Source organism: Lederbergia citrisecunda (assembly GCF_018343695.1).
GTDB classification, from domain to species: domain Bacteria; phylum Bacillota; class Bacilli; order Bacillales; family Bacillaceae_C; genus Lederbergia; species Lederbergia citrisecunda.
On the sequence record NZ_JAGYPJ010000001.1, the window covers coordinates 2,972,587 to 3,030,257 of the forward strand.

Consider the following 57,671-nt stretch of genomic DNA (forward strand, 5'->3'; position numbering starts at 1 on the left):
TTTGCAATTTGTTTAGCTGAGCGCTTATCCCCTCGGGTAAATTTACCTGAGTTAAAAAGTCGAAGAACAAACTCTTTGGTTTTCAGAATATTTAATTGTTTGAGACCCGCATAATGCGGGTCAGAACGCCGTTGTCGTACAATGGGCTGATCAAGGCGCTTACGCTTTTCGGATTGCTTGGATAAATGTTGTAAAGGAGTGGAAAAAAATGGAAATGACGATGAATTTGAAAGATGAACGTATGTTAGAGGCGAAAAAATATGTTGATAGAGTGTATGAATCGGTAGTGCAACGTAATCCGAATGAATATGAATTTCTTCAAGCAGTAAAAGAAATTTTCCTCTCTCTAACTCCAGTATTTGCACGAAACCCAAAATATATCGAAGCAGGCATTTTGGAAATGATCGTAGAGCCTGAAAGATTGATTTCATTCCGTGTTCCGTGGGTAGACGATAACGGAAAAGTAAGAGTGAACCGTGGATACCGTGTTCAATACAATAGTGCAATTGGACCATATAAAGGGGGATTACGATTCCATCCTTCCGTCAATCAAAGTATTGTTAAATTTCTTGGATTTGAACAAATTTTTAAAAATGCGTTGACTGGGCAATCCATTGGTGGCGGAAAAGGCGGATCCGATTTCGACCCTAAAGGCAAATCAGACATGGAGATCATGAGATTCTGCCAAAGTTTTATGACGGAATTAACTAAATACATCGGTGCTGACGTTGACGTTCCAGCTGGAGACATTGGAGTCGGAGCGCGCGAAATCGGCTATATGTTCGGTCAATATAAACGATTACGTGGTAATTTTGAAGCTGGCGTATTTACAGGTAAAGGTGTAGGCTATGGCGGAAGTCTTGGAAGAACTGAAGCAACAGGCTATGGAACTGTATATTTCGTTGAAGAAATGTTAAAAGATCGTGGACTTTCTTTTGCCGGAAGTACGGTCGTTGTGTCTGGTTCAGGAAATGTTTCCATTTATGCAATTGAAAAAGCGCAAGAATACGGTGCAAAAGTTGTGGCATGCAGCGATTCAAATGGCTATATTTATGACGATAAAGGTATTTGCCTAGACACTGTAAAAAGGTTAAAAGAGGTTGAGAGACGGAGAATTTCCGAGTATGTGAAAGAACATCCACATGCTCAATATGTAGAAGGAAGCACAGGCATTTGGACAATTCCGTGTGATATCGCTCTTCCTTGTGCAACTCAAAATGAAATTGATGAAAACTCAGCTAAAACTCTTATTGCAAATGGCGTAAAAGCAATTGGAGAAGGCGCAAATATGCCATCTACTCTTGATGCAATTGATATTTTCCTGGAAAGCGAAGTACTATTCGGACCTGGTAAAGCAGCTAATGCTGGCGGCGTTGCAGTATCAGCATTAGAAATGGCCCAAAACAGCTCACGTGTACAATGGTCTTTCGAAAAAGTTGATTCTAAACTGAAAAAGATTATGACTGAAATTTATCGAGATAGCATTAAAGCGGCAGATGATTACGGCCATCCTGGGAACCTCGTCATTGGTTCTAACATCGCAGGCTTTAAAAAAGTTGCAGATGCAATGATAATACAAGGTGTAATTTAAGAACAAATGCGCAAGCGCCTGTTAAGCGACGTACAAACTTTTTAGGGTTCTGACGAGATAAAGGAAACACGGTGAGCCTTGGCGAACCGATGTTGACTTATCGTAGGAAGAAACCGAAAGTTTGCTAGTCGCTAGGCGCTGAAGCTAGACGGGAACTACCTTCACAAAAGTTATACACAAAGTCCCAATCTATAATTTTCTAAACAATGAGATAAGCGGTTCTTTCATTTTGAAAGAACCGCTTTTTTATGTCCATCACAAGCAGATCGATTAGCAATCTTCAAAGTCTTGTTCCTACTACAAGTCTTCATCGCTACACTTCGTTTCGCATGTTTTCTTCCCTTAGTCAAAGTCCAAATAAGGTGCGTCCATTAGCACCACGGATGTGCTTTTCTCACTTTTTTACTGGATATAGCCCACCAATGAAGGAACTAATGCCATATCAGATAGGCCCGGCACAGTCCAAATATTTCTTGAAACATTAATTCTTACAGCACCATGGATAAAATCACAAGTCCACGTATCGCAAAACGGAGTACCGAGTAAGCGAATCGTCACTTCAAATGTGTTGCGATTTCGCCACGTACCACTGACTGCAGCCATCACCTTTTGACCTGCTATACTGTATTCACTTTCGATCCATTTTCCATATCCTATTTGAAACTCATGTTGTCCTTCCGAATCCCAAAAAACAAATTCTCCTTTTTCTTCTGAAAACGTAAAAGAAAAAGCTGAAATTCCCACATCATTTGGTTGAGCTTCAAAACGTTTCCCCGACCATCTATTGATATTTGGTGATGTCGTTAAAACCCTTGGTGAATCGTATGTTAGCGACGCTAATTTACGATCAAGATCAGATTGTTGACCTTCAGCAGGACCTGTCATACCTGGAAGCAAGTGGTCCCATACCAAATTGAGGATATCCCCCATATCCATCACACCTGCCGTTATAGCAACGACTGCATCCTGTTCCGGCAAGACGACACAAAATTGACCGAATGCCCCATCCCCTCGGTATGCTCCGTGGCGACAACGCCAAAATTGATATCCGTATCCTTGTGCCCAATCATGGTCATCATTCCCATTGGATATTTGCTTACTCGTTGCTTGTTCTACCCAGTGTTCAGGGATAATTCGTTTACCTTCCCATACTCCTTTTTGCAAGTATAGTAATCCAAATTTAGCAATATCCTCTATTTTTACGCTCATCCCTGCACCGCCAAAATGAATACCCTTAGGACAAGTAGTCGTTGTAATATCGCTCATTCCGAGTGGCTCGAATAAACGCGGCTCCAAATAGTCCAATAGCTTCATGCCGGTCACCTTTGTTAAAATAGCAGACAACATATACGTCGCCCCTGTATTATACAAAAAGTGAGTACCAGGCTTGTGAACGATCGGCATATTTAGAAACTCTCTCACCCAGTCGTTGCTTCTTCTTAAATTCGGAGTTGTGTCTTCATCATGACCTGTTGACATCGAAAGTAAATGACGGACCTTTAAATTAGCCATATTCCGTTCAATTTCGTCCGTCATATATTCCAGGAAAAATGAAATAACATCATCATCCAAGGAAAGTTTGCCTTCCTCAACTGCTAAACCAATTGCGGTCGAGGTAAAACTTTTACTCAAAGAATTAAGGATATGTGGATGTTCTTCGTTATAAGGCGACCACGTTCCTTCGGCAATAACCTGTCCATGTCTTAGGACGATAAAACTGTGAACTTCAAGCTCTTCTGTTTCTAAAGCATTGACAAAATCAATAATCGATTTGGGAGAAACATTTTGTTCTTCCGGTTTACTTCTAGGTAGCTTTGTTTGAATCATCAAATATTCCCCCTCTGTTTATCACGAAGTTCCTTCCAACCAATCACTTTAATGTTTTCTTCTTCAAGTACTTTTTTGACTTCCGGATCTCGGAAAATATCAAACTCATATTGTCTTGCATGCCATGTTTCCGTAATTCCTTTTAATTCTTCTGATTCATAGGAAGGGTGAAAGAGAAGTTCCGATATACCAGGCTGTAAGTTTTTCAAGATATCTATAGCGTTCTGCTTTGACTCTTCATATCCATCCCCTTCATTAAGCCAAAATGGGAGCCCAATAACATGATCTGGATATAAAACACCTTTATGATCTGCTAATTTTATCAACTCTGACAAAGTCTCGACATGAAAGCCAGGTGGTGGATTTTTCGTAAAACGAATCGGCAAATTGTATTCCGCTGCTACCTCAAGATGAATATCCATAAAAAATAAATAAGCACCCATATGACTATCCAAATGTGTAGGATCTACTCCCATCTGAATCGCCTTTTCAATTTGGGCAACAATCTCTTCTCTCACTTGCTCCCGATCTGCTTGAGCAACCTTTTCAAGATTTGGAGGAAAATAGCCCAATTCATTTACTAACGTATCTACATTTCCGTTTAAATTAACTGGCCCCCATTTATAATGGTCCCATTCACTTGTCAGCGTGAGATGCACTCCCACATCAAGATTTGGATTGTTTTTCGCTGCCGTTGCAGCTTCCAAAGACCACGGGCAATTTACCATTAATGTTGTGGATGAAATAGAGCCTTCTTCCAAAAGCTTAATAATCGCTTGATTAGTAGCATGGCACATTCCAAAATCATCTGCATGTAAAATTAAAAGACGCTCATTTTTATTCATTCATCAACCTCTCGCTTCCTAATAAAATATGAATTCGCTTTCAACTTTCCGGTAATATTTTTCCTGGATTTAATATATCATTCGGATCGAACATTTTTTTAATAGATATCATGACGTCTAGTGCTGGACCGTGTTCTTCTTTTTGAAACTGAATTTTTCCAAACCCAACACCATGCTCGCCTGTGCAAGTTCCTCCTACTTTTAATGCATACGAAACTAGCTCTCTATTAAAACGGTTCACTTTTTTCATTTCATCTGGATCGTGGGAATTGTACAGCAAGGCGGTATGAAAGTTTCCATCCCCCACATGCCCAAGCACTCCTCCATCCAATCCATATGTATTTAATTGATTACGTGTATATTCCACTATTTCTGGTAATTTAGAAATTGGCACACACACATCTGTACTGAGAATAGACAGATCAGGATAGCTATGACTAAAAGCATAGTGAAGATCATGGCGTGCTTTCCATAAATGAGCACGTTTCAAAGAATCAGTTTCAAATACAAAACTTCCGCAGCCCATATCTTCGACAATGGTTTTTACAAAATTGATGTCCTCTTCGTTTCCTGATTTATTGCCATGGAATTCAAGAAAAAGTGAATGTTCTTCAGGGAAGTCAGTTTCGCTAAAATGATTGACCTGCTTTATACTTCTTGCATCTACTAGTTCTATTCTTGCAATCGGAATTCCTGCTGTTAGTATCGAAGCAGCAGCATCGACACAGCTTCGGATCGAGGAAAATGTACAACGAGCAGCCGTTATACTTTCAGGAATACCATGAAGCTTTAATGTAATTTTCGTAAAGATACCGAGGGTTCCTTCAGAGCCGATGAAAAGACCATTCAAATGATATCCAGACGAAGATTTTTTTGCCATGCTTCCCGTCTGAATAACACGTCCATCCGCAAGGACAACCTCCATATTTAGTATCTGATCTCTCATTACCCCGTATCGAACAGCAAGGGTACCACTTGCATTAGTCGCTGCCATTCCACCAATAGATGCGTCTGCGCCCGGATCTACAGGGAAAAATAACCCGTATTTTTTTAATTCATCGTTTAATTTTAGACGAGTAATACCTGGTTGTACCTTAACAGTAAGATCTTCTGGTTTTATATCTATGATGCTTGCCATCCGTTCAAAACTCATCGATATTCCTTTTTTTATTGGTATGGCCTGCCCTTCAAGCCCAGAGCCTGCCCCGTAAGGAACTAATGGGACTTTGCGGTCATTTGCGAAGGCAGCTATTTTTTGCACATCTTCCGTTGATTCCGGAAAAACGACGACATTAGGCTCGACTTTCGCATGGTGGGATTCATCACCCGAATGATGTCTTAATATTGTTTCATTAATAGAAGCCTTGTCTTTCCCGACCAAGACACACAGTTCCTCATATAGATTCATTCCACCCCTCCTTTTTTATATTTTGAGATTAACTAAATAATACCATAAAATATTAGCCTAAAATTGGATTTTATTTATCCCAATTTCATTCATTTCTTGAATTTCAAATAAAAAAAAAGATACACTATGAATATATATATTTTTAAGAAATTGGGATTCCATGAAAATGAACAGTTTATATACAACTCTTTCATCTACGAATATGCATTCATGAAAATCGAATTGTGGACTTGAGAAAGAATAGAGAAATTAATGGCAAAACAGTTTCATATTTTCATAACCTACGCTGGATCGTATGAGGTGAGGTTTTTGTTGTCCCCATTCATTAACAAAAGAAAGTTGTTCATGCATTATATTTACCCAAATCTAATATTGGAGGTTACTACGTAATGCACAAAATTAGCGGAGAACCATCAAATTTAAATGCATTTGAACGCTTTGCGAAAAAATCAGTGTGGCCTGCTTACGCAGGATGTGTTTGGGCACTCCTTTATGCGGTTTTTGTTCGATTTTTAGAGGCCACGGGTGGCGGAATTATTTCTACGTACGGTCAAATGGAAGATCCAGAAGCATTAGCCATGGCTAGCTACATCGCTGGGGTTGCTATCATGTTCTGTGGTTTTTGCTTGCTGGGACTAGTTAGACCATGGGGAAAAAAGGTTCCTCAATGGATCCCATTGATTGGCGAAAAAAACATCCATCCGCTTGTTTTGCTTACCCCTACCCTTCTCGGTACAGCCTTTTTACTTGCACATGCGGTAAGTGGAATGTTGACAAAAGCCTTCTTTTTGGCTGGAATCATTACCATTGATTTTCCTGGGTGGGCAGAATTGAACACTCGCAGCTTAGCATTATGGGATCTTTTCTTCTATGAACCTTGGTTTCTCATAATGGGCTTGCTTGCCGGATTATCGGCCGCCCATTACGCACTCACTTCCGCCATTCGACTTACAGTAATCAAAAGATTTACTATTTATTATTTGCTGTTTGTTTTACTCCTGATCATACTTTTTGTAGTAGGGACCATTGTTAAATTTTGAAAAATTACTTTATAGCCTTCTTAAAGATCCGCACATAGAGATGATAATAAAACTAGTATTTGACCAAACAAATAGACGTATGGTCCCGCATTCTGTGGACCCGTACGTCTATGAAAAGGCGCTTAAGCTATTCTTTGTCCAGCTGCTGCGCCTATCGACTTGCAAACTTCTTGTCCTTCTCCCTACGATAAGTCAACATTGATTCGCCTTCTAGGCTCATCGTGTTTCCTTTATCTCAGTCGAAGGCCCTGAAGTTTCTGCGTCGATGAACAGGCGCTTTCGCTTTTCTAATTATAGAGCTTTTGCAATTTCTCTATCTAGCGGCTCAAGATCGACTTCAAAGCCCATATCCTCCAACATTTGCTTATCCGCCAATCCTTCCTGTCCTTCTGTCGTTAAGTAATCTCCGATAAAGATCGAGTTGGCTGGGTATAATCCGAGTGGCTGCAAGCTTCTTAAATTCACTTCACGTCCGCCGGAAATCCGGATTTCTTTTGTCGGATTTATAAATCGGAACAAGCATAAAACTTTTAGGCAATAGCGTGGATTAAGTTCATCCGTACCTTCGAGCGGAGTCCCATCGATCGCATGTAAAAAATTCACCGGAATTGAATCAGCATCCAATATTTTCAAACTGCGAGCCATATTAATGACATCTTCCGGTGTTTCTTTCATTCCAACAATGACACCTGAACATGGTGAAATACCAGAACTTTTAACAATCCCAACTGTATTCACCCGGTCTTCATATGTATGGGAGGTTGTAATATTAGAATGATGCTGACTTGAAGTATTGATATTGTGATTGTAGCGGTCTACCCCTGCCTCTTTTAGTCTCTCAGCTTGCTCAGGTTTCAAAATACCGAGACAGGCGCAAACCGTCATATGTTGATGAGCCTCTTTTATTTCCTTCACTGCGCTAGCGACGATATCTAATTCTCGATTTGCTGGCCCTCTCCCACTTGCTACAATACAATACGTACCTGCATTCAACTCTGAAGCTCTTTTGGCACCTGCGACGATTTCATCTTTTTTCATCATCGAGTATTTTTCAATCGGGGCCTTCGAGACGATAGATTGAGCACAGTAGCCACAGTTTTCCGGACATAATCCCGATTTTGTATTGATGATCATATTTAATTTCACTTTATTACCATAAAAATGTTTGCGAACGCGGTATGCTGCATGAAGCAACAGCAGCAACTCATCGTCAGGGCATTGTAAAACAGCAAGGGCTTCCTCATTCGTCAATTCTCTTCCTGCCAATGCTTTCTCTGCTAATTTATCAAAATCATTCATATCCAAATCCACCTATCAAGATCTTTTCACGATTTTTTGCATTCTATGAGCGAATATGCCTGCTAGAACTGCAAGAAACATATCTTTCGGAAATGGAACAGCCATCCACATCCAGGCCACCTTATAAGAAAATGCAGCCGGAGCCGCCGCCCATACTTTATAAGCTACATACATCAAATTGGTACCGATTAAATAGCTTAAGATAGTTCCGATTAAAGCCGCGATAATATAAGAAGGTAGTTTATTATTTTTTTCAATGATTTTTCCAGTTACGTATGCTGTTACAATAAAAGATAGAATGAATCCGAATGTTGGACTAAGGATTTGAGTAGGTCCCCCCATAAATTTTGCAAATACGGGCGCACCTACAAGTCCGATAAACATATATACCGCCATAGAAATCGCACCGAGACGACTCCCCAAAAACGCACCCGCCAACACAGCGAAGAACGTTTGCAACGTAATCGGCACTCCCCCGATCGTCATGAACGGAATAAAAGAAGTAATATTTGCTCCAATCATCATTAATGCTGAGAACATGCTGACATACACCATATCAAGTGTTCTAAGGTTATTTTTTGTTTTAACAGTTGCAGTACTCATTTTTTCACCTCAAATTTTTACTATAATAAGAGAATAATGGTATGACTATTATATGTCAACTTAAAATATTTTATGGTTAACATATATTTTTTTTGTAACGAAACGGATTTTCATGGTACTAAATTAGTGAAGAGCTTAGGGAGGAGGGCAACATGAGCGAGCTTGAAAGGCTATATGAAGAAATTCAGCCGAAAATTTACGCTTTTTTCTTTATAAAAACATCTGATAAATCTGCTGCAGAAGATTTAACTCATGATGTATTTTACGAAGCAATTAAAGGAATTCATTCATTCTCTGGAAAATCCTCGCTTCAAACTTGGATATTTTCCATCGCTAAAAATGTATTGAGAAAATATTATCGATCAAAAAAATATGCTACTGGCCTTCATGAAAAGCTCACTCTTGATGTCCCTGAACTACCAAGTTCTCCCGAGGATGTATATATGATGAAGGAAGGACATGTAAATTTAGTACATAAAATCAGTAGCTTAGATGAAGTCCAGAAAGAAATTATTACGCTGCGACTATATGGTGAATTGTCTTTTAAAGAAATTGGAGAACTCATCAATAAAAGCGAAAACTACGTACGAGTCACATTTCATCGGGCGAAACTGCGACTTCAAAAAGAAATGGGGTTGAACCATGAATAAAGACTGCTCAATAGTAGAAGATCTTCTACCCCTTTATAACGAAGGATTGCTCCAAGATGAAACGACAGAATGGGTAGAAGCACATTTAGAAAATTGCGAGAATTGCCGTGAACTGGCACTTCTTTCAAAAGAACCAATTGAAAAAGAAATCATTACATCAACGATTGATACCGAAAGTATGATAAAAAAAATAAATTTAAAACTATCTATTTATCAAATTATTTTTGTAGCTATTTCGTTTATATTTGCAATAAAAACATCATTATTGCATGAAAGCTTTGGTTTTATCTTAACCTACCCTATTCTAGGATTGATTACATTTTTATTTTATCGGCGTTTTTTAATCGTCACTGTGATTGCTTTTTTACCGAACTTTATTTGGTCAATGATTGATATTGCATCAATGTCGGTTAACGCAAACATCGGTTCCATCTTCCTTGCTGGTATACATCTAATTCTAGCTTTAGTTGGTAGTGTAATCGGCTTACTTATTTTAAAACTTAGAGAAAGAGGTCCAGCATCATGACTCTGAAAAAATGGATTTATTTGTTTCTCATCATTGTTCTCGTCGTCCCCATTTTATTTTTTTACAACGCTTTTAATGGGAATCCTGCGTGGAAGTACTTTTCTAATAAGGCGGTAAAACATTACTTGCAAGACACGTATCCCGGGGAAGAGTTCGTCATTCATGATGGTTTTTATAATTTTAAAGTGAGCGGATATTCATATAAAGTAAGGAAAGTTGGGGATGAACGTCAAAAAAATTACGAGTTTACTGTCTCTGGTTTTTGGAAGCCTACTGTAATATATGATGAAATTTATTATGATAATTTAGATCTACCTCTTATTGAAAAATTGGAAAAGGAGGCAATTTCAGAGCTGAAAGAACTTTTGAAAGATAAAGTTAAACGGATTGTGGATATGAGCGTGCAAATTGAAGTGTTGAAAGGAACATATAGTTTAGATACTCATTGGAGCAAGGATTTAAAGTTGGAAAAACCAATCTACATTCATCTTATCGTAGATGCTACGAATATGAGTAAGGAGGATGCCTTAGAAACTGTACGTTCCATTCAACAAGCTCTTAATACAGACCATTATTCATATGAGGGAGTCAGTTTTAACGGAAATTTATTCGATAATAAAACAATTGAAAAAGATGAACTCGGGTACGTCAAATACTCGGTTGGTTTTGAAAAGGATTCAAATATTGAGTTAAACGATATTGAGGAATACAATCAATAATATTTTGAGGAGATGATTTATATGTGGGAAATTCCATTTTACGCGATTTTAGCGCCAATCATTACAATATTACTTTCTTTATTTTGTTCAATGAAGCTGAGAAATTATTATTTGGCACCGTTAATTATTTTTGCAGGTCTAAACGTGCTTACTATCGTTTTACCAATGGTCCAAAACGTTGGTTGGCAAGCATTATTTGGTTGGGCAGCATTTTATACAGTAGTATCACTAATGATTTCTTTAATAGTAAAATTAGTAAGTGCAAAAATAGCAGCCTAAAAGGAAAAGGCATTGGTTCGAATACCAATGCCTTTCTTTTTTATTTTAAAAATTTCACACAGACAACTTCAGGAACCGAAACTTCAGACTCAAGCTTCGTTAATTTTCCAGTCTCCTTATCCCTCTTAAATAACACAAGATTTCCCGTATGTTGATTGGAAGCAATCAAGAACGACTCGCTTGGATCTAATACGAAATCACGTGGAAACTCCCCGCCTGACGGTGTATGTTCAACGAAAGTGAGTTCTCCAGAATCTGCATCAACACTAAATACCGCAATGCTATTATGCCCGCGATTTCCAGTATAAACGAAGCGGCCGTCTGAAGATATATGGATGGCACTCGCATCATTTGTTTCGGTAAAATCTGACGGGATGGCTCGAATATATTGCTTTTCTGTAAAGCTGCCATCCTCAGCATTATAATTTAGAACGACAACTTCTGAACTTAACTCTGTAAGCAAATAAGCCACTTTTCCGTTCGGATGGAAAGCAAGATGGCGCGGACCACTACCTGCTCTTACTACGAGAGTATTCACTCTTTCGAGAGTATCATTTTCAACTTTATATGTAACAACCTCATCCGTACCAAGATCCGCAACAACAACAAACTTCTTGTCTGGAGTAAATGCTGTGTAATGGACATGCGGTTTTTCTTGGCGTACGTGTGGGCCTGTCCCTTCGTGTTTATTACTATAGGATACCGAATTTACGCCAGCTTTATTTATTTTGTATAGCTCAACTGTCCCCTCATGATAATTCCCAGTGACAAGTTCATCTTGATACACGTCTAAATGGCATGGTGGTGCCCCTTCTTGTACTTCTACATTTAAAAAACTTAATTCTCCAGTTTCTGAATTAACGGAAAACGCGGCTACCCCACCCGACTTTTCCTGTTGGGCAACAGAATATAAAAAACGGTTTTCTTCGCTAATCGCTAAATAGGTAGGACTGCCAACTTTTGCAGCAACTTCGACATTTGTTAGCTCTGCTTTTTCTGTATCTAGAATAAAGCGATAAATTCCTTCACTTGTTTGCCTAGTATACGTTCCGGCAAACCCTATGTATTTTTGACCCATAATATGACTCCCTTTCGAAATTTTCAGTTACTATTATAACATGAATAATAGTGAAAGCGCCTTACCATCGACATACAAACTAAAGAACTTTAACATATCCGAAGGAAATTTCTTTTACGAGAATTTCTAAAAGGCATTCATAGTTTTCCTTATAAATTGAAAATGAAAAGAACGTCCTTTGAGGACGCTCCTTATTTAAAAACCTTCATTCTCTCTTCAATGCTATTATATTGTTTTTCACGCGCACCTGCTGTCGGTTTTCCAAATGGCATTTGTGATATAAGTTTCCAGTTCTCAGGTATATCCCAGATTTTTTGGACTGCCTCATCAATGATTGGGTTATAGTGCTGCAAGGAAGCGCCATATCCTTCTACTTCCAATGCTGTCCATACAATATATTGAAGCATCCCTGATGATTGCAATGAGTATTCAGGCATTTTTTCTGCATAAGTTGGAAATTTTTCCTGTAAAGCTCTCACTACTGTTTGATCTTCAAAAAATAAAATGGTTCCATAACCGTTCCGAAAGCCAGCCATTTTTTCTTCAGTTGGTTTAAAATTTTCAGATGGAACTAATTCTCTTAATGCAGCTTCTGTTATATTCCACAATTTATCATGGTTTTCTCCAAGTAAAATTACTGCTCGTCCACTTTGAGAATTAAATGATGTCGGAGCATGTTTAATCGCATAAGCAACAATTTCTTCTATGCGCTCATCAGAAATGACTGTTTCTTTACTTATCCCATATATGGATCGTCTATTTTCAACTGCCGTATAAAAGGTTTTCTCTGTTTGAATCATTACATTATCTCTCCTCTACTTCTAAAACAATCTCAATTCCCGAAGGATCTTTCGTTATAATTCTACCATCCTTCTCAGAAAATGAAGCACTTATTTTTTCCAATTGTTTAATGACATTTTGCTTTGCTTCATCGTTAAGCAATGCTATCGTAAAATATTTCAATCCAGTCGTATTTTCCTCTGGTGCAGGGGCACCTTTACTATTCCATGTATTTAAACCAATATGATGATGGTATTTATTTTTAGAAATAAATAGTGCCTGGCCGCCATATCGAAGGACAAGGTCAAATCCAAGCCCGTCACAATAATATTCGCGAGTTTCTTCTAATTCAGCTACCTGTAAGTGAATATGACCGATAATAGTTTTTTCAGGCATGCCCTTCCAACCAGTTTCAGTAGCTTCCTGTAAGAGATTTTCAATATCCAAAGCAACGGTCGTCATATACACTTGATCTTTCTGCCATATCCAGTTATCCGGATCACGATCGATATATATTTCAATACCATTACCTTCTGGGTCTGCTAAATAAAGTGCTTCACTTACATGGTGGTCAGACGCCCCTTGCAAAGGATAGCGGGTTTGAATAAAATAATTAACAATATCGGCAAGATGTGAACGATGAGGCAATAGAAATGCGATATGATATAAGCCAGTAGTTCTTGGGTCTCTAGGAGTCGCATCCTTACGTTGTTCAAGTACTAATAAGGCAGTTTCTCCATCTGTTGATATCGAAGCTTTTTCATTTGTTCGCTCAATTACTTTAAATCCGAGAACTTTTTCATAAAATTCCACTGTTCTATCAAGATCTTTGACTGTTAACACAGCTTGTTTTATAACAGAGGGTTGTGTCATTTTATTGTCCTCCTTTTACTTACTTTATGTAAGCAACTTTATTATAATTATGTTATACTGTCAAGCAAGGGCTAATTAAAATAAATAATAGGTATTTGATAAAGCAAATGGTATAATTTAATCAGCGAGGTGAGTATTATGAATAATTCGTTATGCCCAAGATTTGAAAAAGCAATGAGTATATTGGGTCAACGCTGGACGGGATTAATTATTCACCAGCTTTTAAACGGACCCCAGCGTTTTTGTACAGTCGAAGCTGCAATGCCCATTAGTGCTCGAGTTCTATCTGAAAGATTAAAGGACTTAGAGCAAGAAGGTATTGTCAAACGCCAAGTATATCCTGAAACTCCTGTGAGGATTGAATATTCCTTAACGGATAAGGGAATGGCCCTTGCCCCTTTGATGAAGGAAATAGAAAAATGGGGCGAAAACTGGTTAGAAATTGATACTGAAGAACATATTAATTTATAAAGCCGCATTCCCGAAAACGGGAGTGCCGGCTTCTTTATTTTAACTAATTATTTTCGTAATATGTAGTTATTAACTCTGGGAGGTAATGGAGAATGAAAAACGATATCATACAACGCTTTGTTACATATGTAAAAATCAATACTCAATCAGATGAAAATAGTCCTACATGCCCGTCTACTTCTGGTCAGCTGACTCTTGCGAATAAGCTTGTCGATGAATTGAAAACAATCGGAATGGAAGAAGTGTCGATTGATGAAAATGGCTATGTAATGGCAACACTTCCTGCAAATACAGAGAAAAAAGTTCCAACAATTGGGTTTTTGGCTCATGTAGACACCGCAACTGATTTTACTGGCGAAGGTGTAAACCCACAAATTGTTGAAGGATACGATGGAAACGATCTTGTTTTGAACGAAGAGACCAATTTCGTCCTTTCTACTAAAGATTTTCCAGCACTCACTAATTATAAGAGTCACACGCTCATCACTACGGATGGAACGACTCTTTTAGGTGCAGATAATAAAGCTGGAATTGCTGAAATTATGACAGCGATGGATTATTTAATCAAACATCCTGAAATCAAGCATGGAAAAATTCGTGTGGCCTTTACTCCTGACGAAGAAATTGGCCGTGGTCCACATAAATTTGACGTAGAAAAATTCAATGCGGATTTTGCGTATACGATGGATGGCGGACCAATTGGTGAATTACAATATGAAAGCTTTAATGCAGCTGGGCTGAAGCTTACTTTCCGCGGAACGAACATCCACCCAGGTACTGCGAAAGGAACAATGGTCAATGCTGCAAAAATCGCGATGGAATTTCACAACGCGTTGCCTTCAGATGAAGCTCCCGAGTTGACTGAAGAATATGAGGGTTTCTATCATTTGCTTTCGTTTCACGGAGATGTAGAAGAAACAAAGCTTGCTTACATCATTAGAGATTTTGACCGTAAGAATTTCGAAGCAAGAAAAGCTCTTGTTGAAAGAATTGTTTCTGATCTTCGCGAAAAATATGGGCAAGATCGGATTACAATCGATATGAATGATCAATATTACAATATGAAAGAAAAGATTGAACCGGTTAAAGAAATTGTCGACATTGCCTCTGATGCAATGAAGAGTCTCGACATTGAACCGATTGTCTCCCCTATTCGCGGCGGTACAGACGGTTCGCAATTATCATACATGGGACTTCCAACGCCGAACATATTTACAGGCGGAGAAAACTTCCATGGACCATATGAATTTATTTCCGTTGATAATATGGAAAAAGCGGTTCATGTCATTGTAGAGATTTGTAAATTATTCGAGGAACGTGCAGAATAGGAAATATTTTCGCAAAATTATTGCAGATAAACAAATAAAAAGTATTGACTTATCTTTTCGCTACTGCAATAATACATAAGACAAAAGAATCAGTTTACCTTTAAAACAGTCCTGTGAGGCTGACAAGGTTGCATGCGCATATTAACTATGCGTGTAATTTCTGCATACAGATGATGTAAACATCCGATTATTATGCACCTTGCCGAGCTTAGGACAAGGTGCTTTTTATTTTGTCCAAGGTATAAGCATCTGATCTAAGATTAATAAAAAGGGAGAGATATCGGATGAAAAACAGAGAAATCCAAGTAGACGAACGCTTACCATTATTACAAAGTTTACCTTTAAGCTTACAGCACTTATTCGCTATGTTCGGTTCTACAGTATTAGTACCATTATTGTTCGGAATAAATCCTGCCATTTGTTTGTTGATGAACGGGATTGGAACACTTATCTATATTTATATTACAAAAGGAAAAATACCAGCTTATCTTGGTTCCAGCTTTGCGTTCATCTCACCAGTCTTGTTCGTATTAAATGAACATAACGGTGCAGAAGGATACAGCTACGCTCTTGGTGGATTCCTTCTAGTCGGTATTGTATTGCTACTTGTAGGTCTAATAATTAAAGTAGCTGGCACAAAATGGATTGATGTCATTTTTCCACCAGCTGCAATGGGTGCAATTGTAGCGGTTATTGGATTGGAATTACTTCCAGTCGCTGGAATTATGGCTGGATTGGTAAAACCTTCAGATGTAACTGGTGCCTGGTCACCTGATCCAAAAGTGATTACAGTCTCATTATTGACTCTTGGTTTAACAATCCTTTATTGGGTACTATTGAGGGGATTTCTAAAAATCATCCCAATCTTACTGGGAATTATTTCCGGCTATATCATTGCTGCATTTGCAGGATTAGTTGATCTTTCAGGAGTAAAAGATGCTAGCATGTTTGCTCTTCCTACGTTTTATCAAATTAAGTTTAATTGGTCTGATATGGTCGTTATTTTACCAGCGGCTCTTGTATTACTGCCAGAACATATTGGACATCTAATTGTGACAGGTAATATTGTTAAAAAAGACCTCGTCAAAGATCCTGGTCTTGACCGCTCATTTATGGGAAATGGTATTTCAACCATCATTTCCAGCTTTGCAGGTTCAACACCGAATACTACTTACGGAGAAAACATTGGAGTTCTTGCCATCACAAGAGTATACTCCACTTGGATTATTGGAGGAGCCGCGGTTATTGCCATTTTCCTTTCCTTCTTTGGAAAACTAGCAGCCTTAATTCAAGCAATCCCAGTATCAGTTATGGGTGGAATTTCACTATTACTTTTCGGAATCATCGCGGTTAGTGGTCTACGTATATTAGTTGAATCAAAAGTAGATTATAGTCTTTCACATAACCTCATCCTAACTTGCGTAGTTTTAGCAATCGGTATTAGTGGCGCTACAATTCATATCGGTTCTGTAGAATTAAAAGGAATGGGTCTTGCAACAATCGTTGCTATCCTACTAAGCTTGTTCTTTAAACTTCTTGAAAAACTAAAATTAACGAACGATTAATAAAGTACCCCTGAAGTTGATTTTTTGAACTTCAGGGGTTTTTTTTGAATATATCAAATTGATTTCTAGTTCTTGGTGGCTTTCATACATAGTTTCGTGATTTCCACATGTTATTCGCTGTACTAACGGGGTGGCGCTTTACGGATGAATCTATTCGCAGTGGACCCAATTCTATTCGCCGTCGGAGCTCGTCTATTCGTCGTCGAAGTGATTCTATTCGCCTTCAGGACTGGTCTATTGCCAATCTCGCACATATTTTCACAGTTCACTCATTCTATTTGATGTTCTGAGTATTCTATTAGACATTTTGCCTATTCTACTAGATGTTTCAGGCATACTATTAGGTGATTTTAAGTTTTTATTAGCCCATTCGTTCAGTATATTAGCCGCTTTAGGATTCTATTAGCTATTTCAGACATCCTATTAGCCGTTATACATTTCTATTAGCCATTTCAGACGCTCTATTAGCCGTTATTCGTTTCTATTAGCCATTTCAGACGCTCTATTAGCCGTTATTCGTTTCTATTAGCTATTTCAGAAATTCTATTAGCATTTTTACAATTGTAGATCGGAAACTGATATTTTTCTCAATTTATAATTGATGTCATCTGTGTAAGGATATATCAATTATAAATCTTCACTCTATCCTTAAGTTCCGCCATCTTCTCTTCATAGTACGTAGAATAATTCGTCACTTCCATCCCCTTTTCCCTAGCATACACAATCAATTCCGCGATGTGCTCCAGTTTAGGATCATAGCGAATGCTACTCCAATCATGACTGCAGTAAACAAAATCTAACTGATTCTCGCTGGCGTAATCAATATCCTTTTTTACCCACTTAATATATTCACCGATATTGTTCCAGCCGAGTTTTTCTCTAGCAATGCAGTCCTGCCACCCGTGCAGAGGGCATTCTAGTATTTCTGGAAAACCTTGTGGTTCATAAAAATACGGTTGCCATTCAAAAGGAACAGGTTGCCAATCTTTTTCATTTCGTCCAGCTGATCGAACAAACTTAATTCCATTTTCACGCAAAACCGCCAACAAATCTAGACGGTCACTTAAACCACGGTAATAATTATAAGGAGCTGTAAATCCAATACCTTCAACACCTAATAGATCTTTAAGTACTTTTTGCCCTTTACTGATTTCTTCGCATACTTCTTCAAAGGTGCCACTAGGAAAAATCGTTATACCCTCCTCATTTTCCTGAACGACTGTTTTTAATAAAACATGTGAGTACGTATGTTGATGAAATTCCAAGTAACCTTGGTTCAAAACTTCTTGAGCAGCCGCAACATTTCTCTCCAATGTTTTTCCAACAATAAAAATACTTGCTTGGGCATCAAGACTTTTATGTACTTCTGATGCTGCATTAAAAAATATCTCGGTTGATTCATCTTGAGATTCCACATCATAACCTATCAAGAATTTAGGCATACAACCTCACCCCATTATTTTATTTAGTAAATTATATAAAATCTTTTTAAGATTGTATATGGATCTTTAAAATAATATGAGTTTACAGTTAATCTATTCCATCATATAATTTACTCAGGAAATTAATTACTAGAAGGAGGAAAAATCATGTTAGCAGCAAATGGTGGGACTCCAATTCGAACAAAGCCGTGGGTACCAGAATTTATTAGTTCTGAGGAATTTGATGAGTTAGAAAAAGAATACGTCCTTCGAGTTTTAGACAAAAAAAGGGTTTTCCGTTTTTACCATGAGCAACTTGCGGATTCAGAAGCTAAGAGATTAGAAGATTTATATAAACAGCGTACAAATGTAAAACATGCTCTTGCAGTGAACTCTGGCACTTCTGCTCTTGTATCTGCCATTGTAGGTGCCGGAATCGGACCTGGTGATGAAGTGATCATCCCTGCATATACGTATATAGCAACGGCCGCTGCCGTTTTAATTGCTCGAGCTGTTCCTGTCATTGTAGAGGTTGATGATAGTTTAACAATGGATCCAAGAGCATTTGAAGCTGCTATTACAGAACATACAAAAGCAGTCATCCCTGTACACATGAAAGGAATACCATGTGACATGGATAAAATTTTAGAAATTGCTAATAAACATGATCTTATCGTTATCGAAGATGTTGCACAGGCAAATGGAGGATTTTATAAAGGAAAGCCTTTAGGATCGATGGGCGATGCAGGATGTTTTAGTTTCCAGCAGTATAAAGTCGTAACGGCCGGTGAAGGTGGACTTGTCACAACAAATGATGATGTCATCTATACACGTGCCAGCATTTATCATGATTCCGCTTTAAGCTACTGGGGAACAAAACTATTTGAAGGTGTAGAATCCTTCCCAGGGGAAAACTATCGAATGAGCGAACTCAATGCGGCTCTTGGACTAGCTCAATCCCAAAAAATTGATTCCGTCATTTCAAAGCTTCGTCAAGTTAAAAGAACGATTGTCGATGGAATAAAAGATATTCCTAACATTCAATTGCAAAGGGTTCCTGATCCTGAAGGTGACGTCTCATATAGCCTAATTTTCTATTTATCTGACGCTGAGGAAGCAAAAATATTTGCTGATTTACTAAATGCAGAGGGTATTCCGAATGGAACGATCTATAACAACGGAATTGCCGATCGCCATATTTACGTCAATTGGGATTACGTACTAGACAAACGTGGAGCCACGGAAAAAGGGAATCCATGGACATGCGAAAGTTACAAAGGAAATGTTCAATATTCCAAAGATATGTGCCCGAATACGTTGGACTTATTAGCGCGATCTATTAGCATTTCTTTACATCAAAATCTGAGTCAGGAAGATTGCGAGGATGCAATTAATGCTATAAATAAGGTAGCAAAATATATGAACGAACGCATGGAAATTCATCAGTAACTCTTACATTCAGCGGCTCCTTGTCGCTGAGTGTTTTTTTATCGTCTAGAGCAAGCAGCCATAGATTAGCAAATCAATATTCTTTCGTCTCTTATCGGACTCATCCTCTTTCCTTTATCGCAAAGGCTGAGGCCAAATAAGGAACGTCGCATAAAACCCATAGCTTATAAGCCTGTGTGTCGATGAGTAAGGCGCTTGTGCTTCTCTTTTGGTATAATCAGATAAAGCATAGATCGAAAGGATTTTATCCATGAAATACACCACATCTGAAAAGGAAATTCTGAGCCTTGTATCAATGTATAATGGAATATCCAGAAAACAACTCGCTGAAATTTCCGATTTATCCCAAGCTAGTATTACAAAAATCACGAAAAAATTAATAGACGAGCACTTTATTTTCGAAGGTGAGCGAATAAGCAGTGGTTTAGGAAGAAAAGAAGTGTTATTATACTCAAATCCTAAAAAGTTCACCTTTCTAGGCATTGATATTGGTGGGTATACTGTACGATTTGCTTTATCTGATAATAGCATGAAAATTTTACATCAAGAAGAATTTTTCATGGCCGAATTAGATGAGTATCCAAATAAAGGTGAGGCTCTGTTAGAAAGACTTCTTCATTTTTTGGAAAGCTTAAATACTCCCCTGTCAATGATCAGTGCCATTGGAATTGGCGTAACTGGTTTAGTCGACAGAGACCAAAAAACAATATTGAATATACCTAATCGCAAAGGTTGGGATGATATTGAAATCGTCAATATTTTTAAACAAACATTCTTATGCCCTATTTTCCTAGATGAAGGTGGCCGTACGATGGCCATCGCTGAAAAAAATTTGGGGAAAGCTAGGGAAGTCAGAGACTTTATTGTTGTCCAAATTGGATTCGGAATTGTGTCAGGTATTATGATCAATGACCAATTGTTAAGAGGATCTAGCAATGTGTCCAGTTTACTTGGGCATATTACCGCTGATGAAAAAGCTGGTCGTTGTTTATGCGGAAATTATGGCTGCTTGGAAAATATTATTACGTTTCCGATGCTTGAAATAGAATACAAGAAACGAAATGGCCAATATTCTTCTATCGTTGAAGCGTATGAACGTAATGACAAAGTTGCAATTGAAATCTGTATTGATACAGGAAAGGCACTCGGAATCGCTCTTAGTAATGTCGTCAATTTATTTAATCCAACTGCTATCTATATAGGCGGTCCTATATTCGACTCCCTTCCCATGCTTTTGGAAGAAACGAAACGAACCATTATTTTACGCGCCAACCGTTTTGCCACTCTCGCTTTAAGTCTAGAAGAAAATAGTTTTGGACAACAACAAGGCATCATAGGTGCGTTGACCTTTGCGAAAATCAATTTTATCTCCGACTTAAAAGAAGCCGCATCCAGTTAGACGCGGCTTCTCTTCATGTATTCCTTATATATTTCCTGATATATTCGATGTGTATCTTCATTTGGTACAATCGGCTCTCCCAACTGGATATTATCTTTGATCTCATCAAATGAATTTCTCTTTCCAATTGCTACTAATGCTGTCCATGCCGCACCCCATGCTGAGCTATGATGTGTTTCCGCAACATAGACCTCTTTTCCAAATATATCAGCTAACATTTGCAGCCAAAGGTTTGATCGAGCTAAGCCGCCATTAACGTAAATTTTGGACGGTTCTCCGGCAAGTCTACAAAGAGCCCTTTCGATTTGGTATAGATTAAACGTGATACCTTCAAGGACAGCACGAATGAAATGCTCTTGCTTATGGGTGATCGACAAGCCAGAAAAGTTTCCAGTCGCCCGCTGGTTCCAGATTGGCGCCCTTTCGCCATTAATATACGGATGAAAAATAATTCCCTCTGCCCCAGGCGCAACATTTCCGGCTTTCTCGATAAAATCACTATAACTATCCTGACTATTAAAGAGCTCCTTCAGCCACTGTAACGCAATGCCGCCATTATTGGACGGACCACCAATGATGCAATATTCATCTGTGAACGCATAGCAAAATGTTTCCCGTTTTTCGTTAATTCGAACTCCCTTTGAAAACTGACGAACAGCTCCACTCGTTCCAACTGTAATCGCCACTTCCCCTGGTAAAATTGCTCCAATACCTAAATTTGCGAGTTGACCATCTGCCGCACCAATGACAACAGGAATGTCTGATAACAGCCCCATTCCATCTGCCACTTTTTTCTCCAAACCACGTAATATATATGTAGGAGGAACGACTTGCGATAGCTGATTCGCATCTACTTGGGCAACCTCCATAACAGCTTCATCCCACCCTAAAGTACTGGGATTAAATAGCCCTGTCGCAGAAGCCATCGAATAATCAATAACCCTTTCTCCAAACCAATGAAAAAGTAGATATTCTTTTACTGACATAAAATAAGCTGCTTTTTTATATGGTTCAAACTCCGTCTCCTTCATCCATACTAATTTAGTAAAAGGAGTCATCGGATGGATCGGTACGCCTGTTTTTAAAAATAAATCTTGGCGTTCCTTTTCTGAAAAACGATCCACCTGTTGACTACTCCTGCCATCAGACCAAATAAGGGCCTTTGATAAAGACTTCCCCTCTTTATCTACACATATAAGAGAATGCATGGCACAAGAAATACCGATGGCTTGAACTTCATCTTTTTCTATTTTAGCTTTACCCATCGCATCCTTGATTGCTTTTATCGCAAAACTTTCAATCTCATTTGGGTCCTGCTCCACCCAACCAGACTCTGGGTAATAGGTTGTGATCAAACACTCCGCTTCACATATAACTTTTCCATTCAAATGAAAAATAACAGCTTTTGCACTTGTCGTCCCAAGATCAAGCCCAATAACGTAGTCACCTGACATTTTTAGCATCTTCCTTTTCGTTTTAAGTTTATTACAACTATCCACTAGCCCTGTAATTCTTACACATTTAAGTCTCCAAGACGGCATAAGTCAAAAATCGACATTTTTTTCAAATAATAGTGGTAAACATGCAAAGCTGTGGTATTATAAGAGAAATCGTGTCCAAAAATGTTTTTTATTTTAAACCCTCATAATCTATTTTTACATACTTATAACGGTAATGAAACCACTTACATATCGTCGCAACATATTTGTTAATTAGTCAAATTAATACAAATAGAATATCATTACCATAATCTAACCGTCAATTAATAATAGATTAAGAGCTTAAGTATTTACTATAGAGAGAAACACTTATAAAAAGTGAATACGCTTTATCTTTGTTAATAGGGGGAACAATATGATTACTGGCGATGCGGCCTATATTAAAAAATTAAATAGGGGATTAATTTTAAGTCAAATTATCGAATGTAATAAGATATCGCGGGCCGACTTATCTAAAATTACAGGACTTAATAAGGCTACAGTATCCGTGCAAGTATCCGACTTACTGGGAGAAAATTTATTGATTGAGGAACAAGTTGAACATAATAACTTAGGAAGAAGACCCATACATCTTTCTCTAAACCGAAGAGCAGGATATGCACTTGGCATTGATCTGGATAAGAATCAAATTTTATTTACGTTATCAGATTTACTCGGTTTTCCTACTCATATCGAAATCGTGCAATTACAAACAAAAGATTACGATGAAATTGTTGATATTTTAGTCGAATACATCATTGAAATAAAAAAGAAATGCCAAGGAAGTACATTTGGATTAATTGGAGTAACCCTCGGCATTCACGGGCTTGTGTCGAAAGACGAAAAAATACTCTTTTTCCCGCATCTTCAATGGAGAAATAAAGATATAAAAAACGACCTTGAAAATAAAGCGGATGTGACGGTTTTCGTCGAAAACAATGCCAACTTAACAGCTTTCGCTGAAAATGTGTTTAAACATAATAAAAGTAATAATTTGATTAGCATTTCTATGCATTCTGGGATTGGCTTAGGCATGATAAGAAATGGAGAAATACACAAGGGATTCCACGGCTATGCAGGTGAAATTGGTCATATGATTGTTGTGCCCGATGGTAAAATATGTGCATGTGGAAACAATGGATGCTGGGAACTGTACGCATCTGAATCGAATTTTTTTAAGCAACTAGAGGAAAAATTCGATTACACAAATGCTGATTACTATGATATCTATTCGTGGTTAAAATTGGGTAAGCCTGATATTGTGGAACAAATGGAGCAAATGATAAAATACATTTCCATCGGACTTAATAACATCATTAATATGTACAATCCCGACATCATTGTTCTAAATTCCGAGCTGCTGCGTTTAAATCCGAATGCGATTAATCAAATCGAACAGCGATTAAATTCAAACATAAATCACTATGGCAAACTTCTCATCTCCGAACTTGGAAAACAAGCTTGCGTTATGGGAGCTTGTGCCTTCACAATAAAGAAATTCTTGCAAATTTCCGAGCTAAATTTGCAAGTCACAATGAAAAGAACATTGTAAAACCCGGGAAATAGTATCTCCCGGGTTTTACTTATGTTTTCTTTAGTTTTTATTCATCCATTCAGTATGGAATGTACCTTCTTTATCAAGGCGCTCATAAGTGTGGGCACCAAAATAGTCACGCTGTGCTTGCAATAAATTCGCAGGCAATGTTTCTGTACGATAACTGTCGTAGTAAGCAATCGCACTGGAGAAGCAAGGAACTGCGATTCCGCGTTCAACTGCAATCGCAATAACTTTACGAAGCGCTGATTGATAGCTTTCAACGATTTCTTTAAAGTACGGATCAAGCATTAAGTTCGCTAACTTCGAATCGCGATCATAAGCATCCTTTATTTTTTGCAAGAATTGTGCACGAATGATACAGCCGCCTCTAAAAATCATTGCGATATCTCCATATCTTAAATCCCAGCCATATTCTTCTGATGCAGCCTTCATTTGAGCAAACCCTTGTGCATATGAACATATTTTACTCATGTATAATGCTTTACGAACCGCTTCGATTAGTTCTTTTTTATCACCTTCAAAAGCGGAAACTTCAGGGCCGTTTAATACTTTGCTTGCTGCTACACGTTCTTCTTTCATCGCGGAAATAAAGCGAGCAAACACGGACTCTGTAATAAGTGGAAGTGGAACGCCTAAGTCTAATGCATTTTGGCTCGTCCATTTACCAGTACCCTTTTGTCCAGCAGTATCTTTAATTACGTCTACAAGTGGCTTTCCAGTTTCTTCATCTACTTTTGCAAAAATATCAGCTGTAATTTCAATAAGGTAGCTATCAAGCTCTCCCTTATTCCACTCAGAGAATACTTCGTGCAATTCTTCTGCGTTTAGGCCTAAAATATGTTTCATAATAAAATAGGCTTCACAAATCAATTGCATGTCGCCATATTCAATCCCGTTATGAACCATTTTCACATAGTGACCTGCTCCATTTGGACCAATATATGTACTGCAAGCTTCTCCATTTACTTTCGCAGAAATCGCTTCGAAGATAGGTTCAACTAAATCGTATGCTTCTTTTTGTCCACCTGGCATAATGGAAGGACCTGTAAGCGCCCCTTCTTCTCCACCGGAAACTCCAGTACCAATAAAATGGAGACCAGCTTCACTTAGTTCTTTATTACGGCGAATTGTATCATGGAAAAACGTGTTTCCACCATCGATTAATATATCACCTTGCTCTAAGTACGGCTTTAAAGATTCGATTGTCGCATCTGTGGCAGCCCCTGCTTTTACCATCAGTAAAATTTTACGTGGCTTTTCCAATGAATTAACAAACTCTTCTATAGTTAAGGCACCAACAAAGTTTTTACCCTTTGCTTCATTTTGCATAAAATCTTCTGTTTTTTCAGAAGAACGATTATAGACGGCAACAGAATATCCTCGGCTTTCAATATTTAAAGCGAGGTTTTTCCCCATAACTGCCAAACCAATGACGCCTATTTGCTGTTTCGACAATTTTCCTTCCTCCTTAGACACTAATTCATAAATATATTTTATCATACAATGTCTTTAATAAGTTAACAACATGAGTTACTTATTATGGGGGAAATATTTCGTAATTATTAAAAAATACTATACATACAAAAAAAGCCGATTATTGTAGTCGAATTACAGCGGTCGAGAGGAATCCAATTAGAATAATATTGTCAAAATATGTGAGGTGTTATATGAAAGAGGACTTCATGTACTGAAGATTATAGCCGAAATACCATTGAAAAGGCTGCGCCCGTTTTCACTCAACATATTCGCAAAAAAATATATAGAGAGAGAATTTCACCCTTTCACTGTAAGTTTATATTGGATAAGTTGCTTCTCAACCCCTAAATACATTTCCAAACCACCTCTGCTAATTTCCTTAAATCCTACTTTTTCTAGCATTTTTCTTGAACGGAAATTTGATATATGCGTCTCTGCTTTAAAAATAGTAATCCCTAACTTTTGTACGGCGTAATCAATCATACATCTAGTGGAATGAACCCCTAATCCTTTGCCCCATAACGAACTCTCACCAATAGCAATCCCTAATTCAGCGGTATTATCTTTAATAAAGGCTAAGTCGGCGTATCCGATTAATTTCTGATTATATTCAATTCCCATGCGATAAAAATCCTCTGAAACATTGTTTACACAACGAAGCCACCATTGATATAGTTCTCCATCACTTCTATTTTTCTCCCAGCCATTCGCCGCACAAAAACGATCATCCTTGCTCCATTTAATAACCTCTTTATAATCATTTACGGTTATTGGCCGAATTCGAATTAATGAAGAAATGTTATTTTCCATTTTCACTTATCCCCTCTAATAAATACCTCAAATTTATATCTTCTCAATTAGGAAATAAATAATTTTCAGGAAAAAGCCAATCTAAATCTTTGAAACTCCAAGTTTGAAATTCATCAAATCAAAAAAAGAATCCACATTATACTATTTATAAAAAAACTTACATAATACATATAGTAATATTAAAATCAGTTTGTTATAATAATTATTGTAAGTTACATACCAATATATCGGAGGTGCACGTTTCGTGAGTGAGAATGAGAAGAAGCAATTGAAAAAACTAACGACTGCTGCAGGTGCTCCAGTGATTGACAACCAGAACTCTATGTCGGCTGGTCCAAGAGGTCCCCTTTTACTACAAGATGTCTGGTTAATTGAAAAATTGGCTCACTTTGACAGAGAGGTCATCCCTGAAAGACGTATGCATGCTAAAGGATCGGGAGCATACGGAACATTTACTGTCACAAATGACATTACAAAATATACAAAAGCAAGAATTTTCTCGGAAGTTGGTAAGCAAACTGAAATGTTCGCACGCTTTTCTACAGTTGCGGGTGAACGTGGTGCGGCGGACGCAGAGCGTGATATTCGCGGATTTGCTTTAAAATTTTATACTGAACAAGGAAACTGGGATCTTGTAGGTAATAATACGCCTGTATTTTTCTTTAGAGACCCACTAAACTTCCCAGACCTAAACCATGCTGTGAAGCGTGATCCTAGGACAAATATGCGAAGCGCAAAAAACAACTGGGATTTTTGGACTTCATTACCTGAAGCTCTACACCAAGTTACAATTGTTATGAGTGAACGCGGCATTCCAAAGTCATATCGTCACATGCATGGATTTGGAAGCCATACGTACAGCATGATTAATGCTCAGAACGAACGCTATTGGGTAAAATTCCATTTCCGTTCTCAACAAGGAATTGAGAATTTAACAGATGCTGAAGCTGAAGCACTAATTGGTAAGGATCGCGAATCTCATCAAAAAGATTTATATGAAAGTATAGAAAACGGTGACTTCCCGAAATGGAAATTGTTTATCCAAGTGATGACGGAAGAACAAGCAGAAAACATGCCTTATAACCCATTTGACCTTACGAAAGTATGGTATAAAAAGGACTTCCCTCTTATTGAAGTTGGAGAATTTGTGTTGAATCGTAATCCTGAAAACTATTTTGCTGAAGTAGAGCAAGTTGCATTTACACCAGCTAATATAGTGCCGGGGATTGGCTTCTCACCTGATAAAATGCTGCAAGGTAGATTATTCTCGTATGGAGATGCACAGCGATATCGTCTAGGAGTCAACCACCACCAAATCCCGGTAAATGCTCCTAAGTGTCCATTCCATAGTTTCCATCGTGATGGACAAATGAGAGTCGATGGCAATTTAGGAAGCACCCTTCATTATGAGCCGAACAGCTATGGTGAGTGGGATTCACAACCTGATTTCACAGAGCCACCTTTAAAAATAAGCGGCGATGCAAAAAATTGGGATTTCCATGAAGATGACGATCAATATTTCACACAGCCTGGTCTTCTCTTTAATAAAATGAACGATGAGCAGAAAGAAGCTCTATTTGGAAATACCGCTCGCGCAATGGGTGACGCTCCGAAAGAAATTAAAATTAGACATATCGTCCATTGCTACAAAGCAGACCCAGCTTATGGTGAAGGTGTAGCAAATGCACTTGGCATTCCAATGAGTGAAGCTGGAATTTCCGTAACAGAAGTTTAATATTTTTTAAGAGAGACGGCATATGCTGTCTCTTTTTTTATTCCTTAGTTAGTGACCTTCCTCACCGAAATAAGCATGACTTAGGGAGTCAATACGATGATTGGTGATCTTCATCACCGAAAAAAGCATAGCTTAGGGCGTCAATACGACCATTGGTGACCTTCTTCACCGAAAAAAGCATGGCTTAGGGCGTCAACTCCCTTAGATTGGTCCTATTCCAGAAAAAAGTAGTATCCTAGTACAAAAAAAGACTCCCAAAAAGTTACATTTTGAGAGTCTAGTTGTTTTATTTTACGCTAAAAAATCAGTTGGTTGATTCATCGGTAGAGCTTCTGGACGGCTACAGCCGCTTGTAATATCAATATGCTGTCCCTTTTCCGCTGCATCGATGAAAGCGTGCATGACGTCTAGTACATGGTAAGCTAAATCTCCGCTGGCACGGTTTGCACGGCCTGTTCGAATGGCGTTTGCCATATCAGCAGCACCAATTCCCCTACTATTTTCCTTAAAGCTATGAGTTAGTGGAATTTCAGTCCATTGGTCTTCCCCTTGCCTTTTAACGTAAATTGGACCACCGAATGTATTTGGATCAGGAACAATCAAAGTTCCAGTAGTTCCGTAAATTTCAATCCTTGGTAATTGAGAACCCCAAACATCAAAGCTAGTCGTAATGGAACCAATCGCTCCATTTTCAAATTCAAATACGCCTGAAATATGTGTAGGAATTTCAACAGGAACTTTTTCGCCCGCTCTAGGACCGGACTTAATCGTTCTTTCAGGATAAGTCGCTCTTGCAGAACCAGTAACGCGCTTAATTGGCCCAATTAAGTTAATGAGTGCCGTTAAATAGTATGGTCCCATATCAAACATTGGACCTCCACCCTCGACATAGAAAAAGTCTGGGTTTGGATGAAAGCTTTCAGGACCGCTTCCCATCATAAATGCACTTGCTGCAATTGGTTCTCCGATCCAGCCATCATCAATAAGTTTTCGGCATGTTTGGAGTCCCCCACCCAAAAATGTGTCCGGTGCAGAACCGACATAAAGTCCTTTACTTTTAGCTAATTCCAGAATCTTCTTACCGTCTTCACGAGTAACAGCAAGAGGTTTTTCAACAAAAACATGTTTTCCTGCTTCAAGCGCTTGTAAGCATATTGGAGCATGGGCAGTTGGGATTGTTAAATTAATGACCATTTCAATTTCATCATCAGCCAATAACTCTTCAGGTGAATATGCTTTCGGGATGCCAAATTGTTCAGCACGTGCTTTTGCGCTATCCAAATTAATGTCCGCAACTGCAATGACATCAAGATTTTGAAAAGTTTCCTTCGTATTTTTTATGTAGATTTCGCTGATCATCCCACATCCGATGATTCCTATTTTTACTTTTTCCATATTGGTATCCTCCACAATGATGACTTATGCTTTGCCCCGGTAATTCCCGGGGCAGACGTAAACTTAATTTTTCTTGCCAGAATTGCTCACACCTTTTATCGGGTAAAAATCAGAAGCGTCAAGTATGACTTCGTCTAAGCCGGTTTAATGGTCAAAGTCCCGCTGCTTAGGTTATACATTTTCCACTAAACGCATTTGCTTAACGTTTACCCACCCGCGTGTTTCAACCGATTTTTCAATGGCAGCCAAAATTTCCTGATTTCGGATTCCGTCCTCAAAATTTGGGGATGGACTATTTCTTTCAGAAACGCCCTTCATTAATTCAGTCATTAGATTAATAAAAGTATGTTCGTAACCAATAATATGTCCCGCCGGCCAGTAGGCACCTGCAAATGGGTGTTGCTCTTCTGTACAAGTAATATTTCGGAAGCCTTGAATTCCGCTTTCATCGTCTGCAAAATAAACTTCCAAATTGTTCATGCTTTCCATATCCCAGCGAATGGAGCCTTTAGATCCGTTAATTTCAAAGCGATTTCCATTTCGATTTCCGCCTGCAAATCGCGTCGCTTCAAAGACGCCCATTGCTCCATTTTCAAAACGAACTAAAAATGCAGAAGCATCATCGACATCCACTTCTTCCATTATTGTACTGTCAGACTTCGCACTCAAACCACCGCTCGAATCCGCAACAGGGCGCTCCTTAATGAACGTTTCCATCATACCTGTTACTTCTTCAAATTCACCAACTAGGAATCGTGCCATGTCAATGCTGTGTGCGGCAATATCTCCTAGTGCACCTGATCCAGTCACTTCTTTTTTCAGACGCCATACACTTGGGAATTTCGGATCCATGATCCAATCTTGCAAATACTGTGCGCGCATATGATAAATTTTACCTAATCTACCTTCTTGAATCAATTTTTTCGCAAATTGAATAGCAGGTGCAAAGCGGTAATTATGGCAGATCATATGCACAACATTATTCTTTTTCACCGCATTATACATGCGCTGAGCATCTTCCAATGTTAGAGCAAGAGGCTTTTCACAAAGAATATGCTTTCCAGCTTCCGCAGCGGCAATGGCAATCTCCGCATGTGTATTGTTCGGAGTAACGATATCAATTAAATCAATATCATCGCGCTCAATTAGTCTTTTCCAGTCCGTCTCATACGTAGCGAAGCCCATTTTCTCAGCAGCTGCCCTTACACCTTCTTCATCACGTCCTACAACAGCCTGAAGGACAGGCTCTACATCGCAATCAAAATAAAATGGAAGATCTCGGTATGCGTGCGAGTGTGCCTTTCCCATAAACTTATAGCCAACCATTCCTATTCTAATCTTCTTTTTTACGCCCACCAAATCTCACCGATCCTTTCTTTTATTAAAAGATCTTGTAGAAAAGAAGCTGCTTTTTGGAAGCCTTCTTCTACTGACATCAAACTATCTTCGTGTTCAATACTAATGACGCCATCATAACCAACTAGTTGAAGAGTGCTAATGATTTTCCTCCACGTTTCTTCCCCATGACCGTAACCAACCGTTCGAAAAATCCAAGAACGATTTAATTCATCGCGGTAGCTTTTCGTATCCAGCACTCCGTTAGCTGCAGTATTTTGAGCATCAATGCCTGTATCTTTTGCATGGAAATGGAATAAAGCTCCAGCCTTAGCTAAATCTTTAATTCCTACAATTGGGTCCATATTTTGCCAGAACAAATGGCTCGGATCAAAATTCACGCCAATACTATCTCCACACTCTTCTCGAAGACGTAGCATTGTTTCAGTATTATAAACAACGAATCCTGGATGAGGTTCTATCGCAACGCGCACTCCATGCTCTTTTAAAAATAGATCTTGTTCTTTCCAATAAGGAATGACTTTTTCTTCCCATTGCCAATCAAGAACTTTTCCAAAATCCTCTGGCCATGGGCAAGTTACCCATGATGGATTATGTGAGTGTTCGGATTCCCCAGGACATCCTGAAAAAGTAATAACCGTTTCCACACCTAGCTTTGCTGCTAACTTAACGGAATTTTGAAAATCTTCATGATGCTGGTTGGCAATTTCCTTATTTGGATGGAGAGGATTTCCGTGACAGCTAAGAGCACTGATTTCCAATCCTCTGCTTTTGATTGCCTCTTTGAATCTATTTAATTTTTCCTCATTCGCCAGTAAACTAGCAACGTCGCAATGAGGGTTTCCGGGATATCCACCGGTTCCTAGTTCGACTGCTTGCAGACCTCTTCCGGCGACATAATCCAGCATTTCTTCAAAGCTCTTTTGACCGAATAATACAGAAAAAACTCCTAATTTCATTTTCCTCACTCCTCAAAAATTAGTTGTTTTGAACTTTGATTAACCAATAGACAAAGTATGTACAAGTTATGAGGTTATATGTAATAAGATACCATATAAAAGTCCTGTTGAAAACCTTTTCATTTCTTTAAAACTATGATTTCGGATAACTATTTAATGCCGAAAATGCATTTACTAACTTCCTAGCAAATTGTAATGGTGGCTCAACAGATTGAATGTGCATATATAAAATATTCGGCTTCATGAATATCCAGTGATTGTGCAAAGCACTAATGATAAGACCTTGCTGAACAACCGAGTACATGAACGAAGGAACTTCTTCCTCAAGAATAGCTATTTCTGCAAGATTAAGAGCATTTCCGTATTGATCCATTGCTTCAAACGAAATACCTACTGGTACAACGGAACTGGTTGTCCGTCCTTGAACCACTACAGAGAAATTCCGATGAAGAGAGACGGAACAAACACCTTGGTTGATTGTATTTTTCGCATTAAAAATAGCGGAAAATTGATCACAAATACTTTGAGATCCATTCATGTTTTCTCCCCCCAATAATTACTCTTGTCCTAATCTATGCGTTCATTACAAGTAATATGTAAAAAAACCAAACAATGCCATAATTCCATTGTTTGGATTTAAATCTTATGTTCTATTAAAAATGTATGTTGATTTCCACACTAATTAACAAGCCAAATTTTATAAAATATCAACCCATATTTTGGTTGCAGTTGCTAATATTAATACAGCCAACATCATTTGCAATACCTTTGTATTCATTTTTTTACCAACATTGGCACCGATAGGCGCAGCTATTAAACTAGCAATTACCATTATCATGGCTGGAAAGTAATCTACTTGTCCAGTTGCCATTTTCCCCGCAGTGGAACCAATTGATGAAATAAACGTAATGGCTAGGGAGGAAGCAATTGTCATTCTTGTTGGGATTTTCAAGACAACTAGCATAATCGGTACAAGTAAAAAGGCACCTGCAGCTCCAACAATTCCTGCCCCTATTCCAACAATTAAAGCTAACCCTGCAGCAAGCCACTTATTAAAATTCACTTCATTTAAAGGAATATCGTCAATTCCCTTTTTAGGAATAAACATCATAACAGCAGCAAGCAAGGCCAGTATTCCATATATAAGATTAATTCCATTTTCAGACATTAACTTCGAGCCGAATCCACCCAGAAAACTTCCAATTAGTATGCTCGTCCCCATGTAAATGATTAATTTTTTATTCAAATAGCCGCCTTTTCTATAAGCCCAAACCCCACCTATTGTTGCAAAAAAGACTTGAATAGCACTTATCCCGGCAACTTCATGAGCCGTAAATGCTGCGAGACCAAATAGTGGCGGGATAAATAAAAGCATTGGATATTTAATAATAGACCCGCCTATTCCAAGCATTCCAGAAATAAAAGATCCAATGAATCCTATTAGAAAAATAACGATAATATAATCCATAAAACTCTCCTTTCTAAAAGGCTATCCTACGTGCATATTCTAGGATAGCCTTTAGACATAACTTCTGTTAACGAACAGCGCAACGATTAGGTCCTATTTCCATTTCACGTTGACTTTCTTCATCTGGTGTAATTTTACCCATATTCGTTTTGCGAATTTCTTGATAAGCATTCGGTTGAGGTGGAAGATTCTCAGTTACAAGCTTTCTAAATTCGTCTTCATTTTCAATCTGCAACCCATGATTTTTTGCAAAAAGATCTCCCATTTTTGCCGATACACTTCCATCTGAATTTAATTCGTCAATGATCATAAAATGTGCTGGTAAGACGATAAGTTCATCAGAAAGATTTCTGTATCGGGTATATAGTGTGTCACGCAAATCAGCAACCCAGTCCTCAGCTTTTCCCGCGAGATCTGGACGACCAATTGAATCAATAAATAATATATCTCCTGTCAATAAGAATGTGTCGTCCACAATAAAAGAGGTAGATCCGATCGTGTGACCTGGAGAATAGAGTGCATTAATTTCGATAGTAGAATGACCAATTGCAATTTTCTCGCCATCTTCTAAAGGCTCGTATGCGAAGACAACATCCTCTGCATCTTTAGGGGGCAACCAGTAAGCAGCTCCTGTTGCTTCAGCAATTTTCCTTCCTCCAGAAATATGGTCTGCGTGTAAATGCGTATCTAATACATGCTTAATCGTAGCATTATGTTGCTCTGCGAAATTGAAAAACACCTCAGTCATCCGAGTTGCATCAATAATGGCAGCCTCTCCATTCGAAATAATCATGTATGATAAACAGCCTTTTCCAATTCGAACAAATTGGTACAATTCTCCACCGCTCTTTAAATCACCAATCTTGACGGGCTCTAAATGTTCACTCCACAATTTCATTCCACCTTCAAGATAAAACACATTTAATCCATGCTCAGCTAACATGTCTGCCACCATTATCGAGGATCCTTCTTTGGCACAAACGACAAGGATATCCTGATCGGACGGAAGCTGATCTAATATTTCTTCGACACTATCAAGTAATTCAAAATATGGAACATTCAAGTATTCAAAATTCTTCCCTTCGACTTTCCAATCTTGAAAGTCGTTTTCGTTACGGACATCAAGTATAAATAACTTTTCATCATTGAATACCTTTTGTGTCAATTCGTGTGGTCTCATTACCTTAACTGTCATTTAATTCACCTTCTTCTCTATCCAAGCACTCATGCCAGGAATAACATTTTTAACGTTCAAAAAGCCATTTTTAGCAAGTTTTTGCGCAGCTAAATCACTACGATTTCCAGTACGGCATATAACAAAGATTTCAGCTTCCTTATTTAATTCAGTCATTTTTGAATCTAGCTCTCCCAAAGGAATCGAGATAGCACCCTCAATATGATGAAAAGCATATTCTGCTTCTTCCCTTACATCTAAAAGGACAATATTTCTTTCTTTTAAGATGACTTTTAACTCTTCATTGCGAATCACGTGAGGAAACTTTTTCTCTCCCCTTTCCTCAGAATCAGATTTTCGAATATAGTGTTTTAATATTTTTCCTTCTTCCAATGTTCCTAAATATTGGTGACCCGTACGCTCGGACCACGCCTTAATATCAGCAGTTGATCCCTTATCTGTTGCTTGAACCTCCAGCACTTGTCCGTTTTGTAATTCATTGATTGTCTTTTTCGTCCTCACAATCGGCATCGGACATGCCAACCCTTTTGCATCCAGTACATAATCCGTTTTGATATTCATTTATATCTCCCTTATTACCCTATAGGGTATTATTCTTGATAAAAAAATTATTCCACTTCGCCTTCCCAATCTAACATTCCACCAACCATATTCACGGCCTTAAATCCACGACTTTCAAGAATTTGAACAGCACGTCCACTTCTTCCACCAGAACGGCATACCATTACATATTCTTTTTCCTTTTCTAGCTCATTAAGTCGAAATTCCAATAGCCCAAGTGGAATATTGACTGTACCAGGGATTTTCCCTGCCTCCACTTCTTCGATTTCACGAACATCAATAAGATTTAACTTCACACCGTTTTTTAGTTTTTCTTCTACTTCTTTAGTTGTATATTCCCTCATTATTAATCCTCCTATCTCCAAGCGGCTACTCCGCCTTTAACGTTCATAATATTATTAAAGCCAAGCTTTTTCAGTATTTTACTTGCTCTTTGACTTCTCATGCCGCTCTGACAAATGACTATGATTGGCTCGTCCTTCTTTAGTTTATTTACTTCTTGTGCCAACATTTGCAAAGGGATGTTTTTAAATCCGGGGATATGATATTGCTTAAATTCTCCTATTGTCCTAACATCAATCATTTGAATATTTTTGTTGTTCATTTCATTTTTTAATTCCGGGATTGATATATTTTTAACACCTTTGACCGGCAAGAATCCTTTTAAGAAAAAGATAAGGATTACTGCCATGATAATTTCAGTAAGATAATTCAAAAGGAATCCCCTTAAATTTAAATAAACAAGTTAACATTGCCTTCTTCTGCATCTGCCAAATATGCGGCAACTCCAGCATATTCAATATGATCGAGCAGTTCCTCCTTTTGCAATCCAAGCAAATCCATCGTCATCGTACAAGCAACTAATTTCACACCTTGTTCTTGTGCCATTTCGATTAGTTGGGGCAATGGTATCGCATTATGCTTTTTCATAACATCTTTAATCATTTTTGGACCTATACCTGCAAAGTGCATTTTGGATAGTCCCATTTTATCAGCACCACGTGGCATCATTTTGCCAAACATTTTTTCTAAAAAGCTTTTCTTCACTGAAATTTGTTCATCTTTTCTTAAAGCGTTTAATCCCCAAAAAGTGTGAAAAATCGTTACTTCATGATCGTATGCTGCAGCACCATTTGCAATAATATAAGCGGCCATTGCTTTATCGTAGTCTCCACTAAATAAAACAATAGTTGTACGTTTTTTCTCTGACATGTTTTCCTCCTCGTATACATATAGGGGTATATTCTTTTATAAAAAAATTACTTCTTTTTAATATTAAATATAAAGACCCCATTTTCTTCTGTAATACTAATAAGTTCGTGACCTTGAGATCCTGCCCATGCAGTCATATCTGCTTTCGAACCTTTATCTGTCGTAAGCACTTCTAATATTTGCCCACTTTCCAACTCACCAATAGCCTTTTTTGTTCTTACGATAGGCATCGGACATGCCAAACCTTTTGCATCTAATGTTAGTGTAATATTCATTTGTATCTACCTCCGTTTTTTGTACTTATACCCGTATGGGTATTACTATAATCAAAATAAAAGAGAGTGTCAACCCTTTTATTTTTATCTGCTTCTTACAAGTAGTTCAACAGCTTCTTTCACAAGGTCTTCCGTTTTTTGATTTCCACTCTCTTCAGCTTGTCGTACACACTCTACAAGGTTAGAACTTACGATAACACCAATCGTCCGGTCGATTGCGGTTCTAGAGGCCGATAATTGTGTAATAACCCCTTTACAATCTTTATTTTCTTCCATCATCTTTAAAATGCCACGGAGCTGACCTTCAATGCGCTTTACTCTATTTTTTATTTGATCGTTGTATTCCATATGGACCACCTCCTCATACTGTGCATACGAATATAATATACCCCTTTGGGTATTATGTCAATAATGCTAGAAGAGCACCACCAATTGCACCAGTCACTACAATAATCCAAGGTGAGAGCTTCCAATAGACGAGCATGCTAAATAAAATGGCTGCAAAAGCAAAATCAACTGGTTTTAAAATTGAACTTGTCCAAATTGGCTGATAAAAAGCAGCTATTAAAATTCCAACTACTGCAGCATTTACTCCCATTAGAGCACCTTTAATATTGGGGTTGCGACGAAGTTGATCCCAAAATGGAAGAGTACCAAGAACAAGGAGAAAAGCAGGTAGGAAGATTGCGATTGTTGCGATCAGACCACCGCTCCAACCATTCATGACGGCACCCAAATAAGCAGCAAATGTAAATAACGGTCCCGGTACAGCTTGAGCTGCCCCATATCCAGCAAGAAAAGACTCTTCGCTTAGCCCTCCAGTTGGAACAAATTCACGTTCTAGCAAAGGCAATACTACATGCCCCCCACCAAACACGAGTGAACCGGAACGGTAAAAACTATCAAACATCGCGATCCAATCTAATGAGCTAGCTTCTCTTAAAATAGGTAATAGAATGAGTAAACCAAAAAATAAAGCTAGACAAATGATTCCTACTTTACGTGAAATGGGAAAGTGTATTTTTGAATCATCTTCATCATTGTGATTTTTATAAATGATAAAACCAATGAAAGCTGCCAACAAAATGACTCCCACTTGTGTATAGGCTGTCTGCCATAATAAGATGATCACTAGCGCCATTAAGCAAATCGCTTTTCGCTTTAAATCAGGAGTCAGCTTTTGGGCCATGCCTAAAATAGCATGTGCCACTACAGCGACAGCAACCAATTTCAAACCATGTATCCATCCAGCATTTCCAATATCAAACCCTTTTAGAATGAGTGCAAAAATGATTAAAGCAATCACAGAAGGTAATGTAAATCCTATAAAAGAGACGATTCCGCCTAAAATTCCTGCACGCATTACCCCCATCCCTATTCCAACTTGACTACTAGCTGGACCAGGAAGAAACTGACATAAAGCAACTAAGTCAGCGTAACTCTTTTCATCCATCCATTTTCTTCTACGTATATATTCTTCATGAAAATATCCTAAATGAGCAATTGGACCACCAAAAGAGGTTAATCCGAGCCTTGTTGATACGAATAATATTTCTAGCAACGTTTTTATTGAAGCACTATTTTTTTCAGGCATTTAAACCTTCTCCCCTAGTATAAAAAAATATAGAACTTCGGGCGAAATTCTATATTAGCTTACCATATGAATTTTTCGATTTTAAGGACATTTACAGATTCTTTACAAATGCTATTTTATTCTAGCGCCCCAGAAATAGCATAAGGCTCTAAATCCAAATCAATCTCTTCTTTTAGTGCTAATTTTGCCAATAAAGAACCAAGATAAGGACCCATCGTAAGTCCAGAAGCACCTAACCCGTTGGCGATTAAAACTCCCTTATACCCAGGTAATGGACCAATAACCGGTAAAAAGTCAGGTGTAAAAGGACGAAATCCAACCCTTGCTTCTACAATGGTTGCGCTCGATAAACCGGGCGCAAACTGAAGGGACTGAGTCAAAATTTCCTGTATACTTCCTGCTGTAACACGTAGGTCAAATCCAGTATTTTTTTCATGAGTGGCACCTGCAACAATCTTCCCATCTTGAAACGGTACTATGTATTGGCTACCAGGAGGCATAACTACTGGCCATTGATCGGTTTCCATCTCTTGCAGCTTCATATGTAAAATCTGCCCTTTTTGAAAATCAACTTGAAAATGGATTCCCAATGGTTCCAAGAGTTGGCTACCCCAAGCTCCTGCCGTCACGATTACGGTATTTGCAAAATACGTTTCTTCACTCGTCTTTGCTCCTATCACGTTCGTCCCATGTAATAGCAGTTCAGCGTCTCCATTTACTATAGTAGCTCCGTATCTCTGTGCAGATCTTAGCAAGGTATCACGAATTGCTCGACCATCGACACGTGCTGCCCCGCTAACATAAACCGAGCCATATCCATCCGCAATCAATGGAAATAACGCTTTTGTTTCCGTTGGCGTAAGTATTTGAATTTCGCCAATTTCAGGAGCATCTTCAAGTCGTTTCCGCGCTCTTTTTTCCATTTCAATTAGCTTTTTTGAATCTGTATGTATACTAATTGCTCCTACACGAGAATAACCGGTGTTCGACTCACCTTCATTTTCTAATTCTTTTATGAGCTCAGGATAAAAACGTGCCCCACCTTTTGCAAGCTTATACCATGTTTGATTGCGCCTCTGCGATATCCAAGGACAAACAATCCCGGCAGCAGCATCCGTGGCCTGCCCCTCATCCTTCCGATCAATCACCGTAACGTTAGCACCCGCTTTTGCTAAATGATAAGCTGTCGAAGCACCAAGTATCCCAGCACCAATTACAATATATTTATCCATGAAAAGCATCCTTCTTTTCTTCTTTGTCTACACCAAATGTTACTAGAAGAATGACGAATTTGCCAATTTCCCAAACCTGTCCCTTTTGGAGCTGTCCCCATTGGACCCGTCCCCAAGTAAAAAAACCTGCAAAGGTAGCAGGCAGTTTGTTTGCCTTCTATCCTTTTGCAGGTTATGTGAATTTTTATACCCACCAAGCAGCAGCAGGTTGTTCTTTAATTAAAACTGATTGTAAGTTGCTGACAGCGCGTTGGAATCCTTCTTCAATGGACATGATTGGATCTTCATGCTCAATGCTGACGACGTAGTCATATCCGTAAGTACGAAGGGCACTCATCATATCAGACCATTCTTTCATATCATGACCGCATCCAACAGAACGGAAATTCCAAGCTCTTGTTTGAAGCTCTGTGTATGGCTGCATATCCGTAAGTCCATACATATTTACATTTTCTTGATCGATAAATGTATCTTTCGCATGGAAATGGTGAATAGCATTTGCTTTACCAAGAATTTTGATAGCCCCAACTGGATCAATACCTTGCCACCACATATGGCTTGGGTCAAGGTTTGCTCCAATCGCATCACTTGTTAACTCTCTTAGTTTCAATAAAGTATATGGTGTATGAACTAGGAATCCACCGTGAAGCTCTAGACCAATTTTTACATTATGCTCTTCAGCTAACTTTCCTACTTCTTTCCAATAAGGAACAAGTTTTTCTTCCCATTGCCATTTTAGAATGTCGCCGTATTCATTTGGCCACGGTGCAACTGGCCAGTTCGGATACTTCGCTCCTTCATGGTCACCAGGTGTTCCTGAGAAAGTATTGACAACAGGCACATTCATTAATGATGCAAGTTTAATCGTTTTAACAATTGTATCATGACATTGTTGCGCAAATTCTTTATCAGGCGAAAGAGGGTTGCCGTGACAGCTGAATGCACTGATAGTAAGACCTCTTGACTCAACTTGATGCAAATAATCTTTGCGTTTTTCTTCACTTTCAAGTAAAGCATCAAGATCGCAATGAGCATTTCCAGGATAACCGCCCGTACCAATTTCAACCGCATTTAGACCTGACGCTTGTACATGATCAAGCATCTCTTCAAAAGACTTGTCTGAAAATAATACAGTGAAAACACCAAGTTTCATAGTTTAACACCGATCCCTTCTAAAATTAATTTTATGTATATAGGTTGAGGTGAATCGTATCACCTCAACTCCATATTAAACTATTTTGAGAACAAAAGCGTAAGCGCCTGCTCAGCGACGTACAAACTTTTTAGGGCTCTGACGAGATAAAGGAAACACGGTGAGCCTAGAAGGCGAGCCGATGTTGACTTATCGTAGGAAGAAACCGAAAGTTTGCTAGGCGCTGGAGCTAGACGAAGCAGATATTCGTTTCCATCGTAATTCTATTTGAATCTAATACTTTTCTACCCTTTTTAAAATTGAACAATTTGTTTCGTTTCACTTGATTTAAGAGCGGCAATAACAACTTTCAAAGATTTCATACCCTCTTCACCGTTGATTGGTGGCTCAGTATCATTAACAATGCTGTTTACGAAGTTCTCGATAACTCTTGTGCTGTTTTGACCGCCTTCATCATTGGATTGAATTTTACCAAGGTCATAGTTCTTAGTTTCACCATTTCGATAATGAGCAATCAATGAATATTCAGGGTCATCCTCAAGACGTAAAACACCCTTTTCGCCATAAATAACTGTTGAATTATCTTCTTTTTGATATGCCCAGCTTGCAGCCAACGTTCCTACAATGCCACTTTCAGATTTCAATACACAAACGGCATTGTCGTCAACTGTGCTATTTTCTTTTGCACCAGACTCAACAAATGCACCTACTTCAACAAATTCTTCGCCAAGTAAATAGCGCATCAAGTCCGTTTTGTGAACACCAAGGTCACCCATCGCACCAATGAACGCTTCTTCTTTTCTAAAGAACCAGCTATCTTTACCGTCGATGCTCCATCCCTCTGGTCCTGGATGTCCAAAAGCAGTTCTGAAGCCATATATTTTTCCAATTTCCCCGTTTTCAATTAATTCTCTCGCTTTTACGTGAGAAGGTACGAAACGTTGATTGTGAGCAATCATTAATTTTTTATTATTATTTTTAGCTGCTTCAATCATGGCAAGAGCATCTTCTTCAGAAGTCGCCATTGGCTTTTCACATAGTACGTGCTTGCCTGCATTTAATGCATCAATTGAAACTGAAGCATGCAAGTAGTTTGGTGTACAAACAGAAACAATATCCACTTCAGCTTCAGCTAGCATTGTTTTGTAATCTGTATATGCTTTAGCACCATATTGTTCTGCCATTTCTTTCGCTCTATCTTCGACGATGTCACAAACTGCGACTAGTTCAACTTGATCATTCGCTGCATATTCAGGTAAATGACGATATCTCGCAATACTTCCACAGCCAACAACCGCAACTTTCAGTTTACTCACTTATATCTTCTCCCTTGTAAAAGTTACACATTTTTCGCTTAATTCTATCAAATTAATTATAAAACTACAAATATATTTTGAAAACGCCACCACTTACTATTTTTTACTTTGACTTAAAAGCCAAGTATAAAAGTCAGGGTTATTATACGTTTCTGTCCAAGAATCATGATTGGCATCAGGATAAACAGTTAGCTTCACGTCTCCCCCTACTTCACTGAGTGCTTCTACCATACGTTCGCTTTCTTCTAATAGAATGACATCATCTTTCGCTCCATGAAAAGCCCAAACAGGAACATCCTTCAGCCGTTCTATTTGCTTCGTGGAACCCCCGCCACAGATTGGGGCAGCTGCAGCAAACTTTTCAGGATATCGCTTTGCTATATCCCATGTTCCAAAGCCTCCCATGCTTAGACCGGTTACATAGACCCTTTTCTTGTCTACTCGGTATAGTTCAATGATCTCATCGATAAGCGCATTGAGATCGTCCATATAAAGATTCCATGTCGAATATCTCATCTCGAACGGACATTGCGGTGACACAAGGATAAATGGAAAATCACGTTCCTTAGCTAGTTTTGGCGGTCCATGTTCTTTTACTAGGTTCAAATCATCGCCGCGCTCTCCCGCTCCATGTAAAAATAAAACGAGAGGATAGGACGCATCGTGATTTTCTTCATAGTCTTTCGGCAATGACAATAAATAAGATAACTCTATTTGCTTTGTAATGGTTACCTCTTTTTGAATTCGATGTTCATTCATCTATTACCAACCCCCTTTGCAATTCTCCTCTATCAAAAATGTAACCCCTACCAATAAAGATATCAATATTTTTATTTCACTTATATTTAATAGCTAGCTTCCATCTAACTTTTTAACCTTTTATTAGAAACATTCATTGAGAAGAAGGAGTCCCTATGCCTTACGTACCTCTTTTTCGAATAATACCCGGATGAAGGGAACATAAGAATGGCTTGCGTTACCTTTTTCCGAATATTACACTGCAATAGGCACACAAGAACGCTCGCGTTACCTCTTTCTAAATATTTCACAGCGAAGGAAACGTTAGAACAGCCATCGCTACTTCTACAATAAAATTCACCATGTTGGTCAGGCTAAGTTTCCTGGCTCTACCTTATTTAAGAAGAGACAAAATTATGAGTTCAAAATTGAAAACTATTTAATCTTTTGGCAAGGTTACTTGCTATCATATTAGCATATATAAAGAATTAATAAAAACGTTTCGATTCTCTCATTGACTTACCTTTTCAATGCGTTTATAATCCAATTAACAAAGGAATCGAAACGTTTCGATTACCTTAATAATATATCATTGATTCGAGGGATTTAATCATGACCACTATTACAGATTCAACGATTAAGATGAATGCAGGTAATGTGCAATTTTCATTTTTAAACAGTGGAGATTTGCAAGTTGCAACCTCTAATCATCTCATGATTAGTCAATGGATCGCCAATCCAATTGATGGTTCGTTAAATAATATTTATTTACGTTTTCATGAAGATGAAAAAATTGAAGCAATTCCCCTACTAGGCGTGCAATCTACTAGTAAGTTCTCATATTCTGACAATCAAGCTTGTTGGGAAGGCTCTTACAATCAAGTAAACTACAAAGTTACGTTTACATTAACGAATCAAAACATCTGGTTTTGGGACGTTGCCGTAGATGGTTCGGGTGTAGAAGTAGATGTTATTTATGCTCAAGATATCGGGCTTGCGGATCAAGGTGCGGTTCGTTCCAATGAGGCATATATGTCTCAATATGTGGACAATAAAGTGTTTAACGATGATAAGAGAGGCTATATCGTTTGCTCTCGTCAAAACCAGCCGCAATCTACAGGTTTCCCTTATGTACAGCAAGGTGCCTTGTCAAAAGTTGTTGGTTATTCAACTGATGGTTTTCAATTTTTCGGAAAATCTTATAAAGAAACGAACAAACCGGAAGCATTGTCTAAAGCAACACTCGCAAATGAAGTTTATCAATATGAATTCACTTATACAGCACTTCAAACAGAAAAAGTAAAACTCTCTGGATCAGCGCAATTTGTTTTTTACGGTCTTTTGAAAGAAAATCATGCAGAAGCGATCTCAACATTAGAGTTTGAAAAAGAAATTATGGATGCGTGGGACCAAGTTAAACAGACAGATCTGAATGATTTTACTTCTACTAAGAAAGTATCAATCTCATCTTCCATAGGTGGGCCACTACAAACTAAGTCAATGACAACAGAAGAAATCAACCTTCTCTTCCCGAATCGTCATCAAGAGGAATTGGACGGTGAAACTCTGCTTTCTTTCTTTACAGATACGCATGAACATATTGTCTTGAAGGAAAAAGAACTTCTAGTTGAGCGCCCGCATGGACATATTTTAATGAGCGGAAACAATGTAGAAAGCATTGAAGAAGTCATTACAACGACTTCTTACATGTACGGAATTTTCAATTGCCAGCTCGTTATCGGCAATACTTCTTTTAACAAATTCAATACGAATGCTAGAAATGCTCTTAACGTAATGAAAACGTCTGGTCAACGTATTTATGTAAAAATGGATGACCGTTATCAACTGTTAACGATGCCTTCTCTATTTGAATTGGGCTTTAACTATGCACGTTGGTATTATAAAACAGAAGCAGAAACGTTTGTAATTACAAACTTTACAACAGTTGATTCCACTGAAGTTCATTTACACGTCCATACATTGAGCGGAACAAAGTATCCTTATCTCGTAACAAACCAAGTCATTATGGACAGCAATGAGTTTCAAGCACCATTTGTGATGGAGAGAAAAAATGAAGTTCTCACTTTTAAAGCCGGTCAAGGTTCTTTTAATAAAAATAACTATCCTGAATTAACTTACCGTCTACGTGTAACAGGCGCAGAATTCACTGTAGCAAATGAGCAATTATTGGCAGAAAATGTGGAAGCTAACTCAGCATCTCTTGTTGTAATGGAAGTAAATGAAACAGCTGATTGGTCCATGACAATCCAAGGCCTCCTACATGGAAAAGAAATGCCTTTCGCTGAATGTGAAGTCGTAAATGAAATTGAAAAATACCGTGAATTTTTCAAGAAAACGATGAATGGCTTTAAGCTTTCTTACCAAAGCTCTACACCTGAGACGATTGAAAAGTTCAATACACTAGCTTGGTGGTATACACACAACATGCTCGTACATTATTCGGTACCACACGGACTAGAACAGTATGGTGGTGCTGCATGGGGAACTCGTGACGTATGTCAAGGTCCTGTTGAATATTTTATGGCAACACAAAAATATCATGTTGTGAAAAATATCGTTAAAACAATATTCTCCCATCAATTTGAAGACGATGGAAACTGGCCGCAATGGTTCATGTTTGATCGCTATCTAAACATTCAAGCTGGAGAAAGCCACGGTGATATCATTGTTTGGCCATTGAAAGTATTGAGTGATTATTTAAATGTAACGCAGGATTTTGGAATTCTTGAAGAAGAAGTTCCATATATGGATCGAGGCAGCTTCCAATTTACACAAGAAACTGCAACGATTTTCGACCATGCGAAAAAAGAAATTGACTATATTAAAAATAATTTCTTGCATGATACGTATCTATCTTCTTACGGCGATGGAGACTGGGATGATACTCTTCAACCAGCGAACGCTCAACTGAAACAATATATGGCAAGCAGCTGGACAGTCTCTTTAACTTATCAATCCGTTAAACAGCTGGCAAGAGCCCTAGAAAAAGTAAAACCGGTAGAATCAAAAGAATTGTATGAACTTGCAGCTGGCATCAATGCTGATTTCCACAAATATATGGAACCATCTCATATTATTCCTGGGTTCTTATACATGGAAAATGCGGATCAGCCAGAAAAAATGCTGCATCCTGAAGATACGAAGACTGGTATCCAATACCGTCTCCTTCCTATGACACGTAGCATGATCAGTGAGCTTTTAACACCAGAACAAGCAGAAACGCATTATCAACTAATCCAAGAAACATTCTTCTGTCCAGATGGAGTACGTTTGATGAATCGCCCTGCAAACTATGATGGTGGAGTAAGCACTAATTTCAAACGTGCTGAGCAAGCATCTAACTTTGGTCGTGAAGTTGGATTACAATATGTGCATGCTCACATCCGCTATATTGAAGCGATGGCGAAACTAGGGAAAACGGAAGATGCTTGGAAAGGTCTAGAGATTATTAACCCAGTCAGCATTCAACAAGCAGTGCCAAATGCTGAATTACGTCAAAGTAATTCATATTTCAGTAGTTCTGACGGTAAATTTAATACTCGTTATGAAGCACAAGATCGATTTGGCGAGTTAAGAACTGGTTCCGTTGCAGTAAAAGGCGGCTGGCGCATCTATTCAAGCGGCCCAGGAATTTATATGAATCAATTGATTTCAAATGTTCTTGGCATTCGTATCCAAGCTGGCGACCTAGTCATCGACCCAGTATTACCAGAAACACTTAACGGTCTTCGCTTTGATTTTGAAATTGACAGTATGCCTGTTACCTTTGTCTACCATTTGACGGGTGCGTCTGAAACCTCTGTTAACATTAATGGAGAGGCGTTAGCTACTGACCGTATTGAAAATCCATACCGTAAAGGCGGAATCCGTGTAGCAAAAGAAGAATGGATTAATAGATTAAATGAACACCAAAATACAATAGAAATTTTCAAGTAATTTTTAGAGCGGCGGCATATAAACCGCTGCTTTTTCTTTTTTGTGATTGTCAAAATCAAAAACTATCGATACATTAGAAGTAAGTGGATTTGCAAGATTGGAGAGAACGGAATGGTTAGCATTAAAGATATAGCGAAAAAAGCAGGTGTTTCCATTTCCACTGTTTCTTACGCATTGAACGGCAGCCCTAAAGTGACGGAAGAAACAAGTGCAAAAATACTTGCTATCGCAAAAGAACTGAATTACATACCGAACGCAGCGGCAAGAACATTAAAAAAACGAAAGACCAAAATAATCGGTGCTTTTTTAACAGATTACAGTGGTCCTTTCTTTGGCCAGCTTCTTCACGGTATGCGAGAAACATTAAATAATAAGGACTTTGACTTAGTCGTATGCACAGGCAAAGAGTCTCACCGATTTTTACCAGAGGGAATCATTGATGGAGCTATTGTTCTAGACGCTACTTTTCCTAATGAAGAACTTATAAGCTATGCAGACCGTGGCCATAAGCTCGTTGTTTTAGATCGAGAAATGGATCATCCAAATATTGAACGTGTGCTGCTCGATAATAAAATGGGTGCTGAGCTTGCTGTAAATTTCTTGCTTGAGAGAGGTCACGATCAAATCGTGTTCGTAACTGGCTCTCCAGGTTCCTATGACTCCGAACAGAGATTGCACTTTGTACAAGAACTAATGGAAAGCCACCCTTCTATTTCCTATCAAGTCATACGAGGCGACTTTGATAAGCCTTCAGGAGAACGTGCAGCGCAACAAATTGTTCAAAATTATACGGGTCCTGTTGCCGTCTTCTGTTTTAACGATGAAATGGCAATCGGAATGTATAATTATTTATCTGGAACTGATTACATCGTTGGAGAACATATACACATTATTGGCTTTGATGATATTGAAGTTTCCCAATATGTCCACCCAAGATTATCGACTATTCATTATTCGAAAAAAGACTGGGGCTCTAAGGCTGCGGAGCAATTGATTCAGTTAATTAAAAAAGAGAAAACAAAACCTCAAAAGGTTATAGTTGAATTAATTGAGGGCGGTTCTGTAGGAAAACTGAAGTAAACTTAAAGGTGTCCAAACAAAATATTTCGGGCACCTTTTAACTATTTCGTCGTACACGGAAGAATACAATACGGATTATTAAAAGAAAAATTTATCTATAGTCCCAGTTAGATTAATACCATTTTTTTATATCGAAAGAATAGAGTGATTATGTTCTATTCTAATTCTAAAGTGGTTCATTATTCGTATTTGTTCTTCAGTTAATATCTCTTTATTCCAGTACATATGCATTAAGCTATATTCGAATATTTCCTTTAATTTTATAAATAGAGAGAGCCTATCTAACATTTCTGGAGAAATCTCATTTTCCTCCTGATATCCTTCGACTATTGCCCTCGTAATCGAACGACCATAGTCCATTATGTTTTCATTCCCTACAAACGAATACTCCAAGGCACTGTAAATTGGAACAGCTAAATCATATATATAATAATGTTTCTCACAATCTTGAAAATCAATCATTGTCAATTTCGACTCACTATCTACTAATATGTTTTCTAACCATAAATCCCCGTGTACCAAACCATACGTTGAGTGACTTTTTGGAAACTCTTTAATCGTTGATAAAACCTCATGAGCAACTTCTCTAATCATACTTTCTTCTTTAGGAATATATTTAAGAAAGTTATATTCCTCATTATCATACCAATCGTTAATATATTTAATCTCTTCATCATTTTCAAATTTCTTTGACAAACGATGTAACTTGCCAATTTGCCGACCTAATTCTTTAAATACATTAGCCTTCCATTGGCTTCTTTGTAAGTGTACTCCCGAAGCTGCCTTATATATGACAGTTAAAACTTCTCTATCAAGTGTTATCTTTTCTATAAAATTGCCGTTTAAAGAAGATATTATTGGAGGTACACCAAATCCTTCGTTATATAAAAAGTTTGTATATTTAACCTCTTCTAATTGTTCATCATATGTTTTATAATTCGTTATTCTAGCAAAGAAGTTTCCTTGTTCGGTCATACACCGATACATTTCATTTGTGACTGGTTCAACTTTTATAAAATCTACTGGATATAATTTGTTAAGTATTTCAAGTAGCTTTTGTTCCATATAGTTTTTCCTCTCCTTAAACCAAATCCTATTTAGATAGTGACTTTCTTTTGGACCTAACCCACCCCCGATAAATTTAAAAAACTGAATCAGCCAATAATCGGTAGTTGTTTTTTTGCTAATAAATCAGTAACAAAGATTTTGTGATCAGTAAATATATTTTGTGGCAACTTTTCCAGTGCAAAAAACTTATTCTGTATTGACTCTTCATTACTTACAACTAAATTACCTTTATATTGTCTACAAATGAAAACAACTTGAACTAATGATACTTGATCTCCATTCGCAAATGTTTTGTCATACTCTGAACCCGAATATATTCCAAATAACTCAAGTTTCTCTAATTGAAGTCCTGTCTCTTCGTAAACTTCTCTCTTCGCTGTATCTTGAACACTTTCCCCTAATTCCATAAACCCACCGGGAAATCCCCATTGTCCATTATCTGAACGCTTTTGCATAAGCACCCTGTTTTCCTCATCAAAAACGAATGCTCCTGCCACGACCATAATTACTTTCTCATGACCTACCATTGATCTCAAATGTTTTATGTAATCCATAGATACTCATCCTATCTCCTTTGAATCTTAAAGTATCCGTATTTAAAGTTCAGAATTATCTGTTATGTTAATTATAGCTCAGTCCTATATAAAAAGCATATATAATAAAAAAATCCCCATCTTTTATAAAGGTGGAGATTCTATCATATTCAGGATATTTTTTTAAAAATAGAGCATGTATAGATTCATATTAACAAACGTACATAAAGACATTATACCAACAATAATATATTCACGTAGCTTTCGATATCAAACTAGTCACCAAATTCCTAAGTGTCCCTTGGTCAATGAATGGAGCAAGACTCGCCAAAATATCCGGGTTTAGATTTTCTATCTCCATTTCATTTATTAGTTTATCGATATGTTCCTTACCTAAAAATGGGGCGAGGCCCACAATTCGACTTGCATCTAACGTACCTTCTACTACTTGATTGACGAGACGGCCTAATGTTTCTTTACTAATAAATGGAGCGAGGGACTGGACAATATTCCAACTAAAACTCCCATCTTCGGCATGGTGAACTAACTTATCTAGTTGATCTCTTCCGAGAAAAGGTGCGAGTCTGACAAGCTCCTGCACTTCGATGGTTCCGTCAATTGATTTATCAACTAATTGATTCAATGTTTCCTGACTTAGGAACGGTGCTATTTTCGACACGATGTCCCACTGAACTTCGCCTTCAATTGCATGTTCAACAAGTTCGTCCAGCGTTTCCGAGTCAAGGAAAGGGGCGAGCCTAACAATGATGTCAGTATTAAAACGTTCGGCATCTAATTGTTCGGTAACCATTTTGAGCTTGCTTGTTTTGACTATCGGAGCAACATCAACGAGTTCTTCCACATCCACTTCACCTGCATTAATTAGTTCCGCAACCTCTTCTGTCCGATCCTCTGTCATTTTTTCAACGATTTTACCAATATGTTGATACTTTCGATTTTCGCTCGTAGCCCCACCGTTCATGATGTCATCAACCGTTTGACCAAATAATTGGGCCAAAGCAGGCAGCGTTCCGATATCAGGAAGAGACTCACCCCGCTCCCATTTAGAAACAGCTTGATGGCTGACATTCAGTTGATCTGCTAATTCCATTTGTGTCATATCTTGATCTTTTCGAAGCTTGGAAATGTATGCGCCAATTTTTCTCGTATCGAGCATATAAACTCCTCCATTTGGATATAAGTACAGTGCGCACTGTCAACATTATCGTAGCATGCCTTTCCCCATCATCCTATCAACTGTTGGTTGAAAACATGGATTCAACTATCTGTTGAATATTTTTTCCCCAAGTAAAAAACCGTCAAAAAGCCTTCCACCATATGGCTCTAACACTTTATCAACGATTGCAATGATATTGTCTTTCTCGCCTGATTGATAAAATTTATCAAAGGCATCTACAAACTCTTGGGCAAACTTTTCATCATAAATCTTTAAAGCACGAACAATCCACTTAGATGAGCCAATCCAATGCCCATTTATTCGTAAAACAAATTCATGAACTAGATTAGCCAATGTATTGGCAATAAAAATTTCTTCTGCTCGAATCTTACTTCCAATAAAATCATCTAACACATCTGTAATGAAGTAACGTTTTTCTATTATGGTTTCATCCGACCATTTCTCCGGACCATGACTTAATAATGCAATTGCTTCTTGTTTAATGGATTGAATAATCCCCTCATCCTTTATGACAATTCCTTCGGAAACCATTCTTGGCATTGTAGGTATAGCATCCTTACAATCCATTTCGAAAAAATATCTATAAGAAAATAGATTGTGGACAAAGATTTCAATTGGCCAACCAAATGCAGTTAATGATTCCCTAAATGAGGACTGCAAACTTTCATCAAAAATAACAATATCCAGATCTGAAGTTTCCGTTGCTTCTCCCCTCACAACACTCCCTCCCAACACAGCACCTTGACAATTCGGGAATTGCTCCGCAATAAATTGTGTAGCGGCTTGTATTGGATCTAGTTTAACCATTATGAACACCTCGCTCCCAGAGTCGTTTTACCCCTATAAGTTCCCGTTCTGAAAAAGTTAATTTATAAATATCAGGCATAGCAAGTTTTTTCCAGAAAGTAAAATCATATTGGGCATCAAAATAATTCATTATCAGGACCATAATATTCCCATGTGTTCCAATAGCGACATTCTTTCCTTCATAATTTTTGAGCACCTTCATGGTAATTTCTCCCCCCCTTTTTTGGGCATCAACATTAGATTCTCCACCCTCCCAGGCAAAGTCGGGATTTTCCCATACTTTCGTAATGGCCTCATTAAAATCTACGACAGAACCTTCTGCAAGTTTTCTTTCTCTGAAACCATCTTCAATAATAATTTCTTTATCGATCCAATTCGCAATTCCTTCTACTGTTTGAATCGCACGTTTATAAGGGCTTGATATAACAAAATCAACATTTTCACTTTTAAATATATCCGTCACTAATTGGGCATCCATAAATCCCTGTTCAGACAAAGGTCTTCCAAGCTCGTCAGGCGTGTATGTAGAATGAGCGTGCCTTACAAAATATACATTTGTTTTCAACATCAATAACTCCTAATCCAATTTTTTAAGTATATTAATTCTTTTCTTCCAAGATAGGCTAAAATCCTTTTTATAAATCTACGAAAAAAGCATCCTCTTTTTCAATCGAATGAAGAGAATGCTCATTATGTTTTTCAAGAACCTATATTTTTCAAAACATTATACCCGAAACAAAAGATTCCAATCACCGTTACGACTCCACTTATCGTGGCAATAAGGAAAAAGATAGGACTTACATCTAATATCGCCAATGCAATGCTGATCATCATGACAGGTAGGCCAATATTGTGTAGCCAAAAATGGACCTTGGCAACAGATGTCTGAGCAAGCTTCGGAAATAAAATATAGAAGATACCAGCAATCGAAAGGGACATCCAGCCAAGTAAATTAATGTGCACATGTACCGTAGCCAGTTTGAAAACATGGGTGAAAGACATATACAGTCCAAATGAAACTCCAATCAAAAAGTAAACAACAGCAATTTTAATCAACTTGATCCCCATATAAGACCCCCTCACATAATTTACTCAATACATTATATGAGGGCGATCCAGGGAGAATTCTTTAACCTACAAATCTTCTTTGAACATCTTTGTATTAGAAAACTAGAACTCAATTGGCAACAGTATTTAAATCTTTTAACAAGAGCTGCTTACTTTCAATATTAGTTACTTTTTCAACATATTCATAAGCTCGGTTCATCATTTCTTGGCAATTATCAGATTGCTGCAATACAGAATACGCCCTTGCTGCAGCTTCATAGCCATACCCAATATAAAATGGTTCTAGACTAGCTTCTAGACCTATAGAAATACAGCGTTTTGCATAGTCCAAAGCACTCTCGCCTTGTCCTACTACAGCATATACACGGGAAAGCTGCCAATAGCCGATGGATAAATTTTGCTTAGTATGCTCTTGAACTTGAGTCCAATGCCAAAAAGAACTGTGGCAAAGGTGAATCATCTCTTCCTTTTCTTCCGATGAAAGATCTTCTTTATCTAGAAAGTTCCATACTTTGTTGAAACATGATGCAGCTAATTGCTTGTGAGAAAACAGTTGCGGCTCTTGGTTGTCCATTATTAGTCACCTTCTATTATTAAAATTTTTTCAATGGAATAATTTTAATCAAAAAAACTGCTTAATGAAATATACAGGATTCAAATATTCATCAGTTGCCATTTTTATTTTGTCATTCCACTGTAATGAAGCTCCGTACTTAAAAAAGTGATCTTTTAAAAACATCCCCACTTCTGGTTTAAATAAGTCCTTAGAAATATTGGTTTCAATATAATGTTGCAGCTGAGACGCCATTAATTCTCCTAATAAATAGTCCTGGTAAGTGGCGGGTGCTAATGAAAAGTGCATTTTCGAAGCCCAATCAGGGTAACTTGTATCCTCAGGTGGATTAACAAATTGGATATTTTTCACTATATCCCACCACAATCGATTCAAATCTTGATCAGGATTTTCATATAATTCCCTTTCAAAAAAGGAAAAGGTCATAATCCATCTTGCAGAAACTAACATTTGTCGTCGCAGCATGTTCTCGATTTCCGATATATCTTTCACTAGCTCTTCTTCTTTTACTTCTAGGAAACGTTTTTGCCATTCAACATTTTTCGTTAGTCGTCCATAAAACAAGGCTATCGCTTCGGTCGTTAATGAGTGTGAGTGAAACCGTAATAAAAATGGTAGTGTATCATCTATATATTTAAAATATGCCGCATGTCCAAACTCATGCAATAAGGCGGTTCCCCAATACACACTTTCATCAAGATTAACGAGAACACGTATATCATCTTCGCGATCTATATTCGTACAAAAACCAAAAGGATTTTTATTTTCACGAGGATACAAATCACTTTTTAGAAGAATATCATCAATATTTAACCCCATTGATTTGAAGGTATTTGATACAATCTTTTCAAGATCTTTACCGATGTAAAATTGATCAGCGTCTACGCCACTGACGGGTGGAGCCTCCTGAAAAAACGGATCTACATAATGCCATGGGCACAGTTCCTCTTTTTTAATACCAAAAATTCCAGCCCGTTCTTCGTCTATTTCTTCTTTCATTAAGCGGAAAGGTTCATCTGATATGTCTTTCAATTGCTTAAAAATGCTAAATACCGTATTGATATCCAACTCTTGAGTAGCTAAACTCATTTCATAAAAGTTATTATATCCCAACGCTCGTGCATCTTTATTTCGTTTATGTATTAATTTCAAAAGATCTTGTTCGATCTTCTTTCCAACTTGTTTACTAGCAAGCCAAGCTTTTTTTCTTTCCTCGTGTTGATTACTATTTTTAAAAGTTTGTAAGAGATCATTATTCGTTACTTGTTTTCCAGCAAGTGTAGGGCGATATGTATTAAAAACATAAGATATATTTTTTTCAAGTTCTAACGTTTTAGCTAGTTCACTTTGATCTAATTGATTCTTCACCATTTTATTGTATAAATCGTCTAGTTGGCGTGACTGGAACTCAGGAAGAGACTTCTCCTTTTTAAATGCTACGACTTTTTGATATGCCTCTTGATCGGCAAAGTGGGCAAAGTATTCCTTCAAAGACTGTTCATGTTTGTCGCTCCACTCTTTATCACCTGTTGTCGCCGACATCCAATGATTAAAGAGAATTGGCTTATAGAGTAATTGTATAGACTTATTTTGGTCATTAAGAAATTCTTCAACTTTCTGGAATGACATTGATGCTAAAACCCCCTTAATCCGTATGAACTGAACTGCTTATCATTATATCATAGGGATTTTTTTACAAAAAAACGAGCCTCGCAGCTTTTCCTACATTATAGATTTGAAGGGGAAATACGTGGCTAATTTTAAACAAAACAACTAACCTTAAAACGATTACCATCTAAATCGTAGAAGTGGAGCATTACCACGTTCCATTAATCTTAGAACTTGTTACCTTATCAATCATAGAACATTAAAAGTATTCTCCTAAGAACGTGGGAAACCTCTAATATTGGAAGCCTTTTATTACGAAAAAAACCAAAAAGAGGCTATTTGCCTCTTTTTAATCATTTTTCAAATGTAAGAATTGACTTACTCTATCAACACTTAATTGTTTAGGATAAGCTTTATACAAGTTACTAGATAATCGGATGGGGTCACCAAAAAAGTATCGTTCATATTGAATTTGTCTTGTTCCAAATGGACTCATCGTTAGATCCCAAGCCAAACGGAATAGTTTCACGCGATCCTCAGCAGTTTTATTTGTTGCTTGTAGGTATTTTTCTAAATCTTGTCTAATCGGAGACTCAAAATCTTTTTCTGTTGGCAAAGAAACCATTCCACTTGCACCAATTAATTGAATGATTTCGCAAAAGCGGGGATACATTTTAGGAAATATTGTACCTGCAACTTGCAAAGGGATGATGCTTGGACGCATATAACCCCATTCATCGATTTCTGCATCAGCTTCTGATTTATCTAATAGGGCTTTCATCGTTTCTAGGCCAATAATGATTTCAGAAAGCTTTTCTTGAATATGCTGATATTCGCTCACATTGATTGTTGCGACCAATAGTTCTGCGACACCGAGGATAAATTCTGTTTTCACCACTTGCCTGATGATTACCTGATGGTAAGCAAAGGAATAAAAAGAGCTTTTATTCAGGAAGTCTATAGCTGCATCAACATTATCATAGTAAAAGACCCGCTCCCACGGTACTAAAACATTGTCAAAAACAACGATTGAATCCATCTCTTCGTATCTTGCACTGAGTGGGTGATTAAATAAAGACTCACTTCCTACAAAAGATTCCCTGCATATAAATTTTAAACCCTCTGTATCTGAAGGAATTGAAAATGCAAAGGCCTGATCGGGATCAAAAAAGAGTCTGGGGGCAGAAAAAACTAGTATTTCATCAGTTATTCCTCCTTGAGTAGCGAGAAGCCGCGCACCTTTTATAACAAGACCTTTTTCATTTTTCTCAACCACTTTAGCGGAAATAGGTTCCTCTGAAAAACCCATATTGATTTGGGAACGGTTTACTTGGGGAGTAATAAATGAATGTGCAAACGATAGGTCTTCATTCATCGCTCTTTCATACAAGGCCTGAATATGTTCAGGAAAACAATTTTCTCTATCCTTCAATATGGCAGCGGAGGAGGCGAAGCTCATAAGTGCAGAGTTCATATAGTCGGGACTTCTCCCCATCATACCATGCGTGTGTCTAGCCCAGTGTTCCATCATCTTTCTTCTTCTTTTTAAATCATCCTTCGTTTTAGGCTGTAAATAGGAAAGACCAATACGTTCTTTTTTCCCTGGTAATGAAAATGTCATATCTTCATTAAACGTTGGGTCATGTTGCAAGTCATATAGAGATTCCTTAGTATGAATCAGCCCTTTAAAGGCTGGATGCTCTGAGATTTTCCCCTCGACTTTATTACCATTAAACCAAATTTCTGTTTTTCGTTGATTTAATCGATTAATAAAGGCTTCTCCTGTCATGGCTCCCACTTTTAACACTCCTTCTCATACAAAAAAACAACCTGTTTTGGTATGTTTTATTGTATTGAAAAGGCTGTAAGTCGGTTCTTTCGTTTTTGGTGAAAAAACGCCTGTTTTTAAGATCCTACAACATAGATAAAAAACGATATTCTTTCTATATAAAATATTAATAATGCATAGTAATAGAGACCCGACCGAGATACTGAATATAGTTAAAAGTATTATTCCAGAATTTATTAAGGTGCAAAAAAATTTATGTGAAAAAGGTAGATATTGAAGAAAATCCTGAATGGATTGCGGAGATATTTAATATGGTGGTTTAATTGAAATAAGGGCAGATTACTGCCCTTATGAGTTATAGTTTTTTACTTTCTCAATCCTGCCAGTTCCATAAGCCAACCTCATCCACTTCAATTGTACTGATGGCTTTTTCATTCTTCAGCTTCAATATCTCTTTTGTAGGGCCTGTGATGACAACACCATAATGTTTGATTCCATTCTTTTTAAGGTATTGAAGTTTATCCTCAAGATTTAGATTGTGTCCTAGATATAATTTATTAGCCATCTTCTCGTGTTTTTCAAGAAAACGAAGTGTTTTCAAAAACTGATTGTGAAGCATATCGCTGTCGCCTTCTTGATAACTAGGAGATGAGTAGCCTTCTGACACGGTTTTTCCAAATAAAAATCCTTTCGTTTCCTCTCGAGAATCTAGTTTCATATCATCCTCATGCCAAATTGGGGTGCTTGGGAAACCAATGGGATCAAGAATAGCACCATGCTCTTCCTGACCTTCAACCCCGGTATCCACTGCAAACCATGAAATATCAAAATCCTTTTCACCTAATAGCTGAAAAACCTCATCCGTACTTTCTAATTTGTTGAAAGAAACATAAGCTGACACGACTGTTCCTTCAGGAAGTTTTTCAAGTCTATTCCAATCCGACATCCCGCGTTCAAATCCTGGAAAAGAAAACAGCGGTGGATTTTCCGATACATTGCCCAAGTAATTTCTTTCCGGAAAACTCATAAGCGAAAAAAGAAAATTTACCTTTAACTCGCCTACTTTCATTACATTGTCGCCCACTTTTTTCTTTAGATCTCTCGACATCTCTGCTCCAAAAAATGGTTTTACATTTGTGCTCGTTCCCCCGAAATCTCCATCCGGTTCCGTAACCGCTAGTGTATAGTCAATCACTTTCGCAAAAACCTCACCGCGATCCGGTTTTCCCCATGAATAATAAACCGCTGTCAACATGGATGAAACAATCATTACTAGAATAAAAATACCCAATGCGGTTAAAGCTGTTTGAAATCGTGCTTTCCATTT

54 protein-coding genes (1 of these 54 running past the window's edge) are annotated in these 57,671 nt (G+C 37.9%); 15 read left to right on the forward strand and 39 right to left on the reverse strand.

Translation table 11 applies throughout. From position 1 onward, the window contains the following. Positions 1-214 precede the first annotated feature (214 nt). Positions 215-1,591: an NADP-specific glutamate dehydrogenase gene (gdhA, locus tag KHA93_RS14565; RefSeq protein WP_432806350.1), complete on the forward strand. Its 1,377-nt coding sequence runs from the start codon at positions 215-217 to the stop codon at positions 1,589-1,591. 402 nt (positions 1,592-1,993) lie between these two features. Here the strand turns inward: gdhA and KHA93_RS14570 are convergent, their stop codons facing one another. From KHA93_RS14570 to KHA93_RS14580, 3 genes are read right to left on the reverse strand one after another with little or no spacing between them, the layout of a single operon-like run. Then, positions 1,994-3,418: a serine hydrolase domain-containing protein gene (locus KHA93_RS14570; RefSeq protein WP_213111390.1), complete on the reverse strand. Its 1,425-nt coding sequence runs from the start codon at positions 3,416-3,418 to the stop codon at positions 1,994-1,996. Next, on the reverse strand, positions 3,418-4,263 hold the full coding sequence (locus KHA93_RS14575; RefSeq protein ID WP_213111391.1) for a polysaccharide deacetylase family protein: 846 nt from the start codon (positions 4,261-4,263) through the stop codon (positions 3,418-3,420). Before KHA93_RS14575 ends, KHA93_RS14570 begins: the two co-directional genes overlap by 1 nt. 40 nt (positions 4,264-4,303) lie before the next feature. Continuing rightward, positions 4,304-5,671 (reverse strand): FAD-binding oxidoreductase, encoded by a 1,368-nt coding sequence (locus tag KHA93_RS14580; RefSeq protein WP_213111392.1) that lies wholly within the window; start codon positions 5,669-5,671, stop codon positions 4,304-4,306. Between the two features lie 389 nt (positions 5,672-6,060). Here KHA93_RS14580 and KHA93_RS14585 point away from each other — a divergent pair, with 389 nt between their 5' ends. Then, entirely contained in the window at positions 6,061-6,711 is a 651-nt protein-coding gene (locus tag KHA93_RS14585) for a DUF3995 domain-containing protein (RefSeq protein ID WP_213111393.1), read from the forward strand. Between the two features lie 291 nt (positions 6,712-7,002). Here the strand turns inward: KHA93_RS14585 and bioB are convergent, their stop codons facing one another. After that, complete coding sequence (bioB, locus tag KHA93_RS14590) at positions 7,003-8,010, reverse strand: biotin synthase BioB (RefSeq protein ID WP_213111394.1); 1,008 nt, start codon at positions 8,008-8,010, stop codon at positions 7,003-7,005. Positions 8,011-8,025: 15 nt separating this feature from the next. Further along, on the reverse strand, positions 8,026-8,613 hold the full coding sequence (locus KHA93_RS14595) for a biotin transporter BioY (protein ID WP_213111395.1): 588 nt from the start codon (positions 8,611-8,613) through the stop codon (positions 8,026-8,028). A gap of 152 nt (positions 8,614-8,765) precedes the next feature. Here KHA93_RS14595 and KHA93_RS14600 point away from each other — a divergent pair, with 152 nt between their 5' ends. The 4 genes from KHA93_RS14600 to KHA93_RS14615 are packed head-to-tail and all read left to right on the forward strand — an operon-like array spanning position 8,766 to position 10,787. Further along, complete coding sequence (locus tag KHA93_RS14600) at positions 8,766-9,263, forward strand: RNA polymerase sigma factor (RefSeq protein ID WP_213111396.1); 498 nt, start codon at positions 8,766-8,768, stop codon at positions 9,261-9,263. Continuing rightward, positions 9,256-9,789 carry a zf-HC2 domain-containing protein gene (locus KHA93_RS14605; protein ID WP_213111397.1) on the forward strand — a complete coding sequence of 178 codons (534 nt, stop codon included), beginning with the start codon at positions 9,256-9,258 and terminating at the stop codon, positions 9,787-9,789. The genes KHA93_RS14600 and KHA93_RS14605 overlap by 8 nt, the downstream gene beginning before the upstream one ends. Next, complete coding sequence (locus KHA93_RS14610) at positions 9,786-10,508, forward strand: YfjL-like protein (protein WP_213111398.1); 723 nt, start codon at positions 9,786-9,788, stop codon at positions 10,506-10,508. The genes KHA93_RS14605 and KHA93_RS14610 overlap by 4 nt, the downstream gene beginning before the upstream one ends. A gap of 21 nt (positions 10,509-10,529) precedes the next feature. After that, the gene (locus tag KHA93_RS14615; protein WP_213111399.1) at positions 10,530-10,787 is read left to right on the forward strand and encodes a DUF2651 family protein; all 258 of its coding nucleotides are present in this window, start codon (positions 10,530-10,532) and stop codon (positions 10,785-10,787) included. A gap of 40 nt (positions 10,788-10,827) precedes the next feature. On the opposite strand, the gene KHA93_RS14620 is transcribed toward KHA93_RS14615, so the two are convergent. From KHA93_RS14620 to KHA93_RS14630, 3 genes are all read right to left on the reverse strand, one after another. Further along, positions 10,828-11,865, reverse strand: coding sequence for a lactonase family protein (locus KHA93_RS14620; RefSeq protein ID WP_213111400.1), 1,038 nt, complete (start codon positions 11,863-11,865; stop codon positions 10,828-10,830). Positions 11,866-12,056: 191 nt separating this feature from the next. Next, positions 12,057-12,665, reverse strand: a complete 609-nt coding sequence (locus KHA93_RS14625; RefSeq protein ID WP_213111401.1) for a nitroreductase family protein — start codon at positions 12,663-12,665, stop codon at positions 12,057-12,059. Between the two features lie 4 nt (positions 12,666-12,669). After that, positions 12,670-13,518, reverse strand: coding sequence for a VOC family protein (locus KHA93_RS14630; protein WP_213111402.1), 849 nt, complete (start codon positions 13,516-13,518; stop codon positions 12,670-12,672). Positions 13,519-13,656: 138 nt separating this feature from the next. Between KHA93_RS14630 and KHA93_RS14635 the strand changes: the two genes are divergently transcribed. The 3 genes from KHA93_RS14635 to uraA all read left to right on the forward strand — a co-directional run bounded on the left by KHA93_RS14635 (position 13,657) and on the right by uraA (position 16,882). After that, on the forward strand, positions 13,657-13,989 hold the full coding sequence (locus KHA93_RS14635; RefSeq protein WP_213111403.1) for a winged helix-turn-helix transcriptional regulator: 333 nt from the start codon (positions 13,657-13,659) through the stop codon (positions 13,987-13,989). Positions 13,990-14,081: 92 nt separating this feature from the next. Beyond that, positions 14,082-15,317: a peptidase T gene (pepT, locus tag KHA93_RS14640; protein ID WP_213111404.1), complete on the forward strand. Its 1,236-nt coding sequence runs from the start codon at positions 14,082-14,084 to the stop codon at positions 15,315-15,317. Between the two features lie 284 nt (positions 15,318-15,601). Beyond that, positions 15,602-16,882, forward strand: a complete 1,281-nt coding sequence (gene uraA / locus KHA93_RS14645; RefSeq protein WP_213111405.1) for a uracil permease — start codon at positions 15,602-15,604, stop codon at positions 16,880-16,882. A gap of 623 nt (positions 16,883-17,505) precedes the next feature. Here the strand turns inward: uraA and KHA93_RS14650 are convergent. Continuing rightward, the gene (locus tag KHA93_RS14650) at positions 17,506-18,324 is read right to left on the reverse strand and encodes a polysaccharide deacetylase family protein (protein ID WP_213111406.1); all 819 of its coding nucleotides are present in this window, start codon (positions 18,322-18,324) and stop codon (positions 17,506-17,508) included. Positions 18,325-18,471: 147 nt separating this feature from the next. Between KHA93_RS14650 and KHA93_RS14655 the strand changes: the two genes are divergently transcribed. Both KHA93_RS14655 and KHA93_RS14660 read left to right on the forward strand, forming a co-directional pair. Then, positions 18,472-19,752, forward strand: coding sequence for a DegT/DnrJ/EryC1/StrS family aminotransferase (locus KHA93_RS14655; RefSeq protein ID WP_213111407.1), 1,281 nt, complete (start codon positions 18,472-18,474; stop codon positions 19,750-19,752). Between the two features lie 250 nt (positions 19,753-20,002). Continuing rightward, positions 20,003-21,151, forward strand: a complete 1,149-nt coding sequence (locus KHA93_RS14660) for an ROK family transcriptional regulator (RefSeq protein ID WP_213111408.1) — start codon at positions 20,003-20,005, stop codon at positions 21,149-21,151. On the opposite strand, the gene KHA93_RS14665 is transcribed toward KHA93_RS14660, so the two are convergent. Beyond that, positions 21,148-22,605, reverse strand: a complete 1,458-nt coding sequence (locus KHA93_RS14665) for a gluconokinase (RefSeq protein WP_213111409.1) — start codon at positions 22,603-22,605, stop codon at positions 21,148-21,150. The two genes, KHA93_RS14660 and KHA93_RS14665, sit on opposite strands and share 4 nt — an antisense overlap. A 400-nt stretch (positions 22,606-23,005) precedes the next feature. Here KHA93_RS14665 and KHA93_RS14670 point away from each other — a divergent pair, with 400 nt between their 5' ends. After that, positions 23,006-24,181, forward strand: a complete 1,176-nt coding sequence (locus KHA93_RS14670; RefSeq protein ID WP_213111410.1) for an ROK family protein — start codon at positions 23,006-23,008, stop codon at positions 24,179-24,181. A gap of 42 nt (positions 24,182-24,223) precedes the next feature. On the opposite strand, the gene gnd is transcribed toward KHA93_RS14670, so the two are convergent. Beyond that, positions 24,224-25,642: an NADP-dependent phosphogluconate dehydrogenase gene (gnd, locus tag KHA93_RS14675; protein WP_213111411.1), complete on the reverse strand. Its 1,419-nt coding sequence runs from the start codon at positions 25,640-25,642 to the stop codon at positions 24,224-24,226. 318 nt (positions 25,643-25,960) lie between these two features. Next, a complete protein-coding gene (locus KHA93_RS14680) occupies positions 25,961-26,473 on the reverse strand; it encodes a GNAT family N-acetyltransferase (RefSeq protein WP_213111412.1) in 513 nt (170 codons plus the stop codon). Between the two features lie 244 nt (positions 26,474-26,717). Here KHA93_RS14680 and KHA93_RS14685 point away from each other — a divergent pair, with 244 nt between their 5' ends. Beyond that, on the forward strand, positions 26,718-28,208 hold the full coding sequence (locus tag KHA93_RS14685; RefSeq protein ID WP_213111413.1) for a catalase: 1,491 nt from the start codon (positions 26,718-26,720) through the stop codon (positions 28,206-28,208). Positions 28,209-28,499: 291 nt separating this feature from the next. Here KHA93_RS14685 and KHA93_RS14690 read toward each other — a convergent pair whose 3' ends face one another. The 17 genes from KHA93_RS14690 to KHA93_RS14770 all read right to left on the reverse strand — a co-directional run bounded on the left by KHA93_RS14690 (position 28,500) and on the right by KHA93_RS14770 (position 42,683). After that, positions 28,500-29,603, reverse strand: a complete 1,104-nt coding sequence (locus KHA93_RS14690) for a Gfo/Idh/MocA family protein (RefSeq protein WP_213111414.1) — start codon at positions 29,601-29,603, stop codon at positions 28,500-28,502. Between the two features lie 171 nt (positions 29,604-29,774). Continuing rightward, positions 29,775-30,929, reverse strand: coding sequence for a Gfo/Idh/MocA family protein (locus KHA93_RS14695; protein WP_213112950.1), 1,155 nt, complete (start codon positions 30,927-30,929; stop codon positions 29,775-29,777). Positions 30,930-30,949: 20 nt separating this feature from the next. Further along, on the reverse strand, positions 30,950-31,918 hold the full coding sequence (locus KHA93_RS14700) for a sugar phosphate isomerase/epimerase family protein (protein ID WP_213111415.1): 969 nt from the start codon (positions 31,916-31,918) through the stop codon (positions 30,950-30,952). Between the two features lie 133 nt (positions 31,919-32,051). Next, a complete protein-coding gene (locus KHA93_RS14705; RefSeq protein WP_213111416.1) occupies positions 32,052-32,456 on the reverse strand; it encodes a DUF1259 domain-containing protein in 405 nt (134 codons plus the stop codon). 159 nt (positions 32,457-32,615) lie between these two features. Then, complete coding sequence (locus KHA93_RS14710) at positions 32,616-33,386, reverse strand: sulfite exporter TauE/SafE family protein (RefSeq protein ID WP_213111417.1); 771 nt, start codon at positions 33,384-33,386, stop codon at positions 32,616-32,618. A 67-nt stretch (positions 33,387-33,453) separates the two neighbouring features. Next, the gene (locus tag KHA93_RS14715; protein ID WP_213111418.1) at positions 33,454-34,581 is read right to left on the reverse strand and encodes an MBL fold metallo-hydrolase; all 1,128 of its coding nucleotides are present in this window, start codon (positions 34,579-34,581) and stop codon (positions 33,454-33,456) included. Next, a complete protein-coding gene (locus KHA93_RS14720) occupies positions 34,582-35,142 on the reverse strand; it encodes a sulfurtransferase TusA family protein (RefSeq protein ID WP_213111419.1) in 561 nt (186 codons plus the stop codon). 47 nt (positions 35,143-35,189) lie between these two features. Beyond that, entirely contained in the window at positions 35,190-35,486 is a 297-nt protein-coding gene (locus KHA93_RS14725) for a rhodanese-like domain-containing protein (protein ID WP_213111420.1), read from the reverse strand. A gap of 11 nt (positions 35,487-35,497) precedes the next feature. Beyond that, positions 35,498-35,833 carry a rhodanese-like domain-containing protein gene (locus KHA93_RS14730; RefSeq protein ID WP_213112951.1) on the reverse strand — a complete coding sequence of 112 codons (336 nt, stop codon included), beginning with the start codon at positions 35,831-35,833 and terminating at the stop codon, positions 35,498-35,500. A gap of 41 nt (positions 35,834-35,874) precedes the next feature. Further along, complete coding sequence (locus tag KHA93_RS14735) at positions 35,875-36,354, reverse strand: DsrE/DsrF/DrsH-like family protein (RefSeq protein ID WP_213111421.1); 480 nt, start codon at positions 36,352-36,354, stop codon at positions 35,875-35,877. Between the two features lie 47 nt (positions 36,355-36,401). Further along, positions 36,402-36,629, reverse strand: coding sequence for a sulfurtransferase TusA family protein (locus KHA93_RS14740; RefSeq protein WP_213111422.1), 228 nt, complete (start codon positions 36,627-36,629; stop codon positions 36,402-36,404). 84 nt (positions 36,630-36,713) lie between these two features. Continuing rightward, positions 36,714-36,977, reverse strand: a complete 264-nt coding sequence (locus tag KHA93_RS14745) for a metal-sensitive transcriptional regulator (protein WP_213111423.1) — start codon at positions 36,975-36,977, stop codon at positions 36,714-36,716. Positions 36,978-37,029: 52 nt separating this feature from the next. Next, entirely contained in the window at positions 37,030-38,223 is a 1,194-nt protein-coding gene (locus KHA93_RS14750) for a chromate transporter (RefSeq protein ID WP_213111424.1), read from the reverse strand. A 116-nt stretch (positions 38,224-38,339) separates the two neighbouring features. Continuing rightward, positions 38,340-39,455, reverse strand: coding sequence for an NAD(P)/FAD-dependent oxidoreductase (locus KHA93_RS14755; protein ID WP_213111425.1), 1,116 nt, complete (start codon positions 39,453-39,455; stop codon positions 38,340-38,342). A gap of 184 nt (positions 39,456-39,639) precedes the next feature. Beyond that, positions 39,640-40,608: a sugar phosphate isomerase/epimerase family protein gene (locus KHA93_RS14760; RefSeq protein ID WP_213111426.1), complete on the reverse strand. Its 969-nt coding sequence runs from the start codon at positions 40,606-40,608 to the stop codon at positions 39,640-39,642. A gap of 293 nt (positions 40,609-40,901) precedes the next feature. Further along, positions 40,902-41,924 carry a Gfo/Idh/MocA family protein gene (locus tag KHA93_RS14765; protein WP_213111427.1) on the reverse strand — a complete coding sequence of 341 codons (1,023 nt, stop codon included), beginning with the start codon at positions 41,922-41,924 and terminating at the stop codon, positions 40,902-40,904. A 96-nt stretch (positions 41,925-42,020) separates the two neighbouring features. Further along, positions 42,021-42,683 (reverse strand): carboxylesterase family protein, encoded by a 663-nt coding sequence (locus tag KHA93_RS14770; RefSeq protein ID WP_213111428.1) that lies wholly within the window; start codon positions 42,681-42,683, stop codon positions 42,021-42,023. Between the two features lie 591 nt (positions 42,684-43,274). On the opposite strand from KHA93_RS14770, the gene KHA93_RS14775 reads away from it, so the two are divergent. Next, positions 43,275-46,619 carry a GH36-type glycosyl hydrolase domain-containing protein gene (locus KHA93_RS14775; protein WP_213111429.1) on the forward strand — a complete coding sequence of 1,115 codons (3,345 nt, stop codon included), beginning with the start codon at positions 43,275-43,277 and terminating at the stop codon, positions 46,617-46,619. 111 nt (positions 46,620-46,730) lie between these two features. After that, positions 46,731-47,699: a LacI family DNA-binding transcriptional regulator gene (locus KHA93_RS14780; RefSeq protein WP_213111430.1), complete on the forward strand. Its 969-nt coding sequence runs from the start codon at positions 46,731-46,733 to the stop codon at positions 47,697-47,699. A 126-nt stretch (positions 47,700-47,825) separates the two neighbouring features. On the opposite strand, the gene KHA93_RS14785 is transcribed toward KHA93_RS14780, so the two are convergent. The 10 genes from KHA93_RS14785 to KHA93_RS14830 all read right to left on the reverse strand — a co-directional run. Beyond that, positions 47,826-48,791, reverse strand: a complete 966-nt coding sequence (locus KHA93_RS14785; protein WP_213112952.1) for a phosphotransferase enzyme family protein — start codon at positions 48,789-48,791, stop codon at positions 47,826-47,828. Between the two features lie 62 nt (positions 48,792-48,853). After that, the gene (locus KHA93_RS14790; protein WP_213111431.1) at positions 48,854-49,321 is read right to left on the reverse strand and encodes an NUDIX hydrolase; all 468 of its coding nucleotides are present in this window, start codon (positions 49,319-49,321) and stop codon (positions 48,854-48,856) included. A gap of 232 nt (positions 49,322-49,553) precedes the next feature. Continuing rightward, a complete protein-coding gene (locus KHA93_RS14795; RefSeq protein WP_213111432.1) occupies positions 49,554-50,477 on the reverse strand; it encodes a helix-turn-helix domain-containing protein in 924 nt (307 codons plus the stop codon). A gap of 105 nt (positions 50,478-50,582) precedes the next feature. Next, positions 50,583-51,305, reverse strand: coding sequence for a nucleotidyltransferase domain-containing protein (locus tag KHA93_RS14800; RefSeq protein ID WP_213111433.1), 723 nt, complete (start codon positions 51,303-51,305; stop codon positions 50,583-50,585). Further along, the gene (locus KHA93_RS14805) at positions 51,298-51,873 is read right to left on the reverse strand and encodes a histidine phosphatase family protein (RefSeq protein WP_213111434.1); all 576 of its coding nucleotides are present in this window, start codon (positions 51,871-51,873) and stop codon (positions 51,298-51,300) included. The genes KHA93_RS14800 and KHA93_RS14805 overlap by 8 nt, the downstream gene beginning before the upstream one ends. Positions 51,874-52,004: 131 nt before the next feature. Further along, positions 52,005-52,373: a cytochrome-c oxidase gene (locus tag KHA93_RS14810; RefSeq protein WP_213111435.1), complete on the reverse strand. Its 369-nt coding sequence runs from the start codon at positions 52,371-52,373 to the stop codon at positions 52,005-52,007. Between the two features lie 109 nt (positions 52,374-52,482). Beyond that, positions 52,483-52,947, reverse strand: coding sequence for a hypothetical protein (locus KHA93_RS14815; RefSeq protein ID WP_213111436.1), 465 nt, complete (start codon positions 52,945-52,947; stop codon positions 52,483-52,485). Between the two features lie 48 nt (positions 52,948-52,995). After that, complete coding sequence (locus KHA93_RS14820; protein ID WP_213111437.1) at positions 52,996-54,576, reverse strand: gluzincin family metallopeptidase; 1,581 nt, start codon at positions 54,574-54,576, stop codon at positions 52,996-52,998. A 328-nt stretch (positions 54,577-54,904) separates the two neighbouring features. Continuing rightward, positions 54,905-56,353: a 4-hydroxyphenylacetate 3-monooxygenase, oxygenase component gene (hpaB, locus tag KHA93_RS14825; protein ID WP_213111438.1), complete on the reverse strand. Its 1,449-nt coding sequence runs from the start codon at positions 56,351-56,353 to the stop codon at positions 54,905-54,907. Between the two features lie 364 nt (positions 56,354-56,717). Beyond that, positions 56,718-57,671: the 3' portion of an anti-sigma factor gene (locus KHA93_RS14830; RefSeq protein WP_213111439.1), read on the reverse strand. The gene runs 186 nt beyond the window's last position; only the last 954 of its 1,140 coding nucleotides appear in the window; its start codon lies beyond the right edge, outside the window; its stop codon occupies positions 56,718-56,720.

Excerpts from the sequence above, each read along its gene's own strand:
- KHA93_RS14705 (WP_213111416.1), bottom strand. The coding sequence starts at position 32,456 with ATGAATGGATCTCAAAGTATTTGTGATCAATTTTCCGCTATTTTTAAT.
- KHA93_RS14715 (WP_213111418.1), bottom strand. The coding sequence starts at position 34,581 with ATGACAGTTAAGGTAATGAGACCACACGAATTGACACAAAAGGTATTC.
- KHA93_RS14655 (WP_213111407.1), top strand. The coding sequence starts at position 18,472 with ATGTTAGCAGCAAATGGTGGGACTCCAATTCGAACAAAGCCGTGGGTA.
- KHA93_RS14795 (WP_213111432.1), bottom strand. The coding sequence starts at position 50,477 with ATGCTCGATACGAGAAAAATTGGCGCATACATTTCCAAGCTTCGAAAA.
- KHA93_RS14815 (WP_213111436.1), bottom strand. The coding sequence starts at position 52,947 with ATGGACAACCAAGAGCCGCAACTGTTTTCTCACAAGCAATTAGCTGCA.
- KHA93_RS14680 (WP_213111412.1), bottom strand. The coding sequence starts at position 26,473 with ATGGAAAATAACATTTCTTCATTAATTCGAATTCGGCCAATAACCGTA.
- KHA93_RS14635 (WP_213111403.1), top strand. The coding sequence starts at position 13,657 with ATGAATAATTCGTTATGCCCAAGATTTGAAAAAGCAATGAGTATATTG.
- KHA93_RS14665 (WP_213111409.1), bottom strand. The coding sequence starts at position 22,605 with ATGTCAGGTGACTACGTTATTGGGCTTGATCTTGGGACGACAAGTGCA.
- KHA93_RS14620 (WP_213111400.1), bottom strand. The coding sequence starts at position 11,865 with ATGGGTCAAAAATACATAGGGTTTGCCGGAACGTATACTAGGCAAACA.
- KHA93_RS14600 (WP_213111396.1), top strand. The coding sequence starts at position 8,766 with ATGAGCGAGCTTGAAAGGCTATATGAAGAAATTCAGCCGAAAATTTAC.
- KHA93_RS14625 (WP_213111401.1), bottom strand. The coding sequence starts at position 12,665 with ATGATTCAAACAGAGAAAACCTTTTATACGGCAGTTGAAAATAGACGA.
- KHA93_RS14710 (WP_213111417.1), bottom strand. The coding sequence starts at position 33,386 with ATGGATTATATTATCGTTATTTTTCTAATAGGATTCATTGGATCTTTT.
- KHA93_RS14805 (WP_213111434.1), bottom strand. The coding sequence starts at position 51,873 with ATGTTGAAAACAAATGTATATTTTGTAAGGCACGCTCATTCTACATAC.
- KHA93_RS14790 (WP_213111431.1), bottom strand. The coding sequence starts at position 49,321 with ATGGATTACATAAAACATTTGAGATCAATGGTAGGTCATGAGAAAGTA.
- KHA93_RS14750 (WP_213111424.1), bottom strand. The coding sequence starts at position 38,223 with ATGCCTGAAAAAAATAGTGCTTCAATAAAAACGTTGCTAGAAATATTA.
- KHA93_RS14775 (WP_213111429.1), top strand. The coding sequence starts at position 43,275 with ATGACCACTATTACAGATTCAACGATTAAGATGAATGCAGGTAATGTG.
- bioB (WP_213111394.1), bottom strand. The coding sequence starts at position 8,010 with ATGAATGATTTTGATAAATTAGCAGAGAAAGCATTGGCAGGAAGAGAA.
- KHA93_RS14740 (WP_213111422.1), bottom strand. The coding sequence starts at position 36,629 with ATGAATATTACACTAACATTAGATGCAAAAGGTTTGGCATGTCCGATG.
- pepT (WP_213111404.1), top strand. The coding sequence starts at position 14,082 with ATGAAAAACGATATCATACAACGCTTTGTTACATATGTAAAAATCAAT.
- KHA93_RS14580 (WP_213111392.1), bottom strand. The coding sequence starts at position 5,671 with ATGAATCTATATGAGGAACTGTGTGTCTTGGTCGGGAAAGACAAGGCT.
- KHA93_RS14630 (WP_213111402.1), bottom strand. The coding sequence starts at position 13,518 with ATGACACAACCCTCTGTTATAAAACAAGCTGTGTTAACAGTCAAAGAT.
- KHA93_RS14695 (WP_213112950.1), bottom strand. The coding sequence starts at position 30,929 with ATGGTTGGCTATAAGTTTATGGGAAAGGCACACTCGCACGCATACCGA.
- gdhA (WP_432806350.1), top strand. The coding sequence starts at position 215 with ATGACGATGAATTTGAAAGATGAACGTATGTTAGAGGCGAAAAAATAT.
- KHA93_RS14700 (WP_213111415.1), bottom strand. The coding sequence starts at position 31,918 with ATGAAATTAGGAGTTTTTTCTGTATTATTCGGTCAAAAGAGCTTTGAA.
- KHA93_RS14810 (WP_213111435.1), bottom strand. The coding sequence starts at position 52,373 with ATGGGGATCAAGTTGATTAAAATTGCTGTTGTTTACTTTTTGATTGGA.
- KHA93_RS14755 (WP_213111425.1), bottom strand. The coding sequence starts at position 39,455 with ATGGATAAATATATTGTAATTGGTGCTGGGATACTTGGTGCTTCGACA.
- KHA93_RS14605 (WP_213111397.1), top strand. The coding sequence starts at position 9,256 with ATGAATAAAGACTGCTCAATAGTAGAAGATCTTCTACCCCTTTATAAC.
- KHA93_RS14670 (WP_213111410.1), top strand. The coding sequence starts at position 23,006 with ATGATTACTGGCGATGCGGCCTATATTAAAAAATTAAATAGGGGATTA.
- KHA93_RS14660 (WP_213111408.1), top strand. The coding sequence starts at position 20,003 with ATGAAATACACCACATCTGAAAAGGAAATTCTGAGCCTTGTATCAATG.
- KHA93_RS14690 (WP_213111414.1), bottom strand. The coding sequence starts at position 29,603 with ATGGAAAAAGTAAAAATAGGAATCATCGGATGTGGGATGATCAGCGAA.
- KHA93_RS14650 (WP_213111406.1), bottom strand. The coding sequence starts at position 18,324 with ATGCCTAAATTCTTGATAGGTTATGATGTGGAATCTCAAGATGAATCA.
- KHA93_RS14725 (WP_213111420.1), bottom strand. The coding sequence starts at position 35,486 with ATGAGGGAATATACAACTAAAGAAGTAGAAGAAAAACTAAAAAACGGT.
- KHA93_RS14570 (WP_213111390.1), bottom strand. The coding sequence starts at position 3,418 with ATGATTCAAACAAAGCTACCTAGAAGTAAACCGGAAGAACAAAATGTT.
- KHA93_RS14820 (WP_213111437.1), bottom strand. The coding sequence starts at position 54,576 with ATGTCATTCCAGAAAGTTGAAGAATTTCTTAATGACCAAAATAAGTCT.
- uraA (WP_213111405.1), top strand. The coding sequence starts at position 15,602 with ATGAAAAACAGAGAAATCCAAGTAGACGAACGCTTACCATTATTACAA.
- KHA93_RS14595 (WP_213111395.1), bottom strand. The coding sequence starts at position 8,613 with ATGAGTACTGCAACTGTTAAAACAAAAAATAACCTTAGAACACTTGAT.
- KHA93_RS14760 (WP_213111426.1), bottom strand. The coding sequence starts at position 40,608 with ATGAAACTTGGTGTTTTCACTGTATTATTTTCAGACAAGTCTTTTGAA.
- KHA93_RS14610 (WP_213111398.1), top strand. The coding sequence starts at position 9,786 with ATGACTCTGAAAAAATGGATTTATTTGTTTCTCATCATTGTTCTCGTC.
- KHA93_RS14730 (WP_213112951.1), bottom strand. The coding sequence starts at position 35,833 with ATGGCAGTAATCCTTATCTTTTTCTTAAAAGGATTCTTGCCGGTCAAA.
- KHA93_RS14720 (WP_213111419.1), bottom strand. The coding sequence starts at position 35,142 with ATGAATATCAAAACGGATTATGTACTGGATGCAAAAGGGTTGGCATGT.
- KHA93_RS14770 (WP_213111428.1), bottom strand. The coding sequence starts at position 42,683 with ATGAATGAACATCGAATTCAAAAAGAGGTAACCATTACAAAGCAAATA.
- KHA93_RS14585 (WP_213111393.1), top strand. The coding sequence starts at position 6,061 with ATGCACAAAATTAGCGGAGAACCATCAAATTTAAATGCATTTGAACGC.
- KHA93_RS14575 (WP_213111391.1), bottom strand. The coding sequence starts at position 4,263 with ATGAATAAAAATGAGCGTCTTTTAATTTTACATGCAGATGATTTTGGA.
- KHA93_RS14735 (WP_213111421.1), bottom strand. The coding sequence starts at position 36,354 with ATGTCAGAGAAAAAACGTACAACTATTGTTTTATTTAGTGGAGACTAC.
- KHA93_RS14800 (WP_213111433.1), bottom strand. The coding sequence starts at position 51,305 with ATGGTTAAACTAGATCCAATACAAGCCGCTACACAATTTATTGCGGAG.
- KHA93_RS14745 (WP_213111423.1), bottom strand. The coding sequence starts at position 36,977 with ATGGAATACAACGATCAAATAAAAAATAGAGTAAAGCGCATTGAAGGT.
- KHA93_RS14615 (WP_213111399.1), top strand. The coding sequence starts at position 10,530 with ATGTGGGAAATTCCATTTTACGCGATTTTAGCGCCAATCATTACAATA.
- KHA93_RS14780 (WP_213111430.1), top strand. The coding sequence starts at position 46,731 with ATGGTTAGCATTAAAGATATAGCGAAAAAAGCAGGTGTTTCCATTTCC.